This window comes from Klebsiella variicola, from assembly GCF_000828055.2.
Taxonomy (GTDB): domain Bacteria; phylum Pseudomonadota; class Gammaproteobacteria; order Enterobacterales; family Enterobacteriaceae; genus Klebsiella; species Klebsiella variicola.
Map to the genome: position 1 here is coordinate 4,388,592 of NZ_CP010523.2, position 57,234 is coordinate 4,445,825.

General features: G+C 56.7%; 51 protein-coding genes, 2 tRNA genes and 2 rRNA genes (1 of these 55 cut by a window edge). 26 read left to right on the forward strand and 29 right to left on the reverse strand.

What is annotated here, in order from left to right; all coding sequences use genetic code 11:
* The 4 genes from SP68_RS20590 to SP68_RS20605 all read left to right on the forward strand — a co-directional run.
* A protein-coding gene (locus SP68_RS20590; protein WP_008805291.1) for an AraC family transcriptional regulator crosses the window boundary here: on the forward strand, window positions 1-275 show its end. The gene continues 679 nt to the left of window position 1, outside the view; only the last 275 of its 954 coding nucleotides appear in the window; the start codon falls outside the window, past its left edge; the stop codon is at window positions 273-275.
* Window positions 276-492: 217 nt separating this feature from the next.
* Window positions 493-840: an AraC family transcriptional regulator gene (locus SP68_RS20595; RefSeq protein WP_008805290.1), complete on the forward strand. Its 348-nt coding sequence runs from the start codon at window positions 493-495 to the stop codon at window positions 838-840.
* A gap of 288 nt (window positions 841-1,128) precedes the next feature.
* On the forward strand, window positions 1,129-2,823 hold the full coding sequence (gene cysI / locus SP68_RS20600; protein ID WP_008805289.1) for an assimilatory sulfite reductase (NADPH) hemoprotein subunit: 1,695 nt from the start codon (window positions 1,129-1,131) through the stop codon (window positions 2,821-2,823).
* 1 nt (window position 2,824) lies between these two features.
* Window positions 2,825-3,541, forward strand: a complete 717-nt coding sequence (locus tag SP68_RS20605) for a glutamine amidotransferase (protein ID WP_008805288.1) — start codon at window positions 2,825-2,827, stop codon at window positions 3,539-3,541.
* Window positions 3,542-3,711: 170 nt separating this feature from the next.
* Here SP68_RS20605 and SP68_RS20610 read toward each other — a convergent pair whose 3' ends face one another.
* The gene (locus tag SP68_RS20610; protein WP_040973079.1) at window positions 3,712-6,477 is read right to left on the reverse strand and encodes a winged helix-turn-helix domain-containing protein; all 2,766 of its coding nucleotides are present in this window, start codon (window positions 6,475-6,477) and stop codon (window positions 3,712-3,714) included.
* 252 nt (window positions 6,478-6,729) lie between these two features.
* Here SP68_RS20610 and SP68_RS20615 point away from each other — a divergent pair, with 252 nt between their 5' ends.
* From SP68_RS20615 to lpdA, 4 genes are read left to right on the forward strand one after another with little or no spacing between them, the layout of a single operon-like run.
* Window positions 6,730-7,689 carry a thiamine pyrophosphate-dependent dehydrogenase E1 component subunit alpha gene (locus SP68_RS20615; protein ID WP_002889884.1) on the forward strand — a complete coding sequence of 320 codons (960 nt, stop codon included), beginning with the start codon at window positions 6,730-6,732 and terminating at the stop codon, window positions 7,687-7,689.
* A gap of 11 nt (window positions 7,690-7,700) precedes the next feature.
* A complete protein-coding gene (locus tag SP68_RS20620) occupies window positions 7,701-8,720 on the forward strand; it encodes an alpha-ketoacid dehydrogenase subunit beta (protein ID WP_002889881.1) in 1,020 nt (339 codons plus the stop codon).
* Window positions 8,721-8,723: 3 nt separating this feature from the next.
* A complete protein-coding gene (locus tag SP68_RS20625) occupies window positions 8,724-10,259 on the forward strand; it encodes a 2-oxo acid dehydrogenase subunit E2 (protein WP_040973072.1) in 1,536 nt (511 codons plus the stop codon).
* Entirely contained in the window at window positions 10,249-11,646 is a 1,398-nt protein-coding gene (lpdA, locus tag SP68_RS20630; protein WP_039102881.1) for a dihydrolipoyl dehydrogenase, read from the forward strand. The genes SP68_RS20625 and lpdA overlap by 11 nt, the downstream gene beginning before the upstream one ends.
* Window positions 11,647-11,987: 341 nt before the next feature.
* On the opposite strand, the gene SP68_RS20635 is transcribed toward lpdA, so the two are convergent.
* Window positions 11,988-12,452, reverse strand: coding sequence for an HNH endonuclease (locus SP68_RS20635; RefSeq protein ID WP_040973070.1), 465 nt, complete (start codon window positions 12,450-12,452; stop codon window positions 11,988-11,990).
* 218 nt (window positions 12,453-12,670) lie between these two features.
* Between SP68_RS20635 and SP68_RS20640 the strand changes: the two genes are divergently transcribed.
* Window positions 12,671-13,309 carry a glutathione S-transferase family protein gene (locus SP68_RS20640; protein ID WP_040973068.1) on the forward strand — a complete coding sequence of 213 codons (639 nt, stop codon included), beginning with the start codon at window positions 12,671-12,673 and terminating at the stop codon, window positions 13,307-13,309.
* Between the two features lie 40 nt (window positions 13,310-13,349).
* On the opposite strand, the gene SP68_RS20645 is transcribed toward SP68_RS20640, so the two are convergent.
* On the reverse strand, window positions 13,350-14,099 hold the full coding sequence (locus tag SP68_RS20645) for an SAM-dependent methyltransferase (RefSeq protein ID WP_022065067.1): 750 nt from the start codon (window positions 14,097-14,099) through the stop codon (window positions 13,350-13,352).
* A gap of 57 nt (window positions 14,100-14,156) precedes the next feature.
* Window positions 14,157-14,414, reverse strand: coding sequence for a YjhX family toxin (locus SP68_RS20650; protein ID WP_008805277.1), 258 nt, complete (start codon window positions 14,412-14,414; stop codon window positions 14,157-14,159).
* 461 nt (window positions 14,415-14,875) lie between these two features.
* Between SP68_RS20650 and glaH the strand changes: the two genes are divergently transcribed.
* The 6 genes from glaH to csiR all read left to right on the forward strand — a co-directional run bounded on the left by glaH (window position 14,876) and on the right by csiR (window position 22,191).
* Window positions 14,876-15,853: a glutarate dioxygenase GlaH gene (gene glaH, locus SP68_RS20655; protein ID WP_040976037.1), complete on the forward strand. Its 978-nt coding sequence runs from the start codon at window positions 14,876-14,878 to the stop codon at window positions 15,851-15,853.
* Between the two features lie 27 nt (window positions 15,854-15,880).
* The gene (lhgO, locus tag SP68_RS20660; protein ID WP_040973066.1) at window positions 15,881-17,149 is read left to right on the forward strand and encodes an L-2-hydroxyglutarate oxidase; all 1,269 of its coding nucleotides are present in this window, start codon (window positions 15,881-15,883) and stop codon (window positions 17,147-17,149) included.
* Window positions 17,150-17,172: 23 nt separating this feature from the next.
* Window positions 17,173-18,621 (forward strand): NADP-dependent succinate-semialdehyde dehydrogenase, encoded by a 1,449-nt coding sequence (gabD, locus tag SP68_RS20665; protein ID WP_022065064.1) that lies wholly within the window; start codon window positions 17,173-17,175, stop codon window positions 18,619-18,621.
* 12 nt (window positions 18,622-18,633) lie between these two features.
* On the forward strand, window positions 18,634-19,917 hold the full coding sequence (gene gabT, locus SP68_RS20670; RefSeq protein ID WP_040973064.1) for a 4-aminobutyrate--2-oxoglutarate transaminase: 1,284 nt from the start codon (window positions 18,634-18,636) through the stop codon (window positions 19,915-19,917).
* Window positions 19,918-20,052: 135 nt separating this feature from the next.
* Window positions 20,053-21,453: a GABA permease gene (gene gabP / locus SP68_RS20675; protein ID WP_002889795.1), complete on the forward strand. Its 1,401-nt coding sequence runs from the start codon at window positions 20,053-20,055 to the stop codon at window positions 21,451-21,453.
* A 45-nt stretch (window positions 21,454-21,498) separates the two neighbouring features.
* Window positions 21,499-22,191: a DNA-binding transcriptional regulator CsiR gene (gene csiR / locus SP68_RS20680; RefSeq protein WP_008805273.1), complete on the forward strand. Its 693-nt coding sequence runs from the start codon at window positions 21,499-21,501 to the stop codon at window positions 22,189-22,191.
* 85 nt (window positions 22,192-22,276) lie between these two features.
* On the opposite strand, the gene crl is transcribed toward csiR, so the two are convergent.
* The 3 genes from crl to gpt form a co-directional block, all read right to left on the reverse strand.
* The gene (gene crl / locus SP68_RS20685) at window positions 22,277-22,675 is read right to left on the reverse strand and encodes a sigma factor-binding protein Crl (protein ID WP_002889793.1); all 399 of its coding nucleotides are present in this window, start codon (window positions 22,673-22,675) and stop codon (window positions 22,277-22,279) included.
* 57 nt (window positions 22,676-22,732) lie between these two features.
* Window positions 22,733-23,977, reverse strand: coding sequence for an esterase FrsA (gene frsA, locus SP68_RS20690; protein ID WP_012542786.1), 1,245 nt, complete (start codon window positions 23,975-23,977; stop codon window positions 22,733-22,735).
* 105 nt (window positions 23,978-24,082) lie between these two features.
* The gene (gpt, locus tag SP68_RS20695) at window positions 24,083-24,541 is read right to left on the reverse strand and encodes a xanthine phosphoribosyltransferase (protein WP_002889733.1); all 459 of its coding nucleotides are present in this window, start codon (window positions 24,539-24,541) and stop codon (window positions 24,083-24,085) included.
* Window positions 24,542-24,798: 257 nt separating this feature from the next.
* Here gpt and pepD point away from each other — a divergent pair, with 257 nt between their 5' ends.
* The gene (gene pepD / locus SP68_RS20700; protein ID WP_012968882.1) at window positions 24,799-26,256 is read left to right on the forward strand and encodes a cytosol nonspecific dipeptidase; all 1,458 of its coding nucleotides are present in this window, start codon (window positions 24,799-24,801) and stop codon (window positions 26,254-26,256) included.
* Between the two features lie 42 nt (window positions 26,257-26,298).
* Here pepD and SP68_RS20705 read toward each other — a convergent pair whose 3' ends face one another.
* Window positions 26,299-26,751 carry a GNAT family N-acetyltransferase gene (locus SP68_RS20705; RefSeq protein WP_008805270.1) on the reverse strand — a complete coding sequence of 151 codons (453 nt, stop codon included), beginning with the start codon at window positions 26,749-26,751 and terminating at the stop codon, window positions 26,299-26,301.
* Between the two features lie 2 nt (window positions 26,752-26,753).
* Window positions 26,754-27,809 (reverse strand): DNA polymerase IV, encoded by a 1,056-nt coding sequence (dinB, locus tag SP68_RS20710; RefSeq protein ID WP_040973057.1) that lies wholly within the window; start codon window positions 27,807-27,809, stop codon window positions 26,754-26,756.
* 160 nt (window positions 27,810-27,969) lie between these two features.
* Here dinB and SP68_RS20715 point away from each other — a divergent pair, with 160 nt between their 5' ends.
* Window positions 27,970-28,830: a glycerophosphodiester phosphodiesterase family protein gene (locus tag SP68_RS20715; RefSeq protein ID WP_032734852.1), complete on the forward strand. Its 861-nt coding sequence runs from the start codon at window positions 27,970-27,972 to the stop codon at window positions 28,828-28,830.
* 221 nt (window positions 28,831-29,051) lie between these two features.
* Here the strand turns inward: SP68_RS20715 and nqrM are convergent, their stop codons facing one another.
* The 7 genes from nqrM to SP68_RS20750 are packed head-to-tail and all read right to left on the reverse strand — an operon-like array spanning window position 29,052 to window position 35,112.
* Window positions 29,052-29,267: a (Na+)-NQR maturation NqrM gene (gene nqrM / locus SP68_RS20720; RefSeq protein ID WP_004204638.1), complete on the reverse strand. Its 216-nt coding sequence runs from the start codon at window positions 29,265-29,267 to the stop codon at window positions 29,052-29,054.
* A 2-nt stretch (window positions 29,268-29,269) separates the two neighbouring features.
* Window positions 29,270-30,493 (reverse strand): NADH:ubiquinone reductase (Na(+)-transporting) subunit F, encoded by a 1,224-nt coding sequence (gene nqrF / locus SP68_RS20725; RefSeq protein WP_040973054.1) that lies wholly within the window; start codon window positions 30,491-30,493, stop codon window positions 29,270-29,272.
* 12 nt (window positions 30,494-30,505) lie between these two features.
* Window positions 30,506-31,102, reverse strand: coding sequence for an NADH:ubiquinone reductase (Na(+)-transporting) subunit E (nqrE, locus tag SP68_RS20730; protein ID WP_004177335.1), 597 nt, complete (start codon window positions 31,100-31,102; stop codon window positions 30,506-30,508).
* A gap of 6 nt (window positions 31,103-31,108) precedes the next feature.
* Complete coding sequence (locus SP68_RS20735) at window positions 31,109-31,747, reverse strand: NADH:ubiquinone reductase (Na(+)-transporting) subunit D (RefSeq protein ID WP_002889716.1); 639 nt, start codon at window positions 31,745-31,747, stop codon at window positions 31,109-31,111.
* Window positions 31,740-32,534, reverse strand: a complete 795-nt coding sequence (locus SP68_RS20740; RefSeq protein ID WP_008805266.1) for a Na(+)-translocating NADH-quinone reductase subunit C — start codon at window positions 32,532-32,534, stop codon at window positions 31,740-31,742. Before SP68_RS20740 ends, SP68_RS20735 begins: the two co-directional genes overlap by 8 nt.
* Window positions 32,527-33,765 carry an NADH:ubiquinone reductase (Na(+)-transporting) subunit B gene (locus SP68_RS20745; protein ID WP_012968885.1) on the reverse strand — a complete coding sequence of 413 codons (1,239 nt, stop codon included), beginning with the start codon at window positions 33,763-33,765 and terminating at the stop codon, window positions 32,527-32,529. Before SP68_RS20745 ends, SP68_RS20740 begins: the two co-directional genes overlap by 8 nt.
* Window positions 33,766-33,768: 3 nt before the next feature.
* Window positions 33,769-35,112, reverse strand: a complete 1,344-nt coding sequence (locus SP68_RS20750) for a Na(+)-translocating NADH-quinone reductase subunit A (protein WP_040973031.1) — start codon at window positions 35,110-35,112, stop codon at window positions 33,769-33,771.
* Between the two features lie 411 nt (window positions 35,113-35,523).
* On the opposite strand from SP68_RS20750, the gene dpaA reads away from it, so the two are divergent.
* Window positions 35,524-36,264 carry a peptidoglycan meso-diaminopimelic acid protein amidase gene (gene dpaA / locus SP68_RS20760; protein ID WP_008805263.1) on the forward strand — a complete coding sequence of 247 codons (741 nt, stop codon included), beginning with the start codon at window positions 35,524-35,526 and terminating at the stop codon, window positions 36,262-36,264.
* Here the strand turns inward: dpaA and SP68_RS20765 are convergent.
* Both SP68_RS20765 and lpcA read right to left on the reverse strand, forming a co-directional pair.
* The gene (locus SP68_RS20765; protein WP_008805262.1) at window positions 36,235-37,002 is read right to left on the reverse strand and encodes a class II glutamine amidotransferase; all 768 of its coding nucleotides are present in this window, start codon (window positions 37,000-37,002) and stop codon (window positions 36,235-36,237) included. The two genes, dpaA and SP68_RS20765, sit on opposite strands and share 30 nt — an antisense overlap.
* Before the next feature lie 74 nt (window positions 37,003-37,076).
* Window positions 37,077-37,658 carry a D-sedoheptulose 7-phosphate isomerase gene (lpcA, locus tag SP68_RS20770; RefSeq protein ID WP_008805261.1) on the reverse strand — a complete coding sequence of 194 codons (582 nt, stop codon included), beginning with the start codon at window positions 37,656-37,658 and terminating at the stop codon, window positions 37,077-37,079.
* Between the two features lie 239 nt (window positions 37,659-37,897).
* Between lpcA and fadE the strand changes: the two genes are divergently transcribed.
* The 3 genes from fadE (at window position 37,898) to SP68_RS20785 (ending at window position 42,639) form a co-directional block, all read left to right on the forward strand.
* Window positions 37,898-40,342, forward strand: a complete 2,445-nt coding sequence (gene fadE / locus SP68_RS20775) for an acyl-CoA dehydrogenase FadE (RefSeq protein ID WP_012968887.1) — start codon at window positions 37,898-37,900, stop codon at window positions 40,340-40,342.
* A gap of 177 nt (window positions 40,343-40,519) precedes the next feature.
* On the forward strand, window positions 40,520-41,290 hold the full coding sequence (locus tag SP68_RS20780; protein WP_016160335.1) for an amidohydrolase: 771 nt from the start codon (window positions 40,520-40,522) through the stop codon (window positions 41,288-41,290).
* A 248-nt stretch (window positions 41,291-41,538) separates the two neighbouring features.
* Window positions 41,539-42,639 (forward strand): AI-2E family transporter, encoded by a 1,101-nt coding sequence (locus SP68_RS20785; protein WP_012542797.1) that lies wholly within the window; start codon window positions 41,539-41,541, stop codon window positions 42,637-42,639.
* Between the two features lie 28 nt (window positions 42,640-42,667).
* Here the strand turns inward: SP68_RS20785 and eamB are convergent, their stop codons facing one another.
* Complete coding sequence (gene eamB / locus SP68_RS20790; protein WP_012968889.1) at window positions 42,668-43,258, reverse strand: cysteine/O-acetylserine transporter; 591 nt, start codon at window positions 43,256-43,258, stop codon at window positions 42,668-42,670.
* A gap of 103 nt (window positions 43,259-43,361) precedes the next feature.
* On the opposite strand from eamB, the gene SP68_RS20795 reads away from it, so the two are divergent.
* Window positions 43,362-44,243 (forward strand): LysR family transcriptional regulator, encoded by an 882-nt coding sequence (locus SP68_RS20795; RefSeq protein WP_022065053.1) that lies wholly within the window; start codon window positions 43,362-43,364, stop codon window positions 44,241-44,243.
* A gap of 59 nt (window positions 44,244-44,302) precedes the next feature.
* Here SP68_RS20795 and SP68_RS20800 read toward each other — a convergent pair.
* Both SP68_RS20800 and dnaQ read right to left on the reverse strand, forming a co-directional pair.
* A tRNA-Asp gene (locus tag SP68_RS20800) sits at window positions 44,303-44,379 on the reverse strand.
* A gap of 133 nt (window positions 44,380-44,512) precedes the next feature.
* Window positions 44,513-45,244, reverse strand: coding sequence for a DNA polymerase III subunit epsilon (gene dnaQ / locus SP68_RS20805; RefSeq protein WP_004204621.1), 732 nt, complete (start codon window positions 45,242-45,244; stop codon window positions 44,513-44,515).
* Window positions 45,245-45,308: 64 nt separating this feature from the next.
* On the opposite strand from dnaQ, the gene rnhA reads away from it, so the two are divergent.
* Window positions 45,309-45,776 (forward strand): ribonuclease HI, encoded by a 468-nt coding sequence (rnhA, locus tag SP68_RS20810; RefSeq protein ID WP_004204620.1) that lies wholly within the window; start codon window positions 45,309-45,311, stop codon window positions 45,774-45,776.
* Here rnhA and SP68_RS20815 read toward each other — a convergent pair.
* Window positions 45,773-46,495, reverse strand: coding sequence for a class I SAM-dependent methyltransferase (locus tag SP68_RS20815; RefSeq protein ID WP_008805254.1), 723 nt, complete (start codon window positions 46,493-46,495; stop codon window positions 45,773-45,775). The genes rnhA and SP68_RS20815 overlap by 4 nt on opposite strands.
* A gap of 32 nt (window positions 46,496-46,527) precedes the next feature.
* On the opposite strand from SP68_RS20815, the gene gloB reads away from it, so the two are divergent.
* Together gloB and mltD are read left to right on the forward strand one after the other, a co-directional pair.
* Window positions 46,528-47,283, forward strand: a complete 756-nt coding sequence (gloB, locus tag SP68_RS20820; protein WP_008805253.1) for a hydroxyacylglutathione hydrolase — start codon at window positions 46,528-46,530, stop codon at window positions 47,281-47,283.
* 71 nt (window positions 47,284-47,354) lie between these two features.
* On the forward strand, window positions 47,355-48,722 hold the full coding sequence (mltD, locus tag SP68_RS20825; protein ID WP_008805252.1) for a murein transglycosylase D: 1,368 nt from the start codon (window positions 47,355-47,357) through the stop codon (window positions 48,720-48,722).
* Window positions 48,723-48,781: 59 nt separating this feature from the next.
* Here mltD and SP68_RS20830 read toward each other — a convergent pair whose 3' ends face one another.
* The 3 genes from SP68_RS20830 to SP68_RS20840 form a co-directional block, all read right to left on the reverse strand.
* The gene (locus SP68_RS20830; RefSeq protein WP_008805251.1) at window positions 48,782-49,552 is read right to left on the reverse strand and encodes a class I SAM-dependent methyltransferase; all 771 of its coding nucleotides are present in this window, start codon (window positions 49,550-49,552) and stop codon (window positions 48,782-48,784) included.
* Window positions 49,553-49,639: 87 nt separating this feature from the next.
* Window positions 49,640-50,437, reverse strand: a complete 798-nt coding sequence (locus tag SP68_RS20835; protein WP_074188505.1) for an endonuclease/exonuclease/phosphatase family protein — start codon at window positions 50,435-50,437, stop codon at window positions 49,640-49,642.
* Between the two features lie 101 nt (window positions 50,438-50,538).
* On the reverse strand, window positions 50,539-51,729 hold the full coding sequence (locus tag SP68_RS20840; RefSeq protein ID WP_008805250.1) for an MFS transporter: 1,191 nt from the start codon (window positions 51,727-51,729) through the stop codon (window positions 50,539-50,541).
* Between the two features lie 104 nt (window positions 51,730-51,833).
* On the opposite strand from SP68_RS20840, the gene yafC reads away from it, so the two are divergent.
* Window positions 51,834-52,739, forward strand: coding sequence for a DNA-binding transcriptional regulator YafC (gene yafC / locus SP68_RS20845; protein WP_012968896.1), 906 nt, complete (start codon window positions 51,834-51,836; stop codon window positions 52,737-52,739).
* A 45-nt stretch (window positions 52,740-52,784) separates the two neighbouring features.
* Here the strand turns inward: yafC and dkgB are convergent, their stop codons facing one another.
* From dkgB to SP68_RS20865, 4 genes are all read right to left on the reverse strand, one after another.
* A complete protein-coding gene (gene dkgB / locus SP68_RS20850; protein ID WP_023339613.1) occupies window positions 52,785-53,588 on the reverse strand; it encodes a 2,5-didehydrogluconate reductase DkgB in 804 nt (267 codons plus the stop codon).
* Between the two features lie 164 nt (window positions 53,589-53,752).
* Window positions 53,753-53,829 (reverse strand) — tRNA-Asp (locus tag SP68_RS20855).
* Between the two features lie 57 nt (window positions 53,830-53,886).
* Window positions 53,887-54,002: ribosomal RNA gene (gene rrf / locus SP68_RS20860) — 5S ribosomal RNA — on the reverse strand.
* A 191-nt stretch (window positions 54,003-54,193) separates the two neighbouring features.
* Window positions 54,194-57,097 (reverse strand): 23S ribosomal RNA (locus SP68_RS20865).
* Window positions 57,098-57,234: the final 137 nt, after the last annotated feature.

The window sequence follows — 57,234 nt, forward strand, 5'->3', positions numbered from 1 at the left end:
GGTTTATTCAGCGCTTTAACCAGGTTTCGCCGCTGTCACCTGCAGAAATTGTGCGCCATATTCGCATTGCACTGGCCTGCCAGCACATCGCCGGCGGTGTAAGCCTGACGCAGAGCGCGGAACGAGTCGGCTATCTATCCCAGGCTGCGTTTAATCGCGCATTTCAACGCATCACAGGGGTCACCCCCGGCCGCTACAGTCAGCAGTGCCGGGACAACGCCGCCGCTCAGCAATTTCACGGCCGGAATTATCTGCAGATAAACGAAATCGTTTAACTCGCCCCTGCTGCAGCATGGTTGATTGCGATCGGCCATGCTTCAGGCCATACTCTGCTGTGCGAGCGGAAATGACGCCGACAAAACGCCTGCGCTAAAATCTCGATCATCACGGACTCGTAATACTGTTATCCATAAAAACCACAACATTGTATATTTCGTTTTGTTTTAAATTACCTACAATAAAAAAGATATAGTAAAAAAAGAAGTAGTATCTATGCAACACCATGTTCAACTCTCCGACAGCATAATATCCAACAGCCAGACATTGGTTAATTCCGCCATACAATATATTTATCAAAATATAAAGAATAACATTTCAGTTTATGATATCTCTGAATATCTGCAAGTTTCCCGGCAATATGTGCATCGCATTTTCAAAAAACAAACCGGAATGACCGTCAACACCTTTATCAGCCATAAAAAAATCGAATATGCGATGATGGATATCATCCTCGGTATTGAGGATGCCGACTCGGCCTACCTTAAATATAATTTCAAAAGTAAACATGCGTTTATCAATCAGATTCAGCATCTATATCCATACCACTCCTGCCTTACATAGCCTGCCGGCAGTCGCAGCACATAAAAAATAAATCGCTGCGCGCTGCCCCCCAATATCACTGCCTCCCTGATACCATCTATCGGCGATGCGCTCAACCATTAGCAAAATAATCGCTAACGAATAGCGGAAAAATAACTCAGAACGAATAACAATTAATTAGAATCAGTGGTTATAACAACTGTTATATCGATTAACAAACAAACTGTTCATGTTGGTGAAGGATCCGCTGTGATGTAATTCACTGGTATTTTCGGGTGAATTAACCCGCACTCTGTTGAGAACACTATAATGAGCAATGATGAATTTTCGGATAATGAACGATTGAAACAGCAGAGCCAGCTTCTGCGCGGCACGATTAAAGAAGATCTGCATAACGAATTAACCGGCGGATTTCTCGGCGATAACTTTCAGCTGATCCGCTTCCACGGTATGTACCAGCAGGACGATCGCGATATTCGCCAGGAAAGAGCGGCGCAAATGCTGGAACCGCTGCATACGGTGATGCTGCGGGTGCGTTTACCCGGCGGGATCATCAGCCCGCAGCAGTGGCTGGGGATTGACGAGTTTGCGTCGCAGCATACGCTTTACGGCAGCATCCGCATCACCAACCGCCAGGCACTGCAGCTACACGGCGTGCTAAAACGCAATATCAAGCCGGTTCATCGGCTATTGCATCAGCTGGGTCTCGATTCGCGGGCGACGGCGGGCGACGTCAACCGTAACGTGCTGTGTACTTCAAATCCGGTGGAGTCAAGGCTTCATCATCAGGCTTACGAGTGGGCTAAAAAGATATCGGAGCATCTGTTGCCGAAAACAAACGCCTATGCCGAAGTCTGGCTGGACGGTGAAAAGATCGCACAGCCGGAAGAAGAACCCATTCTGGGCAACAACTATCTGCCGCGCAAATTTAAAACCGCGGTGGTCATTCCGCCGCAAAACGACGTCGATTTACACGCCAACGATCTTAACTTTATCGCTATCGGCGACAATGGGCAGTTGACGGGCTTCAACGTGCTTGTAGGCGGCGGCCTCGCGATGACCCACGGCGATCAGAGTACCTATCCGCGCCTGGCGACGGAGCTGGGGTATATTCCTTTGAACGCTACGCTGGCGGTTGCCACCGCCGTTGTCGCCACCCAAAGAGACCTGGGAAACCGCGCAAATCGACGCAACGCTAAAACAAAATATACTATCGATCGACTCGGCATTGAGGTGTTTAAAGCGGAAGTCGAGCTGCGGGCAGGCTTGGCATTCCAACCGCTGCGCCCTTACGCTTTCAGCAGTCGCGGCGATCGTATCGGCTGGGTCGAAGGGATCGACGGTAAGCACCATCTCACCCTGTTTATCCCCAGCGGCAGGTTGATTGATAAGCCCGGCAAGCCGCTCAAATCGGGCCTGGCCGCCATCGCCGCCGTCCACACGGGCGATTTTCGCTTAACCCCCAATCAAAATATCATTATCGCCGGCGTCAGCGAGCGCAACCGAGCACAGATTGACGCACTGGCGCAGCGCTATTCCCTGATTGATGACACGGTATCGCCGCAGCGAAAAAGCGCGATGGCCTGCGTCTCCTATCCCACCTGTCCGCTGGCGATGGCCGAGGCCGAACGCGTGCTGCCGGACATCGTCGATCGCCTTGACGCTATCTTAATACGTAACGGGATTGCCGATCGGGACGTGATATTTCGCGTCACCGGCTGCCCTAACGGCTGTGGCCGGGCGATGCTGGCCGAAATCGGCCTCGTCGGCCGTGCCGTGGGCCGCTATGACATATACCTCGGCGGCAACCGCGAGGGAACGCGTATTCCTCGCCTCTATAAAGAGAACCAGCCGCTTGAGGAGATTATCCGCGACCTTGACGCGTTACTGAGCGCCTGGGCGCAGGCGGATAACCCGGATGAGGCGTTCGGCGACTTTGCGATACAGACGGGGATTATTCGCCCGGTACTGAACTCCAGCATCGACTTTTATCTGCAGGATTAAGATGGCCAGGCCGTTGGCGATTATTCAAATGGGCGATCCGCCGGCGGTCATCCGCCAGGAGGCAGGCGAGCAAAGCCGATGGTTCGTTCAGGTGCTCGCCTTAAACCGCGGGGAGTACCGGGTTTTTCGCCCGGATCGCCATGAGCTCCTGCCCGCTATCGACACAATCTGCGGCGCTATCATCAGCGGCTCCTGGGCGATGGTCACCGACCGGTTGGCGTGGAGCGAGGAGACCGCGCAATGGATACGCCTCGCCCACGCCCTGAACCTGCCATTGCTTGGCGTCGGCTATGGCCACCAGCTGATTGCCCACGCGCTGGGAGGGCTGGTTGCGGATAACCCGCAGGGGAGTGAACACGGGCTTCAGCTGATCCAGATCGCCGAAAACAGCACTGCCCCGCTGCTAACGACATGTCCCGGTCGCTTCGCGGCCTGGCTTTCTCACCGGCAAACCGTGCTACGGCCGCCGGAAGGTGCCAGCGTACTGGCTTTTTCCACCCGGGACGTCTGCCAGATTCTGCGCTATAGCGACACGGCGTATTCGGTGCAGTTCCACCCGGAATTTACCTGGGATATTATGGCCGCCTGCCTCAAACAGTGCGGCGAAGGGTTGGAAATGGCCGAGATGTCCGGCGAACCAGCCTGGCCACAAGAACTGCTCAGGCGCTTCTATTATCTCTGGTGCAAGGATAATGCCCCCCGCTTATGCCAGTCATAAGCATGAGAAAACGGTTTAATTGATCTCCTCCCGGAAAACAGTACCACTCTACATCAAGATAAAAGCCTCTCTGGGTTTACACCAGGGTTGCTTTCCCCTTGCGTCGCCCCCTTAAACTCAACGCACTTATCGCTGAGCAAGGACATCAAAACTGCCCCCTGTTCAAACCGTTAATCTAGTAATTTCATCTCCAGCGCCCGGCTCATCGCTTGAGTGCGACTATTCACTTTGAGCTTCGCGTAGATATTTTTGATGTGCCATTTGACCGTTTCAGCAGAAATAACGAGGGTGCGAGCAATTTCTTTATTCATCTGACCTTCAGCGATCAGTTGTAATACCTGCAACTCTCGCTCGCTGAGTTCCCCATGAATATCGGGGCTTCCACTATTAAACGGTGTTCCATCTGCAGGCGCGCACTTGCCGGCCCAGGGTTCATGGACTATCCCTTCCTCTGTACAAGCCGAAGAGGTTTCATTCATACCGGCAAGCAAAGGTTGCAAGGTATCGCCAGCCTCAAGAAAGAGGCCCTTGAGATGCTGTTGTTCAGCCAGCTGCACGACTGGCTGAAATGTCGTGCGCGCTGCCGCAGTTTTGCCGCTGTTCCACAAGGCTAATGACCAGAGCGTACGCAGACGCGCTGCGGTTAACCTGTCCCCCCGGCTTTCCTGATCAGGGACCATGTCAGCCAGGAGAATACAGGCTTGCGGCGCCTGGCCTGTGGCGAGAAGAAGGCGACAGTGGCTAAGGGATGCATACAGAGCGATAGCGCGTTGACAGGGATGTTCGGCATCCATTCGGAAGCTGGCGGCCATTTGTTCGAGTTGTCGCTGCAGTTGCTCTGCGCCTGTGACATTGCCGTGCTGCAGTCGCACCCTCACCTGCTCGGCTAACATCATGGCCTGGAGCCGTTGCCAGCCGCGAGACACCGCAAGGCGCTGCGCATGCTCCAGCAATCGCTCGGCCTCATACGGCATATCGCCATCCAGGGCCTGACGCGCGAGATAGGTATAGCAACGACGCAGCGCATCGGGTGGACTGAATCGGTCGATGAATTCGAGCCGGTCGGCTAACAGATGATCAGGCGAGTCACCACTCTGACATTCATAGGCTATCTCCGCCAGCAGCGGCGCCAGCGTCGCGCCACTGGTCGACTGGGTACCGGTATAACATTCAGCCTGGCGCAACGTTTTCTCTGCGTACCACCCGGCTTTCCCCAGATCGCCCTGACAAAGATGGCACTGGGCAATAATAAAAGCGCGATAAACCGAGACAAACAGATTATCTAAAGGACTTTCCGGAGAGGGCATATGCTGTTGAACCTCCAGCGCATCGTGATAGCGCTGGTTAACAACATGGCAATAGCTGAGAATATTGCATATCAGACCATCAACCCAGGTGTCGCCGCAGGGCACTTCGGCCAGCAACGGCTGAACAATAGCCAGACTCTCCGGGATGTTTTCCGCAAAGGCTTCGCAAATTGCCCGCACAACCCGCAATTTACACCAGGTGCTGCGGGTTAAATCCTCACGATGATGAAGTACCATCTGATCGAGGTTATCAAGCAGCTGCCTCGACTCATCAAAGTGGAAATAATGCGCCAGTGCCCAGGCCAGATTAATTTGCAGGTCAATGCGCGAAGGATCGGTACTGGGCGGTAAATGATGCATCCATGAGATCAGGGTATCGATATCCCCTTCTTCCGCCAGTGACTGAGCGCTTGCGCCGTCCTGTACGGGGCTATGCACCGGCTTGCCTGCGCTGAGCGCATGGCGTACCGCCTCAGACCACAGCTTCTGTTCGACGAACCAATGACTGGCTAATTCATGTAGCTGTTTGCGATCAATATCGTTGTTCTGCTGCAGCATGGTCCGAAGATTTTCCTGCAACAGAGGATGGTAGCGGAACCAGTAGCCTTGTTCGTCAAGGGCTGACAAAAAAAGGTTGTGTCGCTCAATCCATGCCAGCATCGCTTTACTATCATCACGTCCAGTCACTGCATTGCATAATTCGGCATTTAACCGACTGAGGAAGGACGTTTTCACCAGAAAATCAAGAACCTCTTCCGGCAGCGGATCCAGTACCACCTCTTTCAGATAGCGGGCAATAGACCGTGTTCCTCCATGCATATTGCGCAACAGATGCTCGGGATCATGCTGTAATTCTGCGGACAATGAAGCGATCTTCATCCCTGCAATCCAGCCCTCAGTCACGGACTGTAGCCGCTGTGCATGGTGGTTGCTGAGGGGTAGCGCAACCGTGCGGCTAAAATAGTGTTTTGTTTCTTCGAGCGTGAATTGCAGGTCTCGATCATAGATTTCCACCAGTTGGTCCTGGGCCTGCAGCTGGCTCAGCGCAAGATTCGGGTGGAAACGGCTGCCAATGATCAGATGCAAGGCGGCAGGCGCATGCTTGATTAAATACCCCACGGCTTCATAGACCCCACGATCGTTAATCACGTGGAAGTCGTCGATGATCAGGTATACGTCATGCGGGCAATAGTGTAGCTGGTTAATGAGCCCGGCCAGCAGTTGCTCGGAGCTGGAGAGCTTCTGTTCTTCCATGTCACGCCAGAAATCGGCGTCCCAGTCAGCATAGAGTGGACGCAATGCTTGCAGCAGATAAGGAATAAACTGCCATACGTCATCATCATCCTCATCGAGGCTCAGCCAGGCGATACGTTCACCCTGGGCGACCATCTGCTGATGCCATTGCGCCAACAACGTGGTTTTGCCAAATCCAGCGCCGGCGCAGACGACGCCCAGCCGGCACTGCTGAACGGGACTGAGAAGCTGAAGAAGCCGGGGGCGCTCCAGCAATTGTATCGAGGAGCGAGGCGGGACGAATTTGGTCAGGATTAACGGCAAGCCTCGCGTCAGCCGCAATGGCCCGGAGACCAGTGAGGGTGATTGGCGACCTTCTAAATCCAATGGCTTCATCCGTGGTGTCTACTCGTTTTGTTTTTTTCAATTGTACGCCAGCCACCGGGATGACATGGGGCAGGCAAACTTTATGGCTACACAAAATTTAGAAAGTTTGACCTCAAGCATGAAAACCCCCACCTACCCCCCCATGAAGGTGGCTTCGCACTCTCTCTAACCGCTCGTAGATTCATTGCATGGGTGTGGCCAGGGTTATTCGCCCTGTCTGTTGGCCCCGCCTGGGTGACCTTTATTGAGGAGAATTAAACGATGCTCAGCAAACAGGCGTTATTGCAGGCTTACCGCAAGATGCGGGAGATCAGGACCTTTGAAGAGCGGTTGCATCAGGAAAATACCAGCGGTGATATTCCGGGCTTCATTCACCTTTATACCGGTGAGGAGGCCATCGCGGTGGGGGTCTGCGAAAATTTAACGAGCGCAGATTTCATTGGTTCAACACACCGTGGACATGGCCACTGTATTGCTAAAGGTTGTGACATTCACGGCATGATGGCCGAAATATTCGGTAAGGACAGCGGGTTATGTCGCGGTAAGGGTGGCTCGATGCACATTGCCGATCTGTCGAAAGGAATGCTGGGGGCGAACGCTATCGTTGGGGGGGCCCCTCCACTGGCCATCGGCGCCGCGCTAACGGCAAAAACGCTAAAAACCGGCAACGTCGGTGTCTCTTTTACGGGCGATGGGGGTTCTAATCAGGGCCTGGTCTTTGAAGCCATCAATATGGCCGTCGTGCTCCAGCTTCCAGCCGTCTTTATTTTCGAGAACAACGGTTACGGCGAAGGGACCGGCCATGACTACGCCGTGGGTGGGCGTGATATCGCCCGGCGCGCCGCTGGCTTCGGCCTGCCGGCAGTGACCGTCGATGGCACCGATTTCTTTGCCGTTTATGAGGCAACCTCAGAGGCGGTCAAGCGTGCGCGAGAAGGCGGTGGCCCAAGCGTCATTGAGGCCAAAGCCTTCCGCTGGCATGGTCATTTTGAGGGCGATCCCGCGCTATACCGCGCGGAAGGTGAAGTGCAACGCCTGCGTGAACAACATGATCCGCTGAAGATTTTCACCGCTAAGGTCAAGCAGCATATCACCCAGGAAGAACTGGCGGCGATTGACGAGGAAGTAGAAGCCCTGGTCAACGATGCCGTATTGAAGGCCCGCGCCGCTGCCTACCCGGCTCCGGAAGACCTGCTGACAGACGTGTACGTCTCATACTGAGGGTGATAACCATGACAATAAAAACCTATCGTGAAGCGGTCAAGGAAGCCCTGGCTCAGGAAATGGAACGCGATGAACGCGTAGTGCTCATCGGTGAAGACTTGCGTGGCGGTCATGGCGGAAATGCGCCCGAAGAGGCGAAGATTGAAGCCTTTGGCGGTGTACTGGGTGTCACTAAAGGGCTGTGGACGCAGTTCGGCTCCGATCGGGTGATCGACACGCCCATTACCGAGTCGGCCATTATCGGTATGGCGGCCGGCGCCGCAGCAACGGGGCTGCGGCCAGTCGCGGAATTGATGTTCATGGATTTTTTTGGTGTGAGTCACGATGCACTGTATAACCAGGCGGCTAAGTTCCGCTACATGTTTGGTGGCAAAGCCAGAGCTCCGCTGGTAATGCGAGGGATGATCGGCGCAGGGTTTTCCGCCGCGGCCCAGCATTCACAGTCACCCTATAATATCTTTGCCACCACGCCTGGACTGAAAGTGGTGGTGCCCTCGACGCCTTATGACGTCAAGGGTCTGTTAATCCAGTCCATTCGCGACGACGACCCGGTGGTATTCTGCGAGCATAAAATGCTGTACGACCTCAAGGGCGAGGTACCGGACGAGATCTATACCATCCCGCTAGGTGTAGCCAACTACACGCGCGAAGGAGAGGATGTCACCATCATTGCGTTGTCGGCAATGGTACATAAAGCAAACCAGGTGGCGGACAAACTGGCCAGAGAGGGGATCTCGGTCGAGGTGGTCGACCCGCGAACCATTTCGCCGCTGGATGAGGAAGGTATTCTGGAATCGGTGGCTTCCACGGGGCGGGTAGTGATAGTCGACGAATCTGCTGCACGCTTCGGTTTTGCTCATGATGTCGCGGCGCTGATTGCGTCTCAGGCATTCCATTTCCTCAAAGCGCCCGTTCTGCTGGTGACGCCGCCACACACGCCGGTCCCGTTCTCCCCTGCTCTCGAAAAACTCTGGATCCCTGGCGTTGAACGTATCGAAGCCGCCGTCCGTCAAGTGCTGGAGGATTAACCTATGAGCGAAATCAAGACGCTTGAAATGCCAAAGTGGGGGCTTTCCATGGAGGAAGGCTTGCTCGCTCGATGGGCAATCCAGGAGGGTGACGATTTCACCAGAGGACAGGAAATCTGTGAGATTGAAACCAGTAAAATCGTCAATGTGCTGGAGGCACCTTTTGCCGGTACATTACGCCGGATAATCGCCCGGGAGGGTGAGACGCTTCAGGTTGGCGCCGTGCTGGCTCTGGTGGCTGACGCTTCGGTCAGCGATGCTGAACTGGACGAATTCGCTGCCAGTCTGGCTACAGTGAAACCCGCAGCCCCTGGCCCGGAGGCTGCCGCGCCGGACGTAGCGGCACAGGCAGGCGGTAAGCCACCTTCCGTTGTTTCGCCGCCATCCAACAGTCCGGAGCCCCCTATTGGGCAGACCGTCATCCCCGTCAGTCTGCAAGGCGTGACTGATGTGACTCAGGTTAATGCCACGCCCCATGCGTTACGACTGTCTGCCCGCTGGGGTGTCGACCTGAAAAAGGTCCGCGGCAGCGGACGCGGGGATCGTATCTCTGTTTCTGATCTGGAAAGCGCGATCGTTGCCGCCGGCGGTCGCCTGGCCTCTCCGACGCCACCCGTTCGTCGCAGCAAAGCGCCCCGCTCGCATGCCGATGATAGCCAGGTATCGGCCACCCCGCTGGCGCGCCGCCTGGCCGGCAAGCTGGGTATCAACTTGCATGACTGCCGAAGCAGCGGTTCACGCGGTCGGGTGAGTCGCGATGATGTGCTGGCTGCGTCGTTGTTGCTCGACGGGCCCCCGCAGACCAGCCCTGTGCAGGAGAGTGCCCCGACACCCTTTGAGAGCATCCCCATGTCCGGTATGCGGCGGGCTATCGCTTCTCGCTTGCAAACCTCTAAGCAACAGTCTCCCCATTTCCGTTTGAGTGTCGATATCGATCTGGAACGACTGTTAGCGTTTCGTCAGGAAATTAACCGCGAAGTACCCGGTGTCAAGATTTCGGTTAACGACCTGCTGGTGAAAGCTTGTGCCCTGGCGCTGGTGGCCGTGCCAGACGTCAACATCCAGTTTGATGAAGCGACACAAAGTATCCGCCGCTTTGTGGATGCCGACATTTCAGTGGCCGTTGCGCTGCCTGACGGGCTAATTACCCCCATTGTTCGCTCGGCGAACCGGAAATCGATCAGCGACATATCGGCCGAAATTCACGCCCTGGTGACCAGGGCCAAAGCGGGCACGCTGAAGCCGGAAGAGTTCCAGGGGGGGACCTTTAGCGTGTCAAATCTGGGGATGCTCGGCATCCGGCAGTTTGACGCCATCATCAATCCACCGCAAAGCGCAATCCTCGCCATTGGCACCGGCGAGATGCGGGCGGTAGTACGCGACGGGCAAATCGTCGCGCGCCACCAAGTGACGGTATCGCTATCCTGCGATCACCGGGTCATCGATGGGGCGGCAGGTGCAGCTTTTCTCCAGGAACTCAAGCGACTGACTGAAACCCCAACCCTGATGTTTATCCAGGAGACGAGCTATGCACGATAATTACGATGTGCTGATCATCGGCGGGGGTCCTGGGGGGTATGTGGCCGCCATCCGTGCCGGCCAGCTAGGTCTTCGTACCGCCTTAGTGGAAAAACAACATCTGGGCGGCATCTGCCTGAACTGGGGATGCATTCCAACCAAGGCGCTGTTGCATGGCGCTGAGGTCGCGCACAGTATCACCCATGCCAGTCAGCTGGGCATCAGCGTGGGTGAGGTGAATGTCGATCTGCAAAAACTGGTGCAGTTTAGCCGTGCCGTTTCGCAACAGCTCACCGGCGGGGTTGAGTACCTGTTGAAGAAAAATGGCGTGAGGGTGATTGATGGCACCGCGCGGCTGCGCGGTAAGGGACAAATAACGGTAGCGGATGCCCGGGGGGAAGCGCACGATTACCGGGCCGATCACGTGATCCTGGCCACGGGCGCCCGACCACGCGCATTACCAGGCATAGAGCCAGATGGCGAATATATCTGGACCTATTACGAGGCACTACAGCCTAAGCGATTGCCCAGGTCGCTATTAATCATCGGTTCAGGCGCGATTGGCGTCGAGTTCGCCAGCCTTTATAACGATCTGGGCTGTAAAGTGACGCTGGTCGAGCTAGCGTCGCAGATTTTGCCCGTGGAAGATGCCGAAGTGTCAGCGGCGGTGCGTAAGTCATTCGAAAAGCGCGGGATTCAGGTCCATACCCAGACCCAGGTAACGCAAGTACAGCTCACCGATACCGGGGTGCGCTGTACAATGAAAAATACGAGCGCCGAATCTTTCCTGGAAGTCGAACGCGTGCTGCTGGCGGTTGGCGTACAGCCGAATATTGAAGATCTGGGGCTGGAAGCACTGGGCGTCGAGTTAGACCGCGGTTTTATCAAGACGGACGCGGCTTGTCGCACTAACGTATTTGGGCTTTATGCCATCGGCGATGTAGCCGGCCCGCCGTGTCTGGCGCACAAGGCCAGCCACGAAGGCGTGATCTGCATTGAGACACTGGCTGGTGTCGAAGGCACCCACCCGCTTGATCGCGACTATGTGCCCGGTTGCACTTATTCCCGGCCTCAGGTTGCCAGTCTGGGCCTGACGGAATCGACGGCCCTGGCCAGAGGACGACCCGTCAGGATCGGTAAGTTCTCTTATCAGAGCAATGGTAAGGCGCTGGCCAGCGGCGAGACGGAGGGTTTTGTGAAGACTATTTTCGATGCTGAAACCGGCGAGTTGCTGGGCGCGCATATGGTTGGCGCACAGGTCACGGAACAGATCCAGGGGTTTGGCATCGCCCGTCACCTGGAGGCCACAGATGAAAGTCTCCTGTCGATGATCTTTGCGCATCCGACACTTTCCGAAGCGATGCATGAGTCAATCCTCGCGGCCTGCGACCAACCGTTGCATCAATAAGAAATAAGGGAGGCGATAGCTGCGCGATACGGAGTAAGTTGCCCGTTATCCCTCCTGTATTTTCCTTGAACGTTCGATAAGGTAACAGCCCGTCGTTAGGTAAGTATCCCGCATCATTGATCTCCAGCCACTGGCAGTCATCTCACTTTATTGAAAATGAGCAGGACTAACGCAAGGCAAATGGCGCTACCGACAAATGCGGTGATGAAGGAATTCACCAATGAGCTGCTGTAACGAAATAAAAGCGTCATTGCGGATTCATTCCGTCAAGACTTGCTTATTTGTTCGTTACGAACATTTTAATACCAGGGGAATTGCACATAGCCGCTAACCTGTCCTTATTATTGCCACTCGACCTCATCTCTGTTGCCCTTACTGACGTTGCACTCGTTGCACATGATTTGCAGATTGGCAATATCGAGGGCTAAATGCGGGTAAAGAGAACGCGGTTTAATATGATCAACGTGCATCACCATTCCGTCATTGGCGCCGCGCCCGCATACGCAACATTTATTGCCGTAGCGCTGGAACGCCTGGTAACGTAAACGCCGCCACTCCCTTGAGCGGTAGAACGTATCAGCCTCTTTAGCTGCTTGCTGCCGCAGCGCCTGCTCACGCCGGTACTGCTCGAATAAAACGACATGCCCTTCAGCTTTAGGGTAATTTCCCCAGGCATCCGTCGCTGGCGTTGTGTCGGGCTTCTCCTGTACCTTCACCGAGTCTTGAGGATAGAGTTTGCTCGTAACCTTTTGTACCAGCTTGAAAAGTATCCATACGACTACGGCCAGAATAACTAACGTTTCCACTCCCTCGCCTTATTCTCGTTCAAAGATGATTGCTGCATTATTTTATACAAGCGCCATATTGATGGTCATTATACCTTTGTAGGGATGAATTCGCGTTATCGCAAGGGGATAACATGCGTCCCCACACCATATACACCGCTATACCACCCATCTTTTCCCCCTCACGTTTTCAACCCAACCTGCTATGCTCCTTCTTTCCCTGTTCTCTGGAGATCTCAATGCTGACCATCTGGGGCCGAAAAACCTCCTCTAACGTGCAGGCGCTGATGTGGTGTGTTGGCGAGCTTGGGCTGGACTATCTCCGGTTCGACGTGGGGCATCGCTATGGTGGTACCGACAGCGAGGCGTTTTATCAGCTCAATCCCAATCGCACGGTGCCAGTGCTGCAGGATGGCGATAATCCGCCGCTGTGGGAAACGGGCGCTATCCTTCGCTATTTAGCCAATCGCTACGCCGATGACGCCTTCTGGCCGGGCGATCTGCTGGCCCGCACTGAGGTTGATCGCTGGGCCGAGTGGTCAAAGCAGAATATCGCCCTCGGCTTTACGGCGCCGGTGTTATGGCGCGTGGTGCGCACGCCTGCCGCCGAGCGGGATCCGCAGGCCATCGCCGCGGCGGTGAAGGCTCTGGAGCAAAAGCTGGCGATTGCCGAGACGCGTCTCGCCGGCAGTCGCTATCTGGTGGGCGATACGTTCACCCTGGCCGACATCCAGTTTGGCCATGTGCTGTACCGCTACTTTGCCATCGACATCACCCGTCATTCCCTCCCCCATCTGGCGGCTTACTATGCACGGCTAACCGAACGGCCTGCCTTTCGCCAGCACGTCATGGTCAGCTACGACGAACTGAAGGTCTGAAGATGGTCGGTAGCGCCTCCTGACGCTACCGACATACCGGTTAACGCGCCATCAGGACAAACACGCCCCAGCCGAGATATTCCCGGGTCCAGGTGACATGGTGCAGCGGCGCGGTGGTCAACTGCTGGCGAACCTCCGGCGCGAAGTCATCGTGCGGATTGGCCTCCAGCCAGCGGCGCATCGTCAGCCATTTCGCCGCTTCATAACGATCCCAGCCCTCCTGGTCGGCCAGCACCATCTCCACCACGTCATAGCCCAGTTCACCAAAGTGGGCGACCAGCGCCGGCAGCGTCAGGAAGTCATCGGGAGTCTGCGCGCCGCAGGCAACCGCCTCTTCCGCCGTGGCCGGACGTTTACGCCACCATGGCTCGCCGATCAGCAGCATGCCGCCGGGCCGCAGGCTCTGCTTCAGCAGCGCAATCGTGCCGGCCACCCCGCCGCCGATCCACGTGGCCCCCACGCAGGCGGCAATATCGCACGGCTGGCTGGCGACGTATCCGCTGGCATCCTGATGCACAAAGGTTACCCGGTCGCTTACCCCGAGCGCTTCTGCACGGGCGGTCGCCTGCTGGCTGAACAGCAGGCTCATGTCCACGCCGGTGCCGACGATCTGATGATCGCGCGCCCAGCTACAGAGCATCTCGCCGGAGCCGCTGCCAAGGTCAAGAATAGCGGTGCCCGGCGCCATCCGCAGCGCCCGTCCCAGGGTGGCGTACTTTTCCGGGGTAAAAGGGTTATGAATACGGTGTTCGCTTTCACTGATAGTAAAAATGCGAGGGATATCGATCATGGGTGTTTCTCCTTGAGAGCCATACGCCCGGGCAGCGACCCTGCCCGGGTCGCTGTATCAGCGGTTGTCCGCCTGCGCGCGAACGTTATTCAAACCAGTGGTGTTGATCCGGTACGGCTGGCCGTTCACCGACTTAATCAGCTTTTTGGTTTTGAGCTTTTTGAAGACCGCGAGGGTGCAGTCGTTCAGCAACAGCCCTTCCCGGGTGTAGCATTCGACGGCGGTAATGCGGCCGGAGGTATCGCGGACGTGCGCAATACGGCCACCTTTGGCGAGAACGTGTAAGGTCCGTTGTTCCTGACGGGATAAATTCATACTGAAACCTGTTCATTATCATGTGCGAAAACATGCCTACACCCGCAGGTGTGTGCGTAAGGTTTAAGCGCAGCGATAATCAGTCCGGCCTGGGCAGGTCGGGGAACTGATTATCTGATAATGACATTCTCCAGCATCGAAGCCTCGGTAAGCATTGAAAGGTATTAACGCGCTGAATACTAACACCCTCAGTTCATAAGGGTATGGCGCAGATTAAAAACTGTGACCGGTATTACGATTTCCCCTCAGCCTTCCCCGCATTTTGCGCTTTCCGCCACCCGCTCTGTTCCTCAAGATTAACCACCACCTTATCTCCCTCCCGCATTGTTAAATAATTGTTTTCAGATCACAAAATAGAAACAAAAAGGCCATTTCGTACGCATTTTATAAAAATGTAGATATTTTTAATTTATGGCTACGAAATGAACATCACCCTGACCTTACAGCGAGGAACGATCCTGATGAACGCCCTGACCGCAGTAAAACCGACACCCGCGCCGTTAGCCCAGCCATATCCGGGCTTTTCCATTGCCCCTTCCGCACAGTCGCCGCGCCTGCTGGAGCTCACCTTTTCCGCCGAAACAACCACGCAGTTCCTGCAGCAGGTCGCGCAGTGGCCGGTGCAGGCGCTGGAGTACAAATCTTTCTTACGCTTCCAGGTCGGCAAGATCCTCGACGATCTGTGCGGCAATCAGCTGCAGCCGTTGCTGATCAAAACATTGCTCGATCGTGCGGAAGGCGCGCTGCTGATCAACGGCGAAGGGATCGATAACGTCAGCCAGGCCGAGGAGATGGTCAAGCTGGCCACCGCCGTCGCCCATCTGATTGGCCGTTCCAACTTCGACGCCATGAGCGGTCAGTATTACGCTCGCTTTGTGGTGAAAAATGTCGATAACTCCGACAGCTACCTGCGCCAGCCGCACCGGGTGATGGAGCTGCACAACGACGGCACCTACGTCGAAGAGCAAACCGACTACGTGTTAATGATGAAGATCGACGAGCAGAACATGCAGGGCGGTAATTCCCTGCTGCTGCATCTCGACGACTGGGAGCATCTCGACGAATTTTTCCGCGACCCGCTGGCTCGCCGCCCAATGCGCTGGGCCGCGCCGCCGAGCAAAAACGTCAGCAAGGATGTTTTCCACCCGGTGTTCGACGTCGATTCGCTGGGCCGTCCGGTAATGCGCTATATCGACCAGTTCGTCCAGCCGAAAGATTTTGAAGAAGGCACCTGGCTGAGCCGCCTTTCCGACGCGCTGGAAACCAGCAAAAACATCCTTTCAATACCGGTGCCGGTGGGCAAATTCCTGCTGATTAACAACCTGTTCTGGCTGCACGGCCGCGACCGGTTTACGCCGCACCCGGACCTGCGCCGCGAACTGATGCGCCAGCGCGGCTACTTTGCGTATTCCACGAAACATTACCAGACTCATCAATAAGGGTTCTCAGGCGAAGGAATTGAGCGGATGTATGATTTCGTGATTATCGGCGGCGGCATCATCGGCATGTCGACCGCCATGCAGTTAATTGAGATTTACCCGGACGCCCGCATTGCGCTGCTGGAAAAAGAGACCGGTCCGGCCTGCCATCAGACTGGCCACAACAGCGGCGTGATCCACGCCGGGGTGTATTACACCCCCGGCAGCCTCAAGGCGCAGTTTTGCCTCGCCGGCAACCGCGCCACCAAGGCCTTTTGCGAGCAGAACGGCATCCGCTATGACGTCTGCGGCAAAATGCTGGTCGCCACCTCGCCGCTGGAGATGGAGCGGATGCGCGCCCTGTGGGATCGCACCGCCGCCAACGGCCTGCAGCGCGAGTGGCTAAGCGCCGGGGAGCTACGCGAGCGCGAACCGAACATTACCGGGCTCGGCGGGATCTTCGTCCCTTCCAGCGGCATCGTCAGCTACCGCGACGTGGCGGCGGCAATGGCGAAGATCTTCGAATCAAAAGGCGGAACGATCGTCTACGACGCCGAAGTCAGCGCCCTGAAAGAACATGCCAGCGGCGTGGTGATCCGCACCCGCCAGGGCGCCGAATATGAGGCCTCCACGCTGATCGCCTGTTCGGGCTTGATGGCCGATCGGCTGGTAAAAATGCTCGGCGTCGATCCCGGGTTTATCATCTGTCCGTTCCGCGGCGAGTATTTCCAGCTGGCGCCGCAGCACAACCAGATCGTCAACCATCTGATCTATCCGATCCCCGATCCGGCGATGCCGTTCCTCGGCGTCCACCTGACCCGCATGATCGACGGCAGCGTCACCGTCGGCCCCAACGCCGTGCTGGCTCTGAAGCGCGAAGGCTACCGCAAGCGCGATATCTCGCTGGCCGATACCCTGGAGATCCTCACCTCGCCCGGCATCCGCCGGGTACTGCAAAACAACCTGCGCGCCGGACTGGGCGAAATGAAGAATTCGCTGTGCAGAAGCGGCTATCTGCGGCTGGTGCAGAAATACTGCCCGAGCCTGACGCTGAGCGATTTACGCCCGTGGCACGCCGGCGTGCGGGCGCAGGCGGTATCGCCGCAGGGCAAACTGATCGACGATTTTCTCTTCGTCACCACCGCGCGTTCGATACATACCTGCAATGCGCCATCGCCGGCGGCCACCTCCGCTATCCCGATCGGCGCGCACATCGTCAGCAAGGTGCAGACCCTGCTGGAAAGCCAGAGCAATCCCGGACGCACGCTGCGTGCGGCACGTAGCGTGGAGACACTACACGCCGCTTTTACCCGTTAACCCCCTTAAGACAGGAAGCGATTATGCAACTCAACGATATGACACTGTTTCGCCAGCAGGCGCTGATCGATGGTCAGTGGCGCGATGCGCCCAACGGCGATGTGATTGCGGTGACCAACCCGGCCAACGGCGAGCAGCTCGGCAATGTGCCGAAAATGGGCGCCGACGAAACCCGCGAAGCAATTGAAGCCGCCAATCGCGCCCTTCCCGCCTGGCGTGCCCTGACCGCCAAAGAGCGGGCGAATATTCTGCGCCGCTGGTTCGATCTTATGATGGAGAATCAGGACGATCTCGCCCGCCTGATGACCCTCGAGCAGGGAAAACCGCTGGCGGAAGCCAAAGGCGAAATCAGCTACGCCGCCTCCTTTATTGAGTGGTTCGCCGAAGAAGGTAAGCGCATTTACGGCGATACCATTCCCGGCCATCAGGCCGACAAACGCCTGCTGGTGATTAAGCAGCCCATCGGCGTTACCGCCGCCATCACCCCGTGGAACTTCCCGGCGGCGATGATCACCCGCAAAGCGGGCCCGGCGCTGGCCGCCGGCTGCACCATGGTCCTGAAACCGGCCAGCCAGACGCCGTTTTCAGCGCTAGCGCTGGCCGAACTGGCCAATCGCGCCGGGATCCCCGCCGGGGTGTTCAACGTGGTCACCGGCTCCGCCGGGGCCGTCGGCGGCGAACTGACCAGCAACCCGCTGGTGCGCAAGCTCTCCTTTACCGGCTCGACCGAGATTGGCCGCCAGCTGATGGAGCAGTGCGCGAAAGACATCAAAAAAGTCTCCCTGGAGCTGGGCGGCAACGCGCCGTTTATCGTCTTTGATGATGCCGACCTTGATAAAGCCGTCGAAGGGGCGCTGGCGTCGAAGTTCCGCAACGCCGGGCAGACCTGCGTCTGCGCCAACCGACTGTACGTCCAGGACGGGGTGTATGACCGTTTCGCTGAAAAACTGCAGCAGGCGGTGGAAAAACTGCGCATCGGCGATGGCCTGCAGGATGGCGTCACCACCGGCCCGCTGATCGACGAGAAAGCCGTCGCCAAAGTTGAAGAACATATTGCCGACGCCATCGCCAAAGGCGCGAAAGTCGTCACCGGCGGCAAACCGCACGCCCTGGGCGGCAACTTCTTCCAGCCGACCATCCTGGTCAACGTTCCCGACAGCGCCAAAGTGGCGAAAGAGGAGACCTTCGGCCCGCTGGCGCCGCTGTTCCGCTTTAAGGATGAAGCCGACGTCATTGCCCAGGCCAACGATACCGAATTCGGCCTCGCCGCCTATTTCTACGCCCGCGATCTGAGCCGCGTCTTCCGCGTCGGCGAAGCGCTGGAATACGGCATTATCGGGATTAACACCGGCATTATCTCCACCGAAGTCGCCCCGTTCGGCGGCGTCAAGGCCTCCGGCCTCGGCCGCGAAGGGTCGAAGTACGGCATCGAAGATTACTTAGAAATCAAATATATGTGTATTGGCCTTTAACAGGAGCGATGGATGAACAGCAATAAAGCAATGATGGCGCGTCGCAGCGATGCGGTCCCGCGCGGCGTCGGCCAGATCCACCCTATCTTCGCCGAACGCGCGGAGAACTGCCGGGTGTGGGACGTCGAAGGCCGGGAATATCTCGATTTTGCCGGCGGTATCGCGGTGCTCAATACCGGCCATCTGCATCCGCAGGTTGTCGCCGCCGTCGAAGACCAGCTGAAAAAGCTATCTCATACCTGCTTCCAGGTACTGGCCTACGAGCCCTATCTGGCGCTGTGCGAAAAGATGAACCAGAAGGTGCCCGGTGATTTCGCCAAGAAAACCCTGCTGGTCACCACCGGGTCGGAAGCGGTGGAGAACGCGGTGAAAATCGCCCGCGCGGCAACCGGGCGCAGCGGCGCCATCGCCTTCACCGGCGCTTATCACGGCCGTACCCATTACACCCTGTCGCTGACCGGAAAAGTGAACCCGTACTCCGCCGGTATGGGGTTAATGCCGGGCCACGTCTATCGCGCCCTCTACCCGTGCGCGCTGCACGGCGTCAGTGATGACGAGGCGATCGCCAGCATCCATCGCATCTTCAAAAACGATGCCGCGCCGGAAGATATCGCCGCCATCATTATTGAGCCGGTGCAGGGTGAAGGCGGGTTTTATGCCGCTTCCCCGGCTTTTATGCAGCGCCTGCGCGCCCTGTGCGACGAACACGGCATTATGCTCATCGCCGATGAGGTCCAGAGCGGCGCGGGCCGTACCGGCACGCTGTTCGCCATGGAGCAGATGGGCGTGGCGGCAGATATCACCACCTTCGCCAAATCCATCGCCGGCGGTTTCCCGCTGGCGGGCGTCACCGGGCGGGCGGAGGTGATGGATGCCATCGCCCCCGGCGGACTCGGCGGCACCTACGCTGGCAACCCCATCGCCTGCGCCGCCGCCCTGGCGGTATTACAGATTTTCGAGCAGGAGAACCTGCTGGAAAAAGCCAACCAGCTCGGCGACACCCTGCGCCAGGGCCTGCTGGCGATTGGAGAAGAGCATCCGGAGATCGGTGACGTTCGCGGCCTGGGGGCGATGATCGCCATTGAGCTGTTTGAAGAGGGCGACCGCAGCAAGCCTAACGCCAGGCTGACGGCGGATATCGTCGCCCGCGCCCGCGACAAAGGCCTGATCCTGCTCTCCTGCGGGCCGTACTACAACGTGCTGCGCATCCTGGTGCCGCTGACCATTGAAGAGGCGCAGATCGAGCAGGGTCTCAAGATCATCGCCGACTGCTTTACCAAGGCGAAACAGGCATAGAACAGAACACATGCGGAAGCGAAGTACGTTCGTAAGGGAATGAAGACGAGACCTGCAAAACAACAATAATACGCGTGCCCCGGCGCGGGAATGTCGGGGCGCTCTCCCAGGTGACACACTTCGAGAGGGTAAATGATGGGGCAACTGTCGCAATCACAGGATTTAGGGGCGGGACTGAAGTCGCGCCACGTCACGATGTTATCTATCGCCGGGGTGATCGGCGCGAGTTTATTTGTCGGTTCCAGCGTCGCCATTGCCGAAGCGGGCCCGGCGGTGCTGCTGGCCTATCTGTTTGCCGGGCTGCTGGTGGTGATGATTATGCGTATGCTGGCCGAAATGGCCGTCGCCACGCCGGATACTGGCTCCTTTTCCACCTACGCCGACAAAGCCATCGGCCGCTGGGCGGGGTATACCATCGGCTGGCTGTACTGGTGGTTCTGGGTACTGGTTATTCCGCTGGAAGCCAATATCGCGGCGATTATTCTGCATTCGTGGGTGCCGGGCGTCCCGGTGTGGTTGTTCTCCCTGGTCATCACTCTCGCCCTCACCGGCAGTAACCTGCTGAGCGTCAAGAACTACGGCGAATTCGAGTTCTGGCTGGCGCTGTGCAAAGTGATCGCTATTCTGGCGTTTATCGTACTGGGCGCGGTCGCCATTACCGGTTTTTATCCCTATGCCGAGGTCAGCGGCATTTCGCGGCTGTGGGACCACGGCGGCTTTATGCCGAACGGCTTCGGCGCGGTGCTGAGCGCGATGCTGATCACCATGTTCTCTTTTATGGGCGCGGAGATCGTCACCATTGCCGCCGCCGAATCGGACACGCCGGATAAACACATCGTCCGCGCCACCAACTCGGTGATCTGGCGTATCTCTATTTTTTATCTGTGCTCGATCTTTATCGTCGTCGCCCTCATCCCATGGAATATGCCGGGGCTGAAGAGCATCGGTTCCTACCGCTCGGTGCTCGAGCTGCTGCATATTCCCTACGCGAAGCTGATTATGGACGGCGTGATCCTCCTGTCGGTCACCAGCTGTCTGAACTCGGCGCTGTATACCGCCTCGCGGATGCTCTACTCCCTGAGCCGTCGCGGCGATGCGCCGGCCATCATGGGCCGGACCAACCGCAGCAAAACTCCGTACGTGGCGGTGCTGCTCTCCACCGGCGCGGCGTTCCTCACCGTGGTGGTGAACTACTATGCGCCCGCGAAGGTGTTTAAATTCCTCATCGACAGCTCTGGCGCCATCGCCCTGCTGGTCTATCTGGTGATCGCCGTTTCACAACTGCGGATGCGCAAAATCCTTCAGGCGCAAGGCGGCGAGATCCGTCTGAGAATGTGGCTCTATCCGTACCTGACCTGGCTGGTGATCGCCTTTATCACCTTCGTGCTGGTGGTGATGCTGTTCCGTCCGGCGCAGCAGCTGGAGGTGATCTCTACCGGCCTGTTAGCATTGGGAATTATTTGTACAGTCCCGATTATGTCGCGCTGGAAAAAGCTGGTATTGTGGCAAAAACTGCCGCTGCAAAATACGCGTTAACCCTGTTCCCGGCGCCCGCCGGGAAGAGTATTCAGGAGTAAGAACATGACCGCCATTCCCCAGGCGACGGCCATTGACGGGTACCGTTGGCTGAAAAACGACATCATCCGCGGGGTCTACCAACCCGATGAGAAGCTGCGGATGAGCCTGTTGACGTCGCGCTATGAGCTCGGTGTCGGGCCGCTGCGGGAGGCGCTCTCGCAGCTGGTGGCGGAAAGGCTGGTGACGGTGGTTAATCAGAAAGGCTATCGGGTGGCGCCCATGTCGGAGCAGGAGCTTCTCGATATCTTCGACGCGCGCGCCAACATGGAAGCCATGCTGGTGCGCCTCGCCATCGAACGCGGCGGCGACGAGTGGGAAGCCGAGCTGCTGGCCCGCGCCCATCTGCTCAACAAGCTGGAGTCCTGTGACGCCAGTGAGCGCTTACTCGATGAATGGGACCAGCGCCATCAGGCGTTTCACACCGCCATCGTCGCCGGCTGCGGCTCCCAGTATCTGCTGCAGATGCGCGAAAGGCTGTTCGATCTGGCGGCGCGCTACCGCTTCATCTGGCTGCGCACCACCGTGCTGTCGGTGGAGATGCTGGAAGACAAGCATGTCCAGCACCAGACCCTGCTGGACGCCATTCTGGCGCGCGATGCCGAACGAGCCAGCGCGCTGATGCGCGAGCACTTACTGACCCCTATCCCGATTATTCAACAGGCGATGGCTGGCAAGCTGTCGCCGCAGGCAGGGTGAGTCAGATGGTGGGGTTGAAATTACGGGTATGGCGGCACGCTCCTCCACGCCGCACGGGCGTGGAGAAATCGTATCCGTAGATCAATCAGGCCCGCAGGCGAACCGGCTCGCTGAAATCGTCGGCCGGTTCCAGCTTCAGATTAAAGGTGGTCAGCAGCGCTGCCGCGCGCTCGTGGAACTCGCGTAGCGTTTTTTCCAGTCTGTCGCTCACTTCCGGGTCGTCAATGTCGACCGCCTGCCATGAACCTTCTTTATTGAACAGGCCAAACTGGTAGCTGTAGGTGAAACGTGACTCTTGTGCTTCCATTTCCATCCACCAGCCCCAGAATTCACGCTTCTCCGGTGCGGGCTTAACATTGACGCAAACTGCCAGGCAATCGAAAAAGAAACGGTTGTCATGGCACTGCTCTTCGCGAATGTAAGGCCCTAGCGCCGTGAATTTCTTGATCAACTTACTTTTCAGGTGTCCACTCGGTAACGTCATTGCGATCTCCTTTAGTGATGCAACTGTTTTACCAAACCAATAGAATTTAGCAATAAATTAACCAAATCTATGATTGATCCAGCGGGCGATCTGTCGCAATGCGTGATCAAAATTGCGATACACCGGGTTAAACGGGATCTCCAGCAGTTTGCCATCGGCAGATGACGAAGTGATTAACCGCGACTCTTCTTCGGGGCTGAACGGATCGTCCTTCCAGAAGCCGGAAAGCATCGGCGTCGGGCAACGGCGCCCCAGCAGTCCCTGGGTTTTTAACGAGTAGCGGTTGAGCTCCACGCGCAGCGCTTCATCGGACGCGTCATGCATGCCCAGCCGCGAGGCCAGCACGTCAAGATACATCTCCGGCACGCGCCCCTGATGCAGGGGATCCACCAGCAGACCATGAACGACCGGGCCCAGACACGCCACAGCCTTCAGCCGCTGCGGCTCCAGGTAACCCAGACGGACCGCGATATTGGCGCCAAAGCGGAAGCCAAAGGCCGCGACCCGGGTATGATCGACCCACGGTACATTTTCCAGATGGCGCAGCGCGTGCTGGTGCAGCAGGCTGGTGTCCTGATTCAGCGTCCATTTTGACGAGAAGCCGATGGAAGGCATATCGATCGTCAGCATGGCAATACCGAGCGGTGAGAAGTAGTTCTCATACAAGTTGTAATAATCCGTCTGCAGTGAGTCCAGGCCCCCGCACATCAGCACCGTCGGAAACGGCCCATCGCCTTTTGGCATATGCAAAAAGCCGGTTATTGGCGAACCGCCAGGGATGGTGAACTCCAGTTCGCGCAGCGAGCCCGGCAGCCGCTGGGCGGCCTCTTCATACGCCCGGTTGGCTAAAGCCTGCGCCTGTTCGGCCAGCTCATCGCCTTTAATATGCGGATAAGCGGCAATGCTATACAGGTTCGATGCATGCAACCAGTGGCGGCCGCTCAGCAAAGGATCGGCTTCCTGCCCGGCCTTTTGTTGCCACTGCATGGCCTCTTTCGCCCACTCAAAGATCCAGTTGCCGCCGCGATAGCCGATAACGGTATCGAACAGTTCTGGATCCGTTCGTTCGGCCTCGCTCATCACAATGCGCGCTTGCACATCGAGGATCTCCTGCGGGGTCACGCCGCGCCAGATCCACATCAAACGGTTGATCAGACGGTACCAGTGATCGACGTGATTGCCGCTCAGCGCCGACTGCATCGCCTGCGGTTTTCCGGCGGAAAACCGACGCACCAGCGTAGAGGTTTCGGGATGTTTGAAGCGGGGTTTAAACAGCGTTTCGCTGAGGTTAGCCTGTGACATGTGCAGCCTCCGTCGTAGTGCCACTCCTGTTATTGTAACCTGCTAAAGGATAAAAAAAACCACGCCCGGCAAGCCGGGCGTGGTAAATAGCACTGTCCTGAAGAATTAACGACCTGCGATAGGCGGTACAAACACCACGCCCATATCCCACGGCTGTTCAATCCAGGTGTCCTGCGGAATATCCACAACGTAATCGTCCACCAGCGGGCGGCCTGCCGGCTTGGCGAAAATGGTGACAAAGTGTGCTTTTGGATACATTTCGCGGATCGCCACGGCGGTACCGCCGGTATCCACCAGATCGTCGATAACGATAAAGCCTTCGCCATCGCCTTCCGCGCGTTTCAGCACTTTCAGCTCGCGCTGGTTATCATGGTCGTAGCTGGAGATGCATACGGTATCAACATGACGAATGCCCAGTTCACGCGCCAGTAAGGCTCCCGGTACCAGTCCACCGCGGCTGACGGCAATAATGCCTTTCCATTGCTCAACCGGCAGCAGACGGCTGGCCAGTTTGCGGGCGTGAATCTGCAACATGTCCCAGGTGACGACGTATTTTTCGCTCATGTGAAGTGTCCCAGCCTGTGTAATACGGCTTAAATAATGTTCGAGGGGGAAAATGGTTGCGCGAGATTATAGAGATCTGACGCACTAAAAACCAGTGTTAAGCGGTTTGCGCAACGCTTTTTGCGTTGTTTACACTACCTGCGGCGGTGGAAAGTGGTATTCTCAACCCCATCGCGCAAGCCCGGGCTTGTTGTGTATTTTAACGCTAACCCTCGTCCTGCAACCGCTGTATGCAGGAGTCTGTAAGGAGACTTACCGTGTCTGAACTGTCTCAACTATCCCCGCAGCCGCTTTGGGATATTTTTGCCAAGATTTGCTCCATCCCGCACCCGTCCTATCACGAAGAACAGCTCGCCGAGCACATTATGGGTTGGGCAAAAGAAAAAGGCTTACACGCGGAACGTGACCAGGTTGGCAACATTCTGATTCGTAAAGGCGCGACTGCCGGTATGGAAAACCGCAAGCCGGTAGCGCTGCAGGCGCACCTCGATATGGTGCCGCAGAAAAACAACGATACCGTCCACGACTTCGCCAAAGATCCGATCCAGCCGTACATTGACGGCGAATGGGTGAAAGCGCGCGGCACCACGCTGGGCGCGGATAACGGCATCGGGATGGCGTCCGCACTGGCCGTGCTGGCCGACGACAGCGTCGCTCACGGCCCGCTGGAAGTGCTACTGACCATGACCGAAGAGGCCGGTATGGACGGCGCGTTCGGTCTGCAGGCCAACTGGCTGCAGGCGGATATCCTGATCAATACCGACTCCGAAGAAGAAGGCGAAATCTACATGGGTTGCGCCGGCGGGATCGATTTCACCTCTAACCTGGCGCTGACTCGCGAAGCGATTCCGGCCGGGTTCCAGAGCTTTAAAGTAACCTTAAAAGGGCTGAAAGGCGGCCACTCCGGCGGTGACATTCACCTGGGTCTGGGTAACGCCAACAAGCTGCTGTCGCGCTTCCTCGCCGGCCACGCCGATGAGCTGGATTTGCGTCTGGTCGATTTCAACGGCGGTACGTTGCGCAACGCCATCCCGCGCGAAGCATACGCGACCGTCGCCGTCGCCGCGGATAAAGCCGATGCGCTGAAAGCGCTGGTGAATACTTACCAGGCGCTGCTGAAAAACGAGCTGGAGGCCAAAGAGAAGAACCTGGTAGTGCTCCTGGAAGCGGTTGATAACGACAAAGCAGCGCTGACGCAGGCTTCCCGCGACGGTTTCATCCGCCTGCTGAACGCCACGCCGAACGGGGTTATCCGCAACTCTGACGTGGCGAAAGGCGTAGTGGAAACTTCGCTGAACGTCGGCGTCGTCACCATGACCGATGACAACGTGCAGATCCACTGCCTGATCCGCTCGCTGATCGACAGCGGCAAAGACTACGTGGTCAGCATGCTGGATTCTCTGGGTAAACTGGCGGGGGCGAAAACCGAAGCCAAAGGCGCTTACCCTGGCTGGCAGCCAGACGCCAACTCGCCGGTAATGCACCTGGTGCGCGAGACTTACCAGCGTCTGTTCAACAAGACGCCGAACATCCAGATCATCCACGCCGGTCTGGAATGCGGTCTGTTCAAAAAACCGTATCCGGAGATGGACATGGTCTCCATCGGGCCAACCATTACCGGTCCGCACTCCCCGGATGAGCAGGTACATATCGAGAGCGTCGGCCAGTACTGGACGCTGCTGACCGAGCTGCTGAAAGCCATTCCGGCTAAATAAGCCCCACCACCGGCGGCAGTCTGCCGCCGGTTTTCCCCCGCATCACCTTAGCGCCACGCGTTTTTCCATCCGGTAGTTAATAAACCACTCCCCACGGGCCGCCACCCGCTGCTCCGCCACCACTTTAAATCCATGGGCCGTAAAACAGGGCTTTGCGGTAATGCTGGCGTCCACCGTCAGGATTTGCGCAGGATACTGAGCGCAGAGCGCCTCGATAAGCGCGCCGCCGATACCCTGCCGGGCGTGATCCGGCGAGACAAAGAGTAAATCGATATGCGTCCCGATGGCGGTGATAAAGCCAACCGGTTGATTGTTAACCACGGCCACCCGCCCGATTGAGTCAGCCAGCTTTTGTCGCCAGCGCGTCTCATCCACCTGTGCCCAGGCCGCAATCTGCGCCGGGGTATAGTCCCGGCTCGCCGTTTCCTGCACCGCGCGCAGAAAGATCTGGCAGAGCAATGGCAAATCGCTGTCGCGGTAAGCACGAATATGCATGGTTAAATCCCTAATAAAAGCTGCCTTTCCAGCTGCGGATCGAGCAGCGTCACATGGAGCCCAACCAGACGCACGCCCCGTCCGCCGCGCCGCTCATCCCAGGCTTTGTGGGCGGTGGCAATCAGATCCTCTTTGTTCAGCCGCGGCCAGACGTGCTCCTGAGTGGTCAGCTGGAAGTCATTGAATTTCAGTTTAATCCCCTGGCGGGCGATCAACAGGTCCGGTTTGACCTTCGCCAGCCGCCGCTCCAGTTCGGGATAGAGATTTTCGATAATCGCTTCGCACGCTGACCATTCGTGGATATCTTCCGCTAACGTCCGCTCCACACCCACCGATTTACGTTGCCGATCGTTATGGATTTCCCGCTCATCAATCCCGTGGCTGCGCTCCCACAGAATACGGCCGAATTTACCGAAGCGCTTGAGCAGCATGGCCAGATCGCTGTTCTGCACATCGCCACAGGTACGCAGGCCCATATTTTCCAGCTTCGCCGCCGACACCTTTCCGACACCGGGTATTTTCGCCAGCGGCAGCGCCCGCACAAACTCTGCCACCTGATGGGGAGCGATAACGAACTGGCCGTTGGGTTTATTCATATCGGAAGCGATTTTAGCGAGAAACTTCACCGGCGCCACGCCCGCCGAGGCGGTGAGGTGCAGCTCCCGTTCGATGGTCTGGCGGATCTCCTGAGCTATCAGAGTGGCCGACCCGTGACAATGCACGCTGTCGCTGACGTCAAGGTAGGCTTCATCCAGCGACAGCGGCTCAATGCGCGAGGTATAGCGGGAGAAAATTTCGCGGATATGATTCGAGGCTTCTTTGTAGGCATCGAAGCGGCCGGGAAGCAGCGTGAGATGCGGGCACAGCTTGAGCGCTGTCGCCGTCGGCATGGCGCTGCGCACACCAAACTTACGCGCAGGATAGTTCGCGGTACTAATCACGCCACGCTGTACCCGACTGCCGCCTATCGCGAGGGGGATATCACGCAACACCGGGTTGTCGCGCATCTCCACCGCTGCAAAGAAACAGTCCATATCGACATGGATAATTTTACGCATCGTCAGACTCAACACTGTATACCCATACAGCATAGCAAAAACTGCGCGCCAGTTTGATGCTTTTTTTACTGCGGTGGTCAAAAAAACGCTGACAACATAAAAGTGCAATAAATCATGTTTATTTTCATAACGTTAATCAACTAATCTGAAAGATACAATCATGAAGAAACGACTCACCGCCCTTTGCCTGCTGGCCACCAGCAGCGCTTTAGCTAACCCACAGCTGATTGCCCACCGCGGCGGTACCGGCGATGCCCCGGAAAATACCCTGCCGGCCATTAAACTGGCGCTGGAGAACCACGCTGAGGCCATCTGGGTCACGGTGCAGTTAAGCCGCGACGGCGTACCGGTACTCTACCGTTCAAGCGATCTCTCCGCCCTGACCAACGCCGAGGGTAAGGTCTCCAGCTTAACCGCCGCCGAGCTGGCGAAAGTCGACGCCGGCTGGAAATGGGGGGATGACAGCCACCCGTGGCGCGGTAAGCAGGCCACGATCCCGACCCTGCAAAGCGTGCTGCAACAGTGGCCGCACACTTTTTTCTATATCGATATCAAATCTCCAGATGCCGAACCGGCGGTGATGGGCGAACGCCTGCTGGCGGTGTTAAAAGCCACCGACAGCCTCGATCGCGTGCGGGTCTATTCCACCGATGACCGCTATATCGCCGCCCTGCCATCGGCTATTCCCCGCTTCGTCACCCGCAGCGAGACTCGCACTAAACTTGCGACTATTTCACTAAGCCACCAGTGTCAACTGAGCAGCCAGCACGAGGGCGAGCAGTGGTATGGGCTGGAGCTGAAGCGCAAGGTCGAGGTGGTGGAGAAGTTTACCCTTGGCGAAGGGATCTCCCCGGCAACGCTCACCTGGGATAAAGAGGCGATGGATTGCTTCCGCTCACAGGGCAAAGCGCACATTATTTTCTTCGGCATCAACAGTGCGGAAGACTACCGCACGGCGAAGGAGCTGGGCGCCGACGGGGTGATGGTGGATTCTCCGGCACAGGCGAAAAGCTGGCAGTAAGGGAGTCAACGGCTAAAAAGGCCACGAAAGCGGCCTCACATTGCTGGCATGTTGTTGCCGGGTGGCGGCTGGCGCCTTACCCGGCCTACAAAACCGAAGCAGCAGACCCGGCAAGCGCAGCGCCACCGGGCACGGAGCCGCTTTATGCCGGGTGGCGGCTGCGCCTGACCCGGCCTACAAAACTGAAGCAGCAGACCCGGCAAGCGCAGCGCCACCGGGCATTACAAAATACGCCGCTGCTGACGCTGCGCCTCGCGAGCGAGACGTTTCTTACGCGCGTCGCACGGTTCCGGACAGTCGCAGACTTTCTCCAGCCCCAGCGACGAGATCCCGCCGCAGCTGCCCTGAATGCTCTTGCGCTTCACCAGGTAGCCCAGCGACATGCCGAGGATCACCAGCGCAAAAATCACAAAGGTCGCGACAAATACCGTCAGCATCGTCAGCCTCCAAAGTCGTCGAGCATGATGTTCTCATCTTCGACGCCCAGGTCTTTGAGCATTTTTATCACCGCGGCGTTCATCACCGGCGGCCCGCACATATAGAATTCGCAGTCTTCCGGCGCCGGGTGATCGCGCAGATAGTTTTCATACAGAACATTATGGATAAAGCCCGTATGCCCGGTCCAGTTATCTTCCGGCAGCGGATCGGAGAGCGCGACGTGGAAGGTAAAGTTTGGGTTGTCGCGCGCCAGCTGCTCGAACTCATCATCGTAGAACATCTCGCGCAGCGAACGGGCGCCGTACCAGAAGCTGATTTTGCGCGTGCTGTGCAGCCGCTTAAGCTGATCAAAGATATGCGAGCGCATCGGCGCCATGCCGGCGCCGCCGCCGATAAACACCATCTCAGCGTCGGTCTCTTTAGCAAAGAACTCGCCGAACGGCCCGGAAATCGTCACCTTATCGCCAGGCTTCAGCGACCAGATATAGGACGACATGATCCCCGGCGGGGCATCCGGTACTTTCGGCGGCGGCGTCGCGATGCGCACGTTGAGCATAATGATGCCCTTCTCTTCCGGATAGTTAGCCATCGAGTAGGCGCGCAGGGTCGGCTCTTTCACCTCAGAGACATAGCGGAACAGATTGAATTTGTCCCAGTCTGAACGGTATTCATCGGGAACATCGAAGTCAGCATAGGCCACTTTGTGAGACGGGCATTCGATCTGAATATAGCCGCCGGCGCGGAACGGCACCACTTCACCATCAGGCACCCGTAATTTGAGCTCTTTAATGAAGGTGGCTTTGTTATCGTTAGAGATAACCTCGCACTCCCATTTTTTCACGCCGAAAATCTCTTCCGGCAGCTCAATTTTCATATTCTGCTTCACCGCCACCTGGCAGGCCAGGCGGCACCCTTCTTTGGCTTCGCGTTTGGTGATATGCGAAAGCTCGGTCGGCAGAATATCGCCGCCGCCTTCTTTGATGGTCACCCGACACTGGCCGCAGGAGCCGCCGCCGCCGCAGGCGGAGGAGACAAAAATCCCGTTGCTGGACAGCGTGTTCAGCAGTTTGTCACCCGCCGGGGTGCGGATCTGTTTATCCGCTTCGTTATTGATCTCAATAACCACGTCGCCCGCGTTCACCAGCTTTGAGCGCGCAGCCAGGATAAGCCCCGACAGCACCAGCACAATCAGCGTGAACATCACGACGCCAAGAATAATTTCCATACTTATTCGCCCTTATAGCTGCACGCCGGAGAAGGACATAAAGCCCAGCGCCATCAACCCGGTGGTGATAAAGGTGATCCCTAACCCGCGCAGACCGGCGGGCACGTTGGCGTACTTCATTTTTTCGCGGATCCCCGCCATCGCCACGATCGCCAGCATCCAGCCGATGCCGGAGCCGAAGCCGTAGACGATGGATTCCGGGAAGTTGTAATCACGCTGCACCATGAACGACACGCCGCCGAAAATGGCGCAGTTAACGGCGATAAGCGGCAGGAAGATCCCTAACGCGTTATAGAGTGCCGGGAAGTACTTATCGAGGATCATCTCCAGGATCTGCACCAGCGCCGCAATCACCCCGATAAAGGTGATGAAGTTCAGGAAGCTGAGATCTACGCCTTCCACCAGCGCGCCGTCGCGCAGCACCAGGTTATAGACCAGGTTGTTGATTGGCACAGCAAGACCCAGCACCACCGTCACTGCGACGCCGAGGCCGAAGGCGGTGGAGACCTTTTTCGACACCGCGAGGAAGGTACACATCCCGAGGAAGAAGGCCAGCGCCATGTTCTCAACGAACACCGCGCGGACAAACAGGCTAATGTAATGAGCCATCATCGATTACTCCTTTTCCTGCTGTTCAGGCTTCCAGCTACGCAGGGCCCAGATCAGCAAACCGATAATGAAGAATGCGCTCGGCGCCAGCAGGAACAGGCCGTTCGGCTGATACCAGCCGCCGTTCTGCACCGTCTCCAGCACCGTGATACCGAACAGCTTGCCGCTGCCGATAAGCTCGCGCAGGAAGCCGACGATTATCAGGATCGCGCCATAGCCGAGACCGTTGCCAATACCGTCCATAAAGCTGGCCAGCGGCGGCGATTTCATGGCGTAGGCTTCGGCGCGCCCCATCACGATACAGTTGGTGATGATAAGCCCGACGAATACCGACAGCTGCTTAGAGGTCTCATAAGCGAAAGCCCGCAACAGCTGATCCACCACGATGACCAGCGAGGCGATGATCGCCATCTGCACGATGATGCGCACGCTATTGGGAATATGGTGGCGAATCATCGAGATAAACATGCTGGAAAACGCCGTCACCAGCGTCACCGCAATGGTCATCACGAAGGCGGTTTCCAGTTTAGTGGTTACCGCCAGCGCGGAGCAGACGCCCAGCACCTGCAGGGCGATGGGGTTGTTGGCGATGAGCGGCCCCACCAGCACGCGCTTCACCTCTTTCATATCGCTCTGTTCAGCCATTATTCAGCCCTCCCTCACGCACTTTTTTCAGGAACGGACCAAAGCCCAGTTCGCCCATCCAGAAATCAAAGCTGTGCTGCACGCCGTTAGACGTTAGCGTGGCGCCGGATAAACCGTCTACTGCATGCAGGTCACCGGCGCGCGCGCCGCCTTTCACCACCCGGAGTGCCGGCATGCCGTTGTCATCCAGCACCTGCTTGCCAATAAACTGCTGGCGCCAGTTCGGGTTCTCCACTTCGCCGCCCAGCCCCGGGGTTTCCCCCTGATCGTAATATGTAATGCCTTTCACCGTGCGGCCATCAACGTCCAGCGCCACAAAGGCATACATCATCGACCACAGGCCATTGCCGTAGATCGGCAGCACCATCTGCTCAATCTGTTGCTGCGCGTCGCGCACCAGATAAATTTCCGCCAGGTTGCTACGGCGTTTAATGCCGGCCGGATCCTGGCTGGCGTCCAGCGCGATGCTCTGCTGCGGATCCTTCAGCGCCTGGGCCTGATTAAATTTTGCCGGGTCTTTCTCCAGCAGCTCGCCGGTCGCCAGATTCACCAGTCGCGGCGAAATGCGCGCCGCGAAGGTTTCCGCTACCGCATCAGCATCCATCCCGGGCTGTATCAGGCCGGCGACGGCCAGGATATTGCGCTGTTTATCCAGCGCCCGCTGCGCCTGCTGGCGGGATTTCAGCCCCACGGCCGAGCCCGCTACCACGATGGAGCAGACCAGACAAAGCACCAGCACCACCAGCAGCGTTTTGCCGATGCTATCGTTACTTTTCTTCTCAGCCACGCGACTTCCTCCGCTTAATATTGGCCTGCACCACCAGGTAATCGAACAGCGGTGCGAAGAGGTTGGCGAAGAGGATCGCCAGCATCATCCCTTCCGGATAAGCCGGGTTCACCACGCGGATCAGCACGCACATCACGCCGATCAGCACGCCGTAACTCCATTTCCCTTTATCGGTAAACGAGGCGGATACCGGGTCCGTCGCCATAAACATCATGCCGAAGGCAAAGCCGCCGAGCACCAGATGCCAGTACCACGGCATCGAGAACATCGGGTTGGTATCGGAGCCGATAACGTTAAACAGGGTGGCGGTGGCGATCATGCCGATCATCACCCCGGCGACGATGCGCCAGGACGCGACGCGGCCAAAGAGAATGATCGCGCCGCCGATCAGGATCATCAGCGTGGAGACTTCGCCAATTGAGCCAGGAATGTTGCCGAGGAAGGCGTCCATCCAGCTCACCGGGATGCCGGTCGCGACGTTAACCAGCGCTTCACCGCCGCCGCTGGCCCACTGGGAGAGCGGCGTGGCGCCGGAGAAACCATCCGCCGCCGTCCACACGAGATCGCCGGAAATCTGCGCCGGGTAGGCGAAGAACAGGAACGCGCGCCCCGCCAGCGCCGGGTTGAGGAAGTTGCGCCCGGTACCGCCGAAAATCTCTTTGGCGATCACCACCCCAAAGGAGATCCCCAGCGCCGCCTGCCATAGCGGCAGCGTAGGCGGCACAATCAGCGCGAAGAGAATTGAGGTAACGAAAAAGCCTTCGTTGATCTCATGTTTGCGCACAATCGCGAACAGCACTTCCCAGAAGCCGCCGACGATAAAAACGGTGATATAGATCGGCAGGAAGAAGACCGCGCCCAGGGTCATCATGCTCAGCCAGCCGGCGTCAGCGCTGAAGCTGACCCCTAACCACTGGGCGACGCTGTAATGCCAGTTGTTGGCGATCACCTGCTGCAGCTGTTCGGCGCCGTACAGTTTGTGCAGCGCCGGAATGGTCTGCAGCCCAACGTTGTACATGCCCCAGAACATCGCCGGGAATACGGCAAACCACACGAGGATCATCATCCGCTTGAGGTCGATGGCGTCGCGCACGTGCGCCGCGCCGCGGGTGACCTGCCCCGGCGTGTAGAAGATGGTCGCAGCCGCTTCATACAGCGGGTAATATTTTTCCAGCTTGCCGCCATGCGTGAAATGCGGCTCAAGTTTCTCAATCAGGTGCTTTAAGCCCATCTCTTATCCTTCCTGCTCAATCTGGGTTAACACGCTGCGCAGCGCCGGACCGTATTCATATTTGCCCGGACAAACGTAGGTGCAGAGCGCCAGATCTTCTTCATCCAGCTCCAGACAGCCCAGCGCCTGGGCGCTATCGCTATCGCCGGCCAGCAGATCGCGCAGCAATATGGTTGGCAGAATATCCAGCGGCATCACCCGCTCATAGTTGCCGATCGGCACCATCGCCCGCTCGCCGCCGTTAGTATCCGTGGAGAAATGAAAGCGCTTGCGCTTGAAGAAATGGCCTAGCGTAGTGCGGGTAATCGAGAACTTCTCTTTGCCCGGCATCATCCAGCCAAACAGCTCTTTTTCCCGACCTTCGCGAACCACGCTCACCTGCAGATGGAAACGCCCGAGGAAAGCGTGGGGGCCGTGGGCGCGGGTACCGCTAAGTACCGAGCCGGAAATGACGCGGTTTTCCCCCTCCTCTAGCTCGCCCGCCAGCAGATCGTCCAGGCTGGCGCCCAGCGTCGTTTTGACCAGCCGCGGCGACTTCACCTGCGGGCCGCCGAGCGCAATTACCCGTTCGCAGTTCAGCTCACCTTCAAGGAAAAGCTGACCGATAGCGATCGCATCCTGATAATTGAGGTGCCAGACCTGTTTATTCAGGCTCACCGGCTCCAGAAAGTGAATATGGGTTCCCGGCAGCCCCGCCGGGTGCGGCCCGGAGAACTGATTAAAACAGACCTGGCCGGCAGGATGGCCGCCCAGCTTGCCGCCGCTGGGCTGGCAGACGTGCACTTTCCCGTCGGTCAGACGCGTGAGCACGGTAAGACCGGCATCGAAGGCGGCACGCTCGGCCAGAATAATCGGCTGCGGCTCCGCCGCCAGCGGATTGGTATCCATGGCGTTGACAAAAATAGCGGCGGGCACGCTGCCCGGGCGCGGCGTTTTACTGAATGGCCGGGTGCGTAGCGCGGTCCACAGGCCCGAGGCCAGCAGCTGCTGCTGTACGGTGTCGCGCGGCAGCTCAGCCAGTGCGTCCGCGGCGTAACGGGTAAAGGCCACCGCGTCATTGCCCTCGATATCAATCACCACTGACTGTAAAACGCGCCGTTCACCGCGGTGGATGGCGCTGACAACCCCGCTCGCCGGGGCGGTAAAGTAGACGCCGGGGGTCTTTTTATCTTCGAACAGGATCTGACCTTTTTTGACCCGATCGCCCTCTTTGACCGCCATAGCGGGACGCATCCCGACGTACTCTTCGCCGAGTAGCGCGACGCGCTTCACCGCTGGCGCAGGAGAGATCTGCTGTAATGGCATGCCAGCTATGGGCAAATCCAGCCCTTTCGTGATTTTAATCATATCGTTAGCAGGTATCCGTAACCTCAACCCCGACGCAGGCCGGGGCCAGCTTATTGACAGAATGGCAGAGAAGAAAGGGCGAAACGGCGCCAGTGGCGCTCATGACGGAAGAGAAGCCTCCTTTCTTACTCTGGTGATGAACCGGCGCAAGTGTAACATTTCGTGAGCGGCGGCTGTAGCACGAGGGGCAATAAGTGCTTCTAAAATGCGAGCTATTGCGCAAAGTTCTGACTGTGTTTTCGCCGTAAGCGGGTTATAAAGTGAGGCTGAATTGTAAACGCCGCCACGTCGCCCTTGCGAAAAAATGCCGTGATGCTAATGTGAGCGCTCTAAATCCAGAAAACTCTGATTTCGGGTCTCTCTTGCCGTCCTGGCAATGTGGCTATTTTGTTTTATCAAGGAACAAGCAGTATGCGCAAAATCGCATTATTTATTGCGATGCTTCTGTTGCCGTGCGTGTCATTTGCCGGGCTGCTCAGCAGCAATAGCCCGACGACGCCGGTTAGCAAAGAATACAAGCAGCAATTAATGGGTTCACCGGTTTACATTGAGATCTTTAAAGAAGAGCGCATGCTCGACCTTTACGTCAAAATGGGTGAAACCTACCAGCTCCTCGACAGCTATCGGATCTGCAACTATTCCGGTGGCCTGGGTCCGAAACAGCGTCAGGGTGATTTCAAGAGTCCGGAAGGGTTCTATAGCGTCACCCGCAGCCAGCTCAAACCCGACAGCCGCTTCTATAAAGCCATTAACATCGGCTTCCCGAACGCCTACGATCGCGCCCATGGTTATGAAGGGAAATACCTGATGATCCATGGCGACTGCGTCTCAGTCGGCTGCTACGCCATGACCGACAGCGGGATCGATGAGATCTTCCAGTTTGTGACCGGCGCCTTAGTCTTCGGCCAGCCAAGCGTGCAGGTGAGTATCTATCCGTTCCGCATGACCAACGCCAATATGGAACGCCACAAATACTCCTACTATGCAGATTTCTGGAAACAGCTTAAGCCTGGCTATGACTATTTCCAGCAGACCCACAAACCGCCGATTGTGTCAGTGACTGACGGCCGCTATGTGGTAAGCAAGCCGCTCAGCCACGAGGTTGTTCAGCCGCAGCTGGCCTCAAACTACACGCTCCCCGAGACAAAATAACGCCCACTCGCCTGGCATGATCTTGTGCCAGGTTTCATTGGCCGTCAGCGGCTGCGTGGCGATAACCGTGACCACATCGTTGGGTGTGGTCTCGCGTTGAAAGTCGATCTCCACATCCTGGTCCAGCAGTTTTGCCACGCCAAACGGCGCCCGCCGGGTGATCCAGTGCAGATTGGTCGAGCAGAACGCCATCACGTAGCGCCCGTCCGACAGCAGCATGTTGAACACCCCTTTCTCACGCAGTTCACCCGCCAGGGTGGCGATATACTTGAAAACGCCCAGCATATTGCCCGGCGTGCGCGGATAGCGCTCGGTTAAACGGTGCAGCAGCCAGCAAAACGCTTTTTCACTGTCGGTTTCACCTACCGGATGGAAATTACCGGTTTTCAGCGATTTATAGCCTTTGAGCTGCCCATTGTGCGCATAGGTCCAGTTGCGCCCCCACAGTTCGCGGGTGAAGGGATGGGTGTTCTCCAGGGCCACCATCCCGCGATTGGCCTGACGGATATGGGCGACGACGGAACAGGACTTAATCGGGTAATCCTGGACCAGTTTCGCGATCGGCGACTGAAAGCTCGGCTGCGGATCTTTGAATGTGCGACAGCCTTTGCCTTCATAGAAGGTGATGCCCCAGCCGTCTTTATGCGGCCCCGTCCCGCCCCCGCGCTGCACCAGCCCGGTAAAGCTAAAACAGATATCTGTTGGCACATTGGCGCTCATCCCGAGCAGTTCGCACATAGATCACCTCACCCTCACAAATCACGACGGCGCCAAAGCGAGGCCGCCGTCAACAGTACACACTCGCCTGCCTGTTAGCCTTTCACCATCTCTTTTTCGATCAGCATAATCAGGATATGGATCACTTTGATGTGGATCTCCTGGATGCGGTCGGCATAGCCAAAGTGTGGCACGCGTATTTCAACGTCGGCGGAACCCGCCATTTTGCCGCCGTCTTTACCGGTCAGGGTGATCACTTTCATCCCCTGCGCCCGCGCGGCTTCAATGGCCTTGATCACGTTGCCGGAGTTACCTGACGTGGAGATGCCGAGCAGCACATCGCCCGCACGGCCGACGGATTCAACATAGCGGGAGAACACATACTCATAGCCAAAATCATTGCTCACGCAGGAGAGATGGCTGACGTCGGAGATCGCGATGGCCGGGTAACCCGGGCGGTTTTCGCGATAACGACCGGTCAGCTCTTCCGCAAAATGCATCGCATCGCAATGGGAACCGCCGTTACCACAGGACAGCACTTTCCCACCCGCCTTAAAGCTATCCGCCAACAGAACAGCGGCACGCTGGATAGCATGGATATTGGCTTCGTCCTGCAGAAAGTTAGCCAGCGTTTCCGCGGCTTCGTTCAGTTCGTTACGAATAAGATCCTGGTACATGAGGATAATCCTTCAGTATGAGTGGAATAACCCTGGCAGTGTACCGGATAGCCGCCGAAGCGAGAAGCAGCAGGCAGTGTTATCCCCCGCCCTTTTGATTTTATGTGCCGCTTTTGCATACAACAATGTGAGCGAGGTTGTAATTATTTTGTAAACACATTGCTAAATAAAAACGCATGCACTACAACCAATACATCACAAGTGGTCAGACCTCCTACAAGCTCAGGGAGCATTTCTCTATGATGATTTTGAGTATTGTTGCAACCGTCGTTTTACTCGGTGCGCTCTTCTATCACCGGGTCAGCCTGCTGCTCAGCAGTGTGATTTTGCTCGCCTGGACCGCGGCGCTCGGCGCGGCCGGACTGTGGAATATCTGGCTGCTGCTGCCGCTGGCCATTATTTTGTTGCCGTTCAACTTTGCCCCCATGCGTAAATCGATGATTTCCGCACCGGCATTTCGCGCTTTCCGCAAGGTGATGCCGCCGATGTCGCGTACGGAAAAAGAAGCCATCGACGCCGGCACCACCTGGTGGGAAGGCGATCTGTTCCGCGGCAACCCGGACTGGCACAAGCTGCATAACTATCCGCAGCCGCGCCTGACCGCCGAAGAGCAAGCTTTCCTCGACGGCCCGGTGGAAGAGGCCTGCCGGATGGCTAACGACTTCGCCATCACCCACGAAATGGCCGATCTGCCGCCCGAGCTGTGGGCCTATCTGAAAGAGCACCGCTTCTTCGCGATGATTATCAAGAAAGAGTATGGCGGGCTTGAGTTCTCCGCTTACGCTCAGGCACGAGTGCTACAGAAACTTTCTGGCGTCTCCGGCATCCTGGCGATCACCGTCGGCGTCCCAAACTCGCTGGGCCCGGGCGAACTGCTGCAGCATTACGGTACCGAAGAACAGAAGAATCATTATCTGCCGCGTCTGGCGCGCGGCCTGGAAATCCCCTGCTTCGCACTGACCAGTCCGGAAGCGGGCTCTGACGCCGGCGCTATTCCGGATACCGGCGTGGTGTGCATGGGCGACTGGCAGGGTCAACAGGTGCTGGGGATGCGCCTGACCTGGAACAAACGCTATATCACGCTGGCGCCAATCGCCACCGTGCTGGGGCTGGCCTTCAAACTCTCTGACCCGGACCGTTTGCTGGGCGGCGAGGAAGAGCTGGGCATCACCTGCGCGCTGATCCCCACCTCAACGCCGGGCGTGGAAATTGGCCGTCGCCACTTCCCGCTGAACGTCCCGTTCCAGAACGGCCCAACCCGCGGCAAGGATATCTTCGTGCCGATCGATTACATCATCGGCGGCCCGAGCATGGCCGGTCAGGGCTGGCGCATGCTGGTTGAATGTCTGTCCGTGGGCCGCGGCATTACCCTGCCTTCCAACGCCACCGGCGGCCTGAAATCCGTCGCCATGGCGACCGGCGCCTACGCCCACATTCGCCGTCAGTTCAAAATCTCGATCGGCAAAATGGAAGGGATTGAAGAGGCGCTGGCGCGCATCGCGGGTAACGCCTATGTGATGGACGCCGCGGCGTCGCTGATCACCTACGGCATTATGCTCGGCGAGAAACCGGCAGTGCTGTCCGCGATTGTGAAATATCACTGTACCCACCGCGGCCAGCGCTCCATTATCGACGCGATGGATATTACCGGCGGGAAAGGCATTATGCTGGGCGAAGGTAACTTCCTCGCCCGGGCTTACCAGGGCGCGCCGATCGCCATCACCGTTGAAGGCGCCAACATTCTGACCCGCAGCATGATGATCTTCGGTCAGGGGGCTATTCGCTGCCACCCTTACGTGCTGGAAGAGATGGCCGCCGCGCAGAATAACGACCTGAACGCCTACGATAAGCTGCTGTTCAAACACATCGGCCATGTCGGCAGTAACAAAGTCCGGAGTTTCTGGCTGGGCCTGACCGGCGGACGCACCAGCAGCGCGCCGACCCGTGACGCCACCCGTCGTTACTATCAGCAAATGAACCGTCTGAGTGCCAACCTCGCGCTGCTGTCAGACGTGTCGATGGCGGTACTGGGCGGCAGCCTCAAGCGTCGCGAACGTATCTCCGCGCGTCTGGGGGATGTGTTAAGCCAGCTGTATCTGGCCTCGGCGGTGCTGAAACGCTATGACGATGAAGGACGCAATGAAGCCGATCTGCCGCTGGTTCACTGGGGAGTGCAGGATGCGCTGCACCAGGCTGAACAGGCCATCGACGATCTGCTGAAAAACTTCCCCAACCGTCTGGTGGCAGGTGCGATGCGTGTGGCCATCTTCCCGACCGGGCGTCATCATCATGCGCCGTCGGATAAGCTGGACCATAAAGTCGCTAAAATTCTGCAGGTGCCCAGCGCCACTCGCTCCCGCATCGGTCGCGGTCAGTACCTGACGCCGAGCGAGCATAACCCGGTTGGTCTGCTGGAAGAGGCGCTGCTGGAAGTGATGGCGGCCGATCCTATCCACCAGCGGATCTGCAAAGAGTTGGGTAAAAACCTGCCGTTCACCCGTCTGGATGAGCTGGCACACAACGCGCTGGCCAAAGGATTAATAAATCAGGAAGAAGCCGCTATTCTGACCCGCGCAGAGCACAGTCGCTTGCGCAGCATCAACGTCGACGACTTTGCGCCAGAGGAGCTGGCGACAAAGCCGGTAAAGCTGCCGGAAAAAGTTCGCAAAGTTGAAGCCGCATAATAAAACAATCACCACATCACACGCCGGGCGGGGAATTTTCCCCGCCTTTTTTTCGTCCCCCCTCCTCCGTGGCTTCTGTGAGTAGCATTTTTTTAACAAAATATTCCGCTGACCGCCGCGAGGCTGATATGGTGTTACAGTTAACCTAACCCCCTCATGAGAATGGAGTTGACCATTGTGCCTGGCCTGAAAATTACGCTGTTGCAACAACCGCTGGTCTGGATGGACGGCCCTGCCAACCTGCGCCATTTTGATCGCCAACTGGAAGGGATTATTGGGCGCGATGTCATTGTTTTACCGGAGATGTTCACCACCGGCTTTGCCATGGAAGCGGCAAAACAGTCTTTACCCGAAGCCGACGTGGTGGAGTGGATGCATGCCCGGGCCGCGCAAACCCAGGCGCTGATTGCCGGCAGCGCAGCGCTGCAAACCGAACACGGCGCTGTTAACCGCTTCCTGCTGGTCGAGCCCGACGGTACGGTGCACCATTATGATAAACGGCACCTGTTCCGTATGGCCGATGAACACCATCATTATGAGGCTGGTGACCGACGCGTGGTCTTTGAATGGCGCGGATGGCGTATCCTGCCGCTGGTCTGTTACGACCTGCGCTTTCCGGTATGGTCGCGTAATCTGAACGACTATGATTTGGCGCTGTATGTTGCCAACTGGCCGGCGCCGCGCTCCCTGCACTGGCAGTCGCTGCTGGTCGCCCGCGCTATCGAGAACCAGGCCTATGTCGCCGGCTGTAACCGGGTCGGTACTGACGGTAACGGCCATCATTACCGCGGCGATAGCCGGATTATCAGTCCCCAGGGGGAGATTGTCGCCACTGCCGATCCGCATCAGGCCACCCGTCTTGATGCCGAATTGTCGCTGGCTGCCCTCCAGGAATATCGCGAAAAATTTCCCGCCTGGCGCGATGCCGATCCTTTTACCCTCGGTTAATCTCCCTCCGCTTTCTTCCTCATTCAGCAGGTAAAGAAAGCGGGATTTCGCCCGCCAGCGCACCGCAGAATATTTGCCGGGCGCCATTCATTTCTGTTCTACACTCATTAAAAGACCCCACAACCAAATGGGCGGAGATCACCTTCAACTCACTTCTGCGTTGTAAATCATGAATTTTCTGTTGCTGGCGTGTTCTGTTAAACAACGCTGAGCGTTGGCGTAAGAATATTATGTGAGCGTAAAAGAAAATGGATAATAATAATCTGCTGTTGATTGAAAAACGGCTGGTCACCCGCTTTCTCGATATGTTTATTCGGTTTGGGCTTATTCTGGCGCTGGCCTCATTCTGTTTTACCGTCTTTTCTCCCTTTATCAATATGATGCTCTGGGCGCTGATCCTCGCCGTGGCGCTCTATCCCTTACATCAATATTTTGCCGGATTGTTAGCGGGCAAACAGGGACTGGCGTCAGTGGTGCTGGTGTTGTTAGGTATTTTACTGATCGTCATCCCCACGGTGCTGATGATCACCTCGCTGGCGGAAAGCGCCAGCGCCATGATAGACAAGATGGGCAGCCAGAGCTTTACCATTCCCCCGCCCTCCTCGCGCATTGCCGCGTTACCGATCATTGGCGAACGGCTTAGCGCCCTGTGGATGAGAGCTTCCGTCGATCTCCCGGGACTGCTCAGTAATTACCGCTCGCAAATCGGCGACATTGCCAAACAGTTTCTCAGTATTTTGGCCAGCATGGGCGGCGGGCTGATTGGCTTTATTATTTCGTTTATCGTCTCGGGAATTATGATGGCCTGGGGCGCAGCGGGCGCCATCAGCGCCCAGCGTATTGCCATCCGTATTACCGATGAAAATAAAGGCGTGACCCTCACCCGCCTGTGCACCAGCACCATCCGCGCGGTCGCCCAGGGCGTCATCGGGGTGGCATTGATCCAGGCGCTGCTGGTCGGCGTGATCATGCTGATGGCCAGCATTCCCGCCGTCGGGATCTTCTTTATTCTGGCCCTGATCCTCGGCATTGCCCAGGTGCCGGTGATCCTGGTGACGGCCCCGGCCATTGCGCTAATGTGGAGTCTCGGCACCCACAGTACCGGCATGGATATCTTCTACACCATCCTGCTGATCGTCGCCGGCATGGCCGATAACGTCCTCAAACCTCTGCTGCTGGGGCGCGGAGTCGACGCGCCAATGCCGGTAGTGCTGCTGGGCGCCCTCGGCGGAATGGCCTCTAACGGCATTCTCGGTATGTTTCTCGGCGCCACCCTGCTGGCCATCGGTTATCGGATCTTCATGACCTGGGTAAATGAAGGGCAACCCGCCCTGCCGCAGGATAAATAACCTCAAGGGAGCGTTACGCTCCCTTAATTCATTCCATAAACATTCGTACCGCGCACCAGACCAGCAGCAGCGCCAGCAGCAGATTTAACCCTCTTCCATGGCGTTCGAACACCGGCTGAAACAGCTGACCGGCCAGCGCCCAGCAAAGATTGCCGGCAACGCCTATTACTGATAGCAACAGGCTTATCATCACCAGCCAGAATGGCTCGCGAGTCACTGGCAGAACAAAGGTCGACAGGGCCGTGATGCCGTACAGGATAATTTTTACATTCACAAACTGCAGCCCCAGGCTGGCCCAGAAGCTGACAGGCCGCTCCTCCTGCCCACCGCTGGCCGGGTCGCTGCGGGCAATGTGCCAGGCCAGCCACAGGATATACCCTGCGCCGACCCAGCGTAGCAGGGAGGTTATCCCCTCATCCAGGGTAACGAGAGTGAACGTCAGCCCGGCACAAATCAGCATGATGATCACAAACCCCAGGCTCATGCCGGCCAGAACCCGCATGCTCCGTCGAAAGCCGTGCGCGGTGACGCTGCTCAGCGCCAGAATATTATTCGGCCCGGGCGTCAGGGCGGTGATCAGGGTGTAAGTTAAAAAGGCGCTAATCAGGGTAGGTGTCACGTGTTTTCTCCTCTTGACTGGCAGACAGTACCCGAAGCTGATAATTTAAAAAAATGAATGTTTTTTCATTCTGAATTCGAGAATGTCGATATAAAGAGGAAATATGGATCTGCGACGCTTTATCACCTTCAAAACGGTTGTCGAAGAAGGATCCTTTCTGCGCGCCTCGCAGAAACTGTGCTGCACCCAGTCCACCGTAACCTTTCATATCCAGCAGCTTGAGCAGGAGCTTGCTATCCCGCTTTTTGAGAAAATTGGCCGACGGATGTGTCTCACCGCCGCCGGTAAAAATGTCCTGCCGCACGTCTACGATCTGACCAAAGTGATGGCGTCGATTCGCCAGGCGGCGCGCCAGGACGATGAACCCGGCGGCGAACTTCGCGTCGCCACTGGTGAAACCTTGCTGGCGTACAAAATGCCGCCGGTGCTGCAGCGTTTTAAGCAACGCGCCCCGAAGGTCCGCCTGTCACTGCAGTCGCTCAATTGCTACAGCATCCGTGATGCGCTGCTCGCTGACGAAGTCGACCTGGGGGTGTTTTACCGGGTTGGCAACGATGATGCGCTCACCATGATGGAACTTGGCTCGCAGCCGCTGGCGCTGGTCGCGTCAGTCGATCAGGCGCCGGTCGACTTCCTGCGCCCGCGGCAGCATATCCCATTGAGCTTTATCATCAACGAGCCCCAGTGCGTGTTCCGGCAGATTTTTGAAAGTACCCTGCGCCAGCGCGGCATTACCATGGAGAACACCATCGAACTGTGGAGTATTGAAAGCATCAAGCAGTGCGTGGCGGGCAATCTGGGGGTGAGTTTTCTGCCGCGCTTTGCGGTAGAGGAGGAACTCAAACGCGGGACGCTGGTCGAGCTGCCGTTCAGCGAGACGCCGCTGACGATCCATGCGCTCTGCGCCCATCACGCCGGGAAAGCAATCAGTCCGGCGATGCGGGTATTCATGCAGTGTATGCAGGAGGAACAAGAGGCGCGCTGAAATTCGGCGACGAAAACGACGAAAGCCTGAATCATTGCTGATTCAGGCTTTCTGAATAGTGGCGGAACGGACGGGACTCGAACCCGCGACCCCCTGCGTGACAGGCAGGTATTCTAACCGACTGAACTACCGCTCCGCGTTGTTGTTCCGTTGGGAACGAGGCGAATATTACGGATTCCCCTCTACCCCGTCAACGCTTTTTCTACCGTTTTGAATCGTTTGCTGCAAAAATCGCCCAACCGCCTACTTTTAATCCATTTTAGTGGTTATCAGGCACGCCACAGGCAGCTTCCGCCTTTCTTTTGTACCAGATCGAGGCGGGATTCATGGTTCACCAGTTCTTCATCAGAGGCATAAACTACCCGTAACTGGCTGGCGGCGCGGACGACGCGCTGAATGCCCATCTCTCCCGCCTGCTGCTGGCTTTCGCCTTCCATAGAGAACGCCATCGAAGTCTGGCCGCCGGTCATCATCAAATAGACATCGGCAAGGATCTGGGCATCGAGTAATGCCCCGTGCAGCGTACGCTTGCTGTTATCTATTTCGTAGCGCGAACATAACGCATCCAGACTGTTGCGCTTGCCGGGGAACATTTTCCGCGCCAGTGCCAGACTGTCGGTGATTTTACAAAAGGTCTCGGTTTTTCCAATGCCGCGGTTCAGCTTACCGAACTCATAATCCATAAAGCCGATATCGAACGAGGCGTTATGGATCACCAGCTCCGCGCCGCGGATGTAATCCATAAACTCATCAGCCACATCGGCAAAGGTGGGTTTGTCCAGCAGGAACTCATCGGCGATCCCGTGCACGCCGAATGCTTCAGGATCCACCAGCCGATCGGGCTTCAGATAGACATGGAAATTGTTACCGGTCAGGCGGCGGTTGATCACCTCCACGGCGCCGATCTCGATAATCTTGTGTCCTTCGTAGTGCGCCCCGATCTGGTTCATACCGGTGGTTTCGGTATCGAGAACAATCTGGCGCGTAATTGCAGTGCTCATAGCGGTCATTTATGTCAGACTTATCGTTTACAAATCGATTTCAATTACAGGAAGTCTACCAGAGATGCTCAAACAGGTAGAAATTTTCACCGACGGCTCTTGCCTGGGAAATCCAGGACCCGGCGGTTACGGCGCCATCATGCGCTACCGCCAGCACGAAAAAACCTTTAGCGCCGGCTACCGTCTGACCACCAATAACCGCATGGAACTGATGGCGGCAATCGTCGCTCTCGAGGCGTTAAAAGAGCATTGTGAGGTGGTGCTCAGCACCGACAGCCAGTATGTCCGCCAGGGGATCACCCAGTGGATCCACAACTGGAAAAAGCGCGGCTGGAAAACGGCAGAGAAAAAACCGGTAAAGAATGTCGACCTCTGGCAGCGGCTGGATGCTGCGCTTGGCCAGCATAAGATCAAATGGGAGTGGGTGAAGGGCCACGCCGGCCATCCAGAAAACGAACGCTGCGACGAGCTGGCCCGCGCGGCGGCCTCCCATCCCACTCAGGACGACATCGGCTACCAGCCGGAGAGCTAATTCTGCCCCTTGCGCCACTGCCGGGTGGCGCCGACTGCCGGCCGCAGCTGGGTTTTCGCTTTACCGGATTTCATCGGATTGAGCGTCAGCGGAATGGTCCGTTTGCGGGCGACAATCAATTGCAAACAGCCCAGCGCTGGCAGATGGGTGCTCAGCAGTTTGCCGCCGTGGCGCGACCAGGGTAAAACCTGATAACGCCCATAGTGCAGCACTTCAAAGTTGAGTAGCGACAGCCAGTCCAGCTGGCGCATCAGCGTAAACATACGGCTATTATAAGGCGTACCGTTGCGCAGGAACGGCACCAGCTTACGCAACCCCATCAGGCTGACCGGATTAAACCCGGTCAGGATCATCCAGCCATCATCGATCAGTACACGATCGGCTTCCCGCAGCAGACGATGCGGATCGCTACACCACGGCAGGGTGTGCGCCAGCAGGCACGCGTCGACGGACTTTTCGGCAAAGGGTAAATGCAGCGGATCGGCCCGAACCTGCATCGGATTTCCTGCCAGCGAGACATTGACCTGGTGCGAGATGGCGCAAGCTTCAGTATTGATTTCCGCGCTCAGATTGCCAATCTTAAGCAGATGAAAGCCATATAATTTAGCCAGCCACGGTTTCATCTGCTGCTCCAGCGTTTCGCGATAGTATTCGCCCCACGGCATACTGGACCAATGCTCAGGCGCTGTCACTGTGTGAGGTATCCTTGCCGGCTTCATTGCCACCTTCCGCTACGCTTTAGAGGTAATTTATGAATCTTATCAGTATTCCCGCGTTTCAGGACAACTACATCTGGGTTCTCAGTGAGAATAACGGCCGCTGCATCATCGTTGACCCAGGCGAAGCCGCGCCGGTTCTGGCGGCCATTGAGGAAAACCAATGGCAGCCCGAAGCCATTTTACTAACCCATCACCATCAGGATCACGTCGGTGGCGTAAAACAATTACGTGAAAAATTCCCTTCTATAGTGGTTTACGGGCCGGCGGAAACCCAGGATAAGGGAGTCACTCAGGTGGTAGGCGATGGCGATCGGCTGTCAATTCTCGGGCACGATTTTTCCATTTTCTCTACGCCAGGTCACACATTAGGACATATCTGTTACTACAGCGAACCTTATCTGTTCTGTGGCGACACAATGTTCTCCGGCGGCTGCGGAAGGCTCTTCGAAGGTACTGCAGAGCAGATGTATCAATCATTTATGAAAATTAACGCCCTTCCTGAAGAAACCCTCATATGTTGCGCACATGAATATACGTTAGCGAATATGAAGTTTGCATTGAGTATCCTGCCAGATGATAGGGACATAAACGATTACTATCATAAAGTTAATGAGTTACGTGCAAAAAAACAAAAAACACTACCCGTAACTCTGAAAAATGAGCGTCGTATAAATTTATTTTTACGCGTAAATGATATTGATTTAATTGATAAAATTAACCAAGAAACAAATTTGCAACACTCTGTGGCGCGATTTGCATGGTTAAGGTCAAAGAAAGACGACTTCTGATATTTAATTCTTGTCATCGGCCAACTTCGCCGTTATCCTTGGTCGTCTTTTAAGCAACTATTGACACACACATGAAGGCACGAGCGATATTACTCGCCTCTGTCCTGCTGGTGGGGTGCCAGGCGTCTAAGCACGATGGCACCGTCGAACAGCGAGCACAGAGCCTTTCTGCGGCTGGTCAAGGGGAAGCAGGTAAGTTCACAAGTCAAGCGCGCTGGTTAGATGATGGAACCTTCTACGCGCAAGACCAGGATCTGTGGACTTCCATAGGCGACGAGCTAAAGATGGGAATACCGGATAATCCCCGGATTCGCGAACAGAAACAGAAGTACTTAAGAAATAAGAGCTATCTCCACGATGTAACTTTACGGGCAGAGCCGTATATGTACTGGATAGCCGGGCAGGTTAAGAAACGTAACATGCCAATGGAACTGGTATTACTACCCATAGTGGAGAGCGCTTTTGACCCACACGCGACGTCTGGCGCCAATGCCGCAGGCATTTGGCAGATCATTCCGAGCACAGGGCGCAATTATGGTTTAAAACAGACCCGCAGTTACGATGCGCGTCGTGACGTCGTCGCATCTACTACCGCGGCGCTGGACATGATGCAACGTCTGAACAAAATGTTCGACGGCGACTGGTTATTAACGGTCGCAGCCTATAACAGCGGCGAAGGTCGGGTCATGAAAGCAGTAAAAGCGAACCGTTCGCGTGGTAAACCCACCGATTTCTGGTCGCTGTCTCTGCCGCATGAAACGAAAATCTACGTACCGAAAATGCTGGCGTTGAGCGACATTCTCAAAAACAGCAAGCGTTACGGCGTAAAGCTGCCTACGGCCGATGAAAGCCGTGCGCTGGCGCGCGTTCGCCTCGACAGCCCGGTTGATATTTCTCAGCTCGCGGACATGGCAGGAATGCCGGTCAGCAAACTGAAAACCTTCAACGCTGGCGTAAAGGGGTCAACGCTGGGCGCGAGTGGGCCAAAGTACGTCATGGTGCCGCAGAAGCACGCCGCTCAGCTGCGTGAATCGCTGGCCTCTGGCGACATTGCCGCCGTGCAGCCAACGCAGCTCGCGGACAATACGCCGCTGACCAGCCGTAGCTATAAGGTACGCTCTGGCGACACGATTTCCGGGATTGCTTCGCGTCTCGGCGTCACGACCCGGGATTTGCAGCAGTGGAACAATCTGCGCGGTTCAGGGTTAAAAGTCGGGCAGAGTCTGGTTGTCGGCGCAGGTAGCAGCGCACAGCGCCTGGCGAACAACAGCGATAGCATCACCTATCGTGTTCGCAAAGGTGATTCGCTGTCGAGCATCGCCAAGCGTCACGGTGTTAATATTCGCGACGTGATGCGCTGGAACAGCGATACCGACAATCTGCGGCCTGGCGATCAGCTAACGCTGTTTGTGAAAAACAGCGATCGACCAGAGTCCTGATACGTCAGGGTTCGATAAAAAGGCACCGACTTCCCCCGGTGCCTTTTTTGTTGCCCGTATTAAACCGCTTTATGCGCTTCGAACAGGATGGTATCGCTGGTAAACGACCCGTCCTGCTGTAATTCGAAGTAGGCTTTGACCTCCGCCGAAGCGCTCTGCTGATATAAGCGAATCGCTTCTACCAGCGCCTCTGGGGTGCGCATCCGCGCCACCCATGAGCTGAACTCCAGCGGCAGGCGATCGGTCGATAAATGATTAATCACCAGGCCTGCGTCATTGGCCAGCGCCAGCCACTCGCCGCTGGAATAATTACGCACGTGCGAGGTATCGCGCAGCGCTTCCACGGTCTGCAACCAGACATCACGTACCGGATGACCCGGCGACATCACGTCCATTATGATCATCACCCCGCCCGGCTTGAGAACACGTTTCACCTCACGCAGCGCCTGGCCGACATCATGCCAGTGGTGCGCGGAGTAGCGGCTAATCACCACATCAAAGCTGGCATCAGCGAACGGCAGCGTTTCAGCATATCCCTGCTGGGTCACGATATTGCTAAAGCCTTTCTCTTTTGCCGCCGCGGTAACCACTTCCAGCATCTGGCTTGATAAATCATAGGCGGTCACCTCGGCAACCTGTCCCGCCGCGGTAAAGCTGGCGTGCCCTGCCCCGCAGCCCATATCCAGCACTTTCGCCTGAGGGAAATCGGCCAGCCGTTCAGCCAGCCGCTGCAGATCGCGCCCGGAGGCGTGCACGGCGCTGGTCAAATAGGCGCTGGCCTGGGAGCCGAACTGCTTTTCGACGTTGTCATGGTGAGAGCGTGTTGTCATTGTGTTGTCCTTCGGTTGTGTGAGTAATTTAGGGCAGCATCGTGCTGAACGCAGACCTGCCCGATGGCAGGCCTGACATACCTTAAATTAATCAGGCTTGCCGGGACTGAATTCGACTAGTAGCGGGTTGTGATCGGAGGCGCGGGTCACCAGCACGGTAGCATCGTGCACGCTTAACCCACGATAGAACACAAAATCGAGCGGACGACCAAACGCACGGCGGCGCTGATCGTCAGAGAAACGAACTTCGCGTAACGACATCTCACGCGCAAAGCGGTACAGCGCGTTCATTCGCGGCCGGCTCCATGCATTGAAATCCCCGGCCATGATCACCGGCCCGCTGTGATGAGCGATCTGATCGCCGATCGGCAGCAACTGCTTGCTGTAGACATCGACGCCAAGGCTAAAGTTGACCGCATGGATGTTGACCACCATCAGCAGCCGCGCATCGGGCAGCGGATAAACGGTCACTAAGGCCGATTTCGGCAATCGCAAAATAGGCTCGCGCTCGCGCAGCGGACAGCAATAGATGGGGTGAGCGGAGGCCAGCGTCATCACGCCGGAAGGATGCTGCGGCAATACCAGCGCCGGTACCTGATCGGCGGCCAGATAGTTTGAAGTCGCGAACCTGACCAGTTCTGGGGTAGTTTGCGCCTCCTGCAACAGGACCAAATGCGCATCTTTGCCGAAATTTTTGAGGACCGACTGCCACTCTGCGCGCTGCTGCTTGAAGATATTCCATACCAGCACGCGGATCTTTTCATCGCTGCTTAACGGCGTGCCGGCAGGATAAACCGGACTGACGCCCGCAAACGCCCCCGGAGGCAATATCCTCTCCGCAGGTTGTCCGGCGACGTAGCGCATGGCATAGGTATTCTTTCGCAATTTGGGCATCAATCCTCAATAACAGAAACCAGCCCAACAACGACTGGTTCTTCTGTTATAGGGATTTTCCCATCCACTTTCAATGCAATTTGCGATAAACCCTAGCCTTCGAGAGAAACCGCTGTCGAACGGCGCGGCGATTTATCTAAACGACCGCTCAGCATCACCAACAGCAGGGCGACCAGCACAATCACCGCACCAATCCACGGCGTCTGCGCCAGACCATACCGTTCAACCGTCTGCCCGCCGACGATGGACCCCAGCGCAATACCAATATTGAAGGCGGCAATATTCAGGCCGGAAGCGACGTCGACGGCGCCAGGCGTATACTGTTCGGCTTTTTGCACCACGTATACCTGCAGACCCGGCACGTTGCCGAAGGCGAAAATACCCATTACCAGCACCGTTGCCAGCGCAGCATAGTGGATGCTGGCGGTCAACTGGAAGACCAGCAGCAGCACAACCAGCGCGGCGAAGATAAACTTCAGCGCGGAGACGGCGCCATGCTTATCGGCCAGTTTGCCTCCCCACACATTGCCAATAGCGACCGAGACACCGTAGCCCAACAGGATCCAGCTAACCGCAGACGGACTGAAACCGGCCAGCTCCTGCATCATCGGAGCAAGAAAAGTAAAGGCGGTAAATACGCCGCCATAGCCCAGCGCGGTAATGGCGTAGATCATCAGCAGGCGAGGATGAGTTAAGACTTTCATCTGATCGCGCAGGCTGGCGCTGGCGCGGCCCGGAATATTATTCGGTACCAGAAGCAGACTGCTGATAAGCGCAATCACGCCCAGAATCGATACCGCGAGGAACGTTTCCCGCCAGCCAAAATGCTGACCGATGAAAGTCCCGAACGGCACCCCGGTGACCAGCGCGACCGTCAGGCCGCCGAACATAATAGCGATAGCTGAGGCGGCTTTCTCTTTTGCCACCAGGCTGGTGGCGATTGTCGAGCCAATAGAGAAGAACACGCCGTGTGCCAGACCGGTCAGCAATCGCGCCAGGATCAGCGTTTCATAGCCCGGGGCCTGCCAGGCCAGCACATTACCCGCCGTAAACAGGACCATCAACGCCAGCAGCAGCTGTTTACGCGGCATACGCCCCGTTAACGCCGTCAGCACCGGAGCGCCAATCGCCACGCCCAGCGCGTAGATAGAGACCAGCAGTCCCGCCGAAGGCAGAGAGATAGAGAGTTGTTGCGCGATAGTCGGGACCAGGCCGACAATCACAAATTCAGTGGTGCCAATCGCGAAGGCACCGATAGTTAAGGCAAATAGCGCCAGTGGCATAATTTACTCCGTAGCATCAGGATTAAGATGACACGTAGTATGAAGGGTTGTATAAATAACAAAAACTATCAAAGTATCAATAGAATTTTGCTACAGGTGCAATAATGAGAGCCACATCAGAGGAGATCGCCATCTTTGTGGCGGTGGTGGAAAGCGGAAGTTTCAGCCGGGCGGCCGAGCAGCTCGGACAGGCCAACTCTGCCGTCAGCCGGGCGGTCAAGAAGCTGGAATCAAAGCTAGGCGTAAGCCTGCTCAATCGGACCACCCGCCAGCTCAGTCTGACGGAGGAAGGCGAGCGCTATTTTCGCCGGATGCAGGTGGTCTTGCAGGAAATGGCGGCAGCAGAGAATGACCTGCTGGAAACGCGCACAACGCCGCGGGGCCTGCTGCGGGTGGATGCCGCGACGCCGGTGATGCTGCATTTTCTCATGCCGCTGGTGAAGCCATTTCGCGAGCGCTACCCGGAAATGACGCTGTCGCTCGTCTCTTCAGAGACGTTTATTAACCTGATTGAACGAAAAGTGGATGTGGCCATTCGGGCCGGGACCTTAACGGATTCCAGCCTGCGCGCCCGACCGCTATTTACCAGCTATCGTAAGATCGTCGCCTCGCCAGACTATGTCGCGCGCTACGGTATGCCGCAGCATCCGTCAGATCTGAAACAGCATCACTGCCTCGGGTTCACCGAGCCGGTATCGCTGAATACCTGGCCTGTCTCCTGTTGCGATGGTCAGCTGTTAGAGATCGAATCGGCGGTGTCCTCCAATAGCGGCGAAACGCTCAAGCAGCTGTGCCTGACCGGTAACGGCATAGCCTGTTTGTCGGATTATATGGTGGATAAAGAGATTGGCCGTGGGGAGTTTGTGGAGTTACTTGCCGACAAACGCTTGCCGGTGGAGATGCCATTCAGTGCGGTGTACTACAGCGACCGGGCGGTCAGCACGCGCATCAGGGCATTTATTGACTTTCTAAGTGAGCACGTCAAACAGCTCCCGAAGGAGCTGTCGTAATATCGTCTCAGACGGCAGTGCGAACGGCATGCCGAAAGCGGGAGATTAATCCCACTGTGGAGCCAGACCTTCCGGACTCACCAGACGATCGTTGCAGTCGAGTGCGGCGATCGCTTTACGATCTTCATCATCCAGCTGCAGATCCTGCGCTTTCAGGTTGCTGGCCAGATTGTCACGTTTGGTGGACGATGGGATAACCGCATAGCCTTCGCCCATCGCCCATGCCAGGATAACCTGCGCTGGGGTCGCACCATGTTTCGCCGCGATGCGGGCAATCACTTCATCTTTCAGTGCCTTACCGTAGGCCAGCGTCATGTAAGAGGTGATATGGATGCCGTGCTCACGCGCCCAATCGACCACTTTACGGTTTTGCAGATACGGCGAGAGCTCAATCTGGTTAGTCGCGATATTCTCAGCGCCAACGGCGGCAATCGCGCGCTCCATCAGTGGAATAGTGAAGTTGGAGATACCGATCTGACGGGTCAGACCCAGCTTCTTCGCTTCCATCAGGGCTGCCATAAACTCTTCAACAGCTACCGCATCGTTCGGTGACGGCCAGTGGATCAGCGTGAGATCAACATAGTCAGTGCGCAGCTTATGCAGGCTCTCTTTCAGGCTGGCGATGAGTTTGTCTTTGCTCAGGTTTTCGATCCAGATTTTGGTCGTGATGAACAGCTCATCACGCGGCACGCCGCTTTCGGCGATGGCCTGACCCACCGCTGCTTCGTTGTCATAGATTTGCGCGGTGTCGATAGCACGATAGCCCAGCTCCAGCGCGGTTTTTACGGATGCGATAACAACATCATCTTTCAGACGGAAGGTGCCAAGACCAAATGCAGGGATTGCCATGATTTTCCTCGTTATTTCTTCATTTCGGTTAACGGATGAAATTATGGCTGATGGTGTGGAGGAGAAAAAGAGCGATTAATGCAGAGGATTTTTGCTGAATTAGCAATAATAGAGAACAGATCAAACAAAAAAGCCCTGAGCAAATGCTCAGGGCTCTTAATAAGTGGCGGAACGGACGGGACTCGAACCCGCGACCCCCTGCGTGACAGGCAGGTATTCTAACCGACTGAACTACCGCTCCACCGAATTTCTTCGCTTTATTACCACCGGTTGTCACCCCGGCTTACTGCAATTTGATGCCTGGCAGTTCCCTACTCTCACATGGGGAGACCCCACACTACCATCGGCGCTACGGCGTTTCACTTCTGAGTTCGGCATGGGGTCAGGTGGGACCACCGCGCTAGTGCCGCCAGGCAAATTCTTTGTGCTCGTCCTGTGTCTTTTGCGCTCATACTGCGTTGGCTGCTCTCGCGAGTGTCAGTCACATACTTATGTATGCTCCTTCCATCGCCTCGTTTGCCGCCTTGTCTCAGCGCAAAATCCTTCGGACTCTGAATCAGAGCTGAAAATCTTCTCTCAAATCGCCAAAACATCTTCGGCGTTGTAAGGTTAAGCCTCACGGTTCATTAGTACCGGTTAGCTCAACGCATCGCTGCGCTTACACACCCGGCCTATCAACGTCGTCGTCTTCAACGTTCCTTCAGGAGACTTAAAGTCTCAGGGAGAACTCATCTCGGGGCAAGTTTCGTGCTTAGATGCTTTCAGCACTTATCTCTTCCGCATTTAGCTACCGGGCAGTGCCATTGGCATGACAACCCGAACACCAGTGATGCGTCCACTCCGGTCCTCTCGTACTAGGAGCAGCCCCCCTCAATTCTCCAGCGCCCACGGCAGATAGGGACCGAACTGTCTCACGACGTTCTAAACCCAGCTCGCGTACCACTTTAAATGGCGAACAGCCATACCCTTGGGACCTACTTCAGCCCCAGGATGTGATGAGCCGACATCGAGGTGCCAAACACCGCCGTCGATATGAACTCTTGGGCGGTATCAGCCTGTTATCCCCGGAGTACCTTTTATCCGTTGAGCGATGGCCCTTCCATTCAGAACCACCGGATCACTATGACCTGCTTTCGCACCTGCTCGCGCCGTCACGCTCGCAGTCAAGCTAGCTTATGCCATTGCACTAACCTCCTGATGTCCGACCAGGATTAGCTAACCTTCGTGCTCCTCCGTTACTCTTTGGGAGGAGACCGCCCCAGTCAAACTACCCACCAGACACTGTCCGCAACCCCGATAAGGGGCCAACGTTAGAACATCAAACATTAAAGGGTGGTATTTCAAGGTTGGCTCCACGCAGACTGGCGTCCACGCTTCAAAGCCTCCCACCTATCCTACACATCAAGGCTCAATGTTCAGTGTCAAGCTATAGTAAAGGTTCACGGGGTCTTTCCGTCTTGCCGCGGGTACACTGCATCTTCACAGCGAGTTCAATTTCACTGAGTCTCGGGTGGAGACAGCCTGGCCATCATTACGCCATTCGTGCAGGTCGGAACTTACCCGACAAGGAATTTCGCTACCTTAGGACCGTTATAGTTACGGCCGCCGTTTACCGGGGCTTCGATCAAGAGCTTCTCCTTACGGATAACCCCATCAATTAACCTTCCGGCACCGGGCAGGCGTCACACCGTATACGTCCACTTTCGTGTTTGCACAGTGCTGTGTTTTTAATAAACAGTTGCAGCCAGCTGGTATCTTCGACTGGTCTCAGCTCCATCCGCAGGGACTTCACCTACACACCAGCGTGCCTTCTCCCGAAGTTACGGCACCATTTTGCCTAGTTCCTTCACCCGAGTTCTCTCAAGCGCCTTGGTATTCTCTACCTGACCACCTGTGTCGGTTTGGGGTACGATTTAATGTTACCTGATGCTTAGAGGCTTTTCCTGGAAGCAGGGCATTTGTTACTTCAGCACCGTAGTGCCTCGTCATCACACCTCAGCGTTAAAAGGTACCGGATTTACCTGGAACCTCCGCCTACATGCTTAAACCGGGACAACCGTCGCCCGGCTAACATAGCCTTCTCCGTCCCCCCTTCGCAGTAACACCAAGTACAGGAATATTAACCTGTTTCCCATCGACTACGCCTTTCGGCCTCGCCTTAGGGGTCGACTCACCCTGCCCCGATTAACGTTGGACAGGAACCCTTGGTCTTCCGGCGAGCGGGCTTTTCACCCGCTTTATCGTTACTTATGTCAGCATTCGCACTTCTGATACCTCCAGCAACCCTCACAGGCCACCTTCGCAGGCTTACAGAACGCTCCCCTACCCAACAACACATAGTGTCGCTGCCGCAGCTTCGGTGCATGGTTTAGCCCCGTTACATCTTCCGCGCAGGCCGACTCGACCAGTGAGCTATTACGCTTTCTTTAAATGATGGCTGCTTCTAAGCCAACATCCTGGCTGTCTGTGCCTTCCCACATCGTTTCCCACTTAACCATGACTTTGGGACCTTAGCTGGCGGTCTGGGTTGTTTCCCTCTTCACGACGGACGTTAGCACCCGCCGTGTGTCTCCCGTGATAACATTCTTCGGTATTCGTAGTTTGCATCGGGTTGGTAAGTCGGGATGACCCCCTAGCCGAAACAGTGCTCTACCCCCGAAGATGAGTTCACGAGGCGCTACCTAAATAGCTTTCGGGGAGAACCAGCTATCTCCCGGTTTGATTGGCCTTTCACCCCCAGCCACAAGTCATCCGCTAATTTTTCAACATTAGTCGGTTCGGTCCTCCAGTTAGTGTTACCCAACCTTCAACCTGCCCATGGCTAGATCACCGGGTTTCGGGTCTATACCCTGCAACTTAACGCCCAGTTAAGACTCGGTTTCCCTGCGGCTCCCCTATACGGTTAACCTTGCTACAGAATATAAGTCGCTGACCCATTATACAAAAGGTACGCAGTCACACCCGAAGGTGCTCCCACTGCTTGTACGTACACGGTTTCAGGTTCTTTTTCACTCCCCTCGCCGGGGTTCTTTTCGCCTTTCCCTCACGGTACTGGTTCACTATCGGTCAGTCAGGAGTATTTAGCCTTGGAGGATGGTCCCCCCATATTCAGACAGGATACCACGTGTCCCGCCCTACTCTTCGAGTTCACAACCTGTGCATTTTGGTGTACGGGACTATCACCCTCTACCGTCGGACTTTCCAGACCGTTCCACTAACACACAAGCTGATTCAGACTCTGGGCTGCTCCCCGTTCGCTCGCCGCTACTGGGGGAATCTCGGTTGATTTCTTTTCCTCGGGGTACTTAGATGTTTCAGTTCCCCCGGTTCGCCTCGTTAACCTATGTATTCAGTTAACGATAGTGCAACGAATTGCACTGGGTTTCCCCATTCGGACATCGCCGGCTGTAACGGTTCATATCACCTTACCGACGCTTTTCGCAGATTAGCACGTCCTTCATCGCCTCTGACTGCCAGGGCATCCACCGTGTACGCTTAGTCGCTTAACCTCACAACCCGAAGATGTTTCGTAAAACATCATCGTGTCGCGAAAATTTGAGAGACTCGAACACACTTAAACAGTGTGTCGTTTCAATTTTCAGCTTGATCCAGATTTTTAAAGAGCAAAACTTCGCAGTGCACCTTT

What these genes read in the sequence shown, in the direction of transcription:
- dnaQ (WP_004204621.1), bottom strand. Translation starts at nt 45,244, where the DNA reads ATGAGCACTGCAATTACGCGCCAGATTGTTCTCGATACCGAAACCACC.
- SP68_RS20715 (WP_032734852.1), top strand. Translation starts at nt 27,970, where the DNA reads ATGAAGAAACGACTCACCGCCCTTTGCCTGCTGGCCACCAGCAGCGCT.
- frsA (WP_012542786.1), bottom strand. Translation starts at nt 23,977, where the DNA reads ATGTCACAGGCTAACCTCAGCGAAACGCTGTTTAAACCCCGCTTCAAA.
- lhgO (WP_040973066.1), top strand. Translation starts at nt 15,881, where the DNA reads ATGTATGATTTCGTGATTATCGGCGGCGGCATCATCGGCATGTCGACC.
- SP68_RS20615 (WP_002889884.1), top strand. Translation starts at nt 6,730, where the DNA reads ATGCTCAGCAAACAGGCGTTATTGCAGGCTTACCGCAAGATGCGGGAG.
- SP68_RS20705 (WP_008805270.1), bottom strand. Translation starts at nt 26,751, where the DNA reads ATGCATATTCGTGCTTACCGCGACAGCGATTTGCCATTGCTCTGCCAG.
- nqrM (WP_004204638.1), bottom strand. Translation starts at nt 29,267, where the DNA reads ATGCTGACGGTATTTGTCGCGACCTTTGTGATTTTTGCGCTGGTGATC.
- SP68_RS20610 (WP_040973079.1), bottom strand. Translation starts at nt 6,477, where the DNA reads ATGAAGCCATTGGATTTAGAAGGTCGCCAATCACCCTCACTGGTCTCC.
- gabP (WP_002889795.1), top strand. Translation starts at nt 20,053, where the DNA reads ATGGGGCAACTGTCGCAATCACAGGATTTAGGGGCGGGACTGAAGTCG.
- SP68_RS20640 (WP_040973068.1), top strand. Translation starts at nt 12,671, where the DNA reads ATGCTGACCATCTGGGGCCGAAAAACCTCCTCTAACGTGCAGGCGCTG.
- SP68_RS20595 (WP_008805290.1), top strand. Translation starts at nt 493, where the DNA reads ATGCAACACCATGTTCAACTCTCCGACAGCATAATATCCAACAGCCAG.
- dinB (WP_040973057.1), bottom strand. Translation starts at nt 27,809, where the DNA reads ATGCGTAAAATTATCCATGTCGATATGGACTGTTTCTTTGCAGCGGTG.
- gabT (WP_040973064.1), top strand. Translation starts at nt 18,634, where the DNA reads ATGAACAGCAATAAAGCAATGATGGCGCGTCGCAGCGATGCGGTCCCG.
- crl (WP_002889793.1), bottom strand. Translation starts at nt 22,675, where the DNA reads ATGACGTTACCGAGTGGACACCTGAAAAGTAAGTTGATCAAGAAATTC.
- SP68_RS20650 (WP_008805277.1), bottom strand. Translation starts at nt 14,414, where the DNA reads ATGAATTTATCCCGTCAGGAACAACGGACCTTACACGTTCTCGCCAAA.
- gpt (WP_002889733.1), bottom strand. Translation starts at nt 24,541, where the DNA reads ATGAGCGAAAAATACGTCGTCACCTGGGACATGTTGCAGATTCACGCC.
- SP68_RS20750 (WP_040973031.1), bottom strand. Translation starts at nt 35,112, where the DNA reads ATGATTAAAATCACGAAAGGGCTGGATTTGCCCATAGCTGGCATGCCA.
- nqrF (WP_040973054.1), bottom strand. Translation starts at nt 30,493, where the DNA reads ATGGAAATTATTCTTGGCGTCGTGATGTTCACGCTGATTGTGCTGGTG.
- gloB (WP_008805253.1), top strand. Translation starts at nt 46,528, where the DNA reads ATGAATCTTATCAGTATTCCCGCGTTTCAGGACAACTACATCTGGGTT.
- SP68_RS20605 (WP_008805288.1), top strand. Translation starts at nt 2,825, where the DNA reads ATGGCCAGGCCGTTGGCGATTATTCAAATGGGCGATCCGCCGGCGGTC.
- SP68_RS20745 (WP_012968885.1), bottom strand. Translation starts at nt 33,765, where the DNA reads ATGGGCTTAAAGCACCTGATTGAGAAACTTGAGCCGCATTTCACGCAT.
- SP68_RS20625 (WP_040973072.1), top strand. Translation starts at nt 8,724, where the DNA reads ATGAGCGAAATCAAGACGCTTGAAATGCCAAAGTGGGGGCTTTCCATG.
- SP68_RS20830 (WP_008805251.1), bottom strand. Translation starts at nt 49,552, where the DNA reads ATGACAACACGCTCTCACCATGACAACGTCGAAAAGCAGTTCGGCTCC.
- nqrE (WP_004177335.1), bottom strand. Translation starts at nt 31,102, where the DNA reads ATGGCTCATTACATTAGCCTGTTTGTCCGCGCGGTGTTCGTTGAGAAC.
- SP68_RS20620 (WP_002889881.1), top strand. Translation starts at nt 7,701, where the DNA reads ATGACAATAAAAACCTATCGTGAAGCGGTCAAGGAAGCCCTGGCTCAG.
- SP68_RS20815 (WP_008805254.1), bottom strand. Translation starts at nt 46,495, where the DNA reads ATGAAGCCGGCAAGGATACCTCACACAGTGACAGCGCCTGAGCATTGG.
- mltD (WP_008805252.1), top strand. Translation starts at nt 47,355, where the DNA reads ATGAAGGCACGAGCGATATTACTCGCCTCTGTCCTGCTGGTGGGGTGC.
- SP68_RS20765 (WP_008805262.1), bottom strand. Translation starts at nt 37,002, where the DNA reads ATGTGCGAACTGCTCGGGATGAGCGCCAATGTGCCAACAGATATCTGT.
- SP68_RS20795 (WP_022065053.1), top strand. Translation starts at nt 43,362, where the DNA reads ATGGATCTGCGACGCTTTATCACCTTCAAAACGGTTGTCGAAGAAGGA.
- SP68_RS20735 (WP_002889716.1), bottom strand. Translation starts at nt 31,747, where the DNA reads ATGGCTGAACAGAGCGATATGAAAGAGGTGAAGCGCGTGCTGGTGGGG.
- glaH (WP_040976037.1), top strand. Translation starts at nt 14,876, where the DNA reads ATGAACGCCCTGACCGCAGTAAAACCGACACCCGCGCCGTTAGCCCAG.
- gabD (WP_022065064.1), top strand. Translation starts at nt 17,173, where the DNA reads ATGCAACTCAACGATATGACACTGTTTCGCCAGCAGGCGCTGATCGAT.
- cysI (WP_008805289.1), top strand. Translation starts at nt 1,129, where the DNA reads ATGAGCAATGATGAATTTTCGGATAATGAACGATTGAAACAGCAGAGC.
- SP68_RS20785 (WP_012542797.1), top strand. Translation starts at nt 41,539, where the DNA reads ATGGATAATAATAATCTGCTGTTGATTGAAAAACGGCTGGTCACCCGC.
- SP68_RS20645 (WP_022065067.1), bottom strand. Translation starts at nt 14,099, where the DNA reads ATGATCGATATCCCTCGCATTTTTACTATCAGTGAAAGCGAACACCGT.
- lpdA (WP_039102881.1), top strand. Translation starts at nt 10,249, where the DNA reads ATGCACGATAATTACGATGTGCTGATCATCGGCGGGGGTCCTGGGGGG.
- SP68_RS20840 (WP_008805250.1), bottom strand. Translation starts at nt 51,729, where the DNA reads ATGCCACTGGCGCTATTTGCCTTAACTATCGGTGCCTTCGCGATTGGC.
- dpaA (WP_008805263.1), top strand. Translation starts at nt 35,524, where the DNA reads ATGCGCAAAATCGCATTATTTATTGCGATGCTTCTGTTGCCGTGCGTG.
- fadE (WP_012968887.1), top strand. Translation starts at nt 37,898, where the DNA reads ATGATGATTTTGAGTATTGTTGCAACCGTCGTTTTACTCGGTGCGCTC.
- csiR (WP_008805273.1), top strand. Translation starts at nt 21,499, where the DNA reads ATGACCGCCATTCCCCAGGCGACGGCCATTGACGGGTACCGTTGGCTG.
- rnhA (WP_004204620.1), top strand. Translation starts at nt 45,309, where the DNA reads ATGCTCAAACAGGTAGAAATTTTCACCGACGGCTCTTGCCTGGGAAAT.
- lpcA (WP_008805261.1), bottom strand. Translation starts at nt 37,658, where the DNA reads ATGTACCAGGATCTTATTCGTAACGAACTGAACGAAGCCGCGGAAACG.
- dkgB (WP_023339613.1), bottom strand. Translation starts at nt 53,588, where the DNA reads ATGGCAATCCCTGCATTTGGTCTTGGCACCTTCCGTCTGAAAGATGAT.
- yafC (WP_012968896.1), top strand. Translation starts at nt 51,834, where the DNA reads ATGAGAGCCACATCAGAGGAGATCGCCATCTTTGTGGCGGTGGTGGAA.